Origin of the sequence: Membranihabitans marinus, assembly GCF_019802045.1 — a bacterium.
In the GTDB taxonomy this organism is placed as follows: Bacteria; Bacteroidota; Bacteroidia; order Chitinophagales; family Saprospiraceae; genus Membranihabitans; species Membranihabitans marinus_A.
This window is the reverse complement of the sequence record NZ_JAHVHU010000009.1, coordinates 115,344-173,014: the sequence shown is the minus strand read 5'-3', so window position 1 is coordinate 173,014 and position 57,671 is coordinate 115,344. Positions and strand designations below refer to the sequence as shown.

At 43.3% G+C, this 57,671-nt stretch carries 57 protein-coding genes and 2 pseudogenes (1 of these 59 only partly in view); 54 read left to right on the top strand and 5 right to left on the bottom strand.

Annotated features, from left to right (window positions below):
* Positions 1 to 33: 33 nt before the first annotated feature.
* From KUV50_RS10780 to KUV50_RS10770, 3 genes are all read right to left on the bottom strand, one after another.
* Positions 34 to 684, bottom strand: coding sequence for a hypothetical protein (locus KUV50_RS10780; protein WP_222580152.1), 651 nt, complete (start codon positions 682 to 684; stop codon positions 34 to 36).
* A gap of 204 nt (positions 685 to 888) precedes the next feature.
* Positions 889 to 2,631: a helix-turn-helix domain-containing protein gene (locus KUV50_RS10775; RefSeq protein WP_222580248.1), complete on the bottom strand. Its 1,743-nt coding sequence runs from the start codon at positions 2,629 to 2,631 to the stop codon at positions 889 to 891.
* A gap of 172 nt (positions 2,632 to 2,803) precedes the next feature.
* On the bottom strand, positions 2,804 to 3,370 hold the full coding sequence (locus KUV50_RS10770; RefSeq protein ID WP_222580151.1) for a class I SAM-dependent methyltransferase: 567 nt from the start codon (positions 3,368 to 3,370) through the stop codon (positions 2,804 to 2,806).
* A gap of 849 nt (positions 3,371 to 4,219) precedes the next feature.
* On the opposite strand from KUV50_RS10770, the gene KUV50_RS10765 reads away from it, so the two are divergent.
* The 17 genes from KUV50_RS10765 to KUV50_RS19750 all read left to right on the top strand — a co-directional run bounded on the left by KUV50_RS10765 (position 4,220) and on the right by KUV50_RS19750 (position 22,964).
* Positions 4,220 to 4,831 carry a DUF4386 domain-containing protein gene (locus KUV50_RS10765; protein ID WP_222580150.1) on the top strand — a complete coding sequence of 204 codons (612 nt, stop codon included), beginning with the start codon at positions 4,220 to 4,222 and terminating at the stop codon, positions 4,829 to 4,831.
* Between the two features lie 161 nt (positions 4,832 to 4,992).
* Positions 4,993 to 6,702 carry a serine hydrolase gene (locus KUV50_RS10760; RefSeq protein ID WP_222580149.1) on the top strand — a complete coding sequence of 570 codons (1,710 nt, stop codon included), beginning with the start codon at positions 4,993 to 4,995 and terminating at the stop codon, positions 6,700 to 6,702.
* Between the two features lie 564 nt (positions 6,703 to 7,266).
* Positions 7,267 to 7,836: a hypothetical protein gene (locus KUV50_RS10755; protein WP_222580148.1), complete on the top strand. Its 570-nt coding sequence runs from the start codon at positions 7,267 to 7,269 to the stop codon at positions 7,834 to 7,836.
* A 378-nt stretch (positions 7,837 to 8,214) separates the two neighbouring features.
* The gene (locus KUV50_RS10750) at positions 8,215 to 8,406 is read left to right on the top strand and encodes a hypothetical protein (protein WP_222580147.1); all 192 of its coding nucleotides are present in this window, start codon (positions 8,215 to 8,217) and stop codon (positions 8,404 to 8,406) included.
* Between the two features lie 130 nt (positions 8,407 to 8,536).
* Positions 8,537 to 9,025: an AAA family ATPase gene (locus KUV50_RS10745; protein ID WP_222580146.1), complete on the top strand. Its 489-nt coding sequence runs from the start codon at positions 8,537 to 8,539 to the stop codon at positions 9,023 to 9,025.
* Between the two features lie 356 nt (positions 9,026 to 9,381).
* A complete protein-coding gene (locus KUV50_RS10740; protein WP_222580145.1) occupies positions 9,382 to 11,175 on the top strand; it encodes a helix-turn-helix domain-containing protein in 1,794 nt (597 codons plus the stop codon).
* Between the two features lie 181 nt (positions 11,176 to 11,356).
* Positions 11,357 to 12,358: an NAD(P)-dependent alcohol dehydrogenase gene (locus tag KUV50_RS10735; RefSeq protein WP_222580144.1), complete on the top strand. Its 1,002-nt coding sequence runs from the start codon at positions 11,357 to 11,359 to the stop codon at positions 12,356 to 12,358.
* 1,271 nt (positions 12,359 to 13,629) lie between these two features.
* The gene (locus tag KUV50_RS10730; RefSeq protein WP_222580143.1) at positions 13,630 to 14,910 is read left to right on the top strand and encodes a c-type cytochrome; all 1,281 of its coding nucleotides are present in this window, start codon (positions 13,630 to 13,632) and stop codon (positions 14,908 to 14,910) included.
* A 214-nt stretch (positions 14,911 to 15,124) separates the two neighbouring features.
* Positions 15,125 to 18,400 carry a cytochrome c biogenesis protein gene (gene ccsA / locus KUV50_RS10725; protein ID WP_222580142.1) on the top strand — a complete coding sequence of 1,092 codons (3,276 nt, stop codon included), beginning with the start codon at positions 15,125 to 15,127 and terminating at the stop codon, positions 18,398 to 18,400.
* A gap of 104 nt (positions 18,401 to 18,504) precedes the next feature.
* Positions 18,505 to 18,813 carry an ArsR/SmtB family transcription factor gene (locus KUV50_RS10720; protein WP_222580141.1) on the top strand — a complete coding sequence of 103 codons (309 nt, stop codon included), beginning with the start codon at positions 18,505 to 18,507 and terminating at the stop codon, positions 18,811 to 18,813.
* Positions 18,814 to 18,862: 49 nt separating this feature from the next.
* Entirely contained in the window at positions 18,863 to 19,330 is a 468-nt protein-coding gene (locus KUV50_RS10715) for a DUF6428 family protein (RefSeq protein ID WP_222580140.1), read from the top strand.
* A gap of 26 nt (positions 19,331 to 19,356) precedes the next feature.
* Positions 19,357 to 19,980: a protein-tyrosine-phosphatase gene (locus tag KUV50_RS10710; protein ID WP_222580139.1), complete on the top strand. Its 624-nt coding sequence runs from the start codon at positions 19,357 to 19,359 to the stop codon at positions 19,978 to 19,980.
* 8 nt (positions 19,981 to 19,988) lie between these two features.
* Positions 19,989 to 21,038 (top strand): ACR3 family arsenite efflux transporter, encoded by a 1,050-nt coding sequence (arsB, locus tag KUV50_RS10705; protein WP_222580138.1) that lies wholly within the window; start codon positions 19,989 to 19,991, stop codon positions 21,036 to 21,038.
* Between the two features lie 106 nt (positions 21,039 to 21,144).
* Positions 21,145 to 21,345 (top strand): hypothetical protein, encoded by a 201-nt coding sequence (locus KUV50_RS10700; protein WP_222580137.1) that lies wholly within the window; start codon positions 21,145 to 21,147, stop codon positions 21,343 to 21,345.
* Positions 21,346 to 21,430: 85 nt separating this feature from the next.
* Positions 21,431 to 21,892, top strand: a complete 462-nt coding sequence (locus KUV50_RS10695; protein WP_261395115.1) for a DIP1984 family protein — start codon at positions 21,431 to 21,433, stop codon at positions 21,890 to 21,892.
* Between the two features lie 216 nt (positions 21,893 to 22,108).
* Complete coding sequence (locus KUV50_RS10690) at positions 22,109 to 22,558, top strand: GNAT family N-acetyltransferase (RefSeq protein WP_222580136.1); 450 nt, start codon at positions 22,109 to 22,111, stop codon at positions 22,556 to 22,558.
* Between the two features lie 289 nt (positions 22,559 to 22,847).
* A complete protein-coding gene (locus KUV50_RS19750) occupies positions 22,848 to 22,964 on the top strand; it encodes a GIY-YIG nuclease family protein (RefSeq protein ID WP_222580135.1) in 117 nt (38 codons plus the stop codon).
* A 293-nt stretch (positions 22,965 to 23,257) separates the two neighbouring features.
* Here the strand turns inward: KUV50_RS19750 and KUV50_RS10680 are convergent, their stop codons facing one another.
* Positions 23,258 to 24,427, bottom strand: a complete 1,170-nt coding sequence (locus KUV50_RS10680) for an esterase-like activity of phytase family protein (RefSeq protein ID WP_222580134.1) — start codon at positions 24,425 to 24,427, stop codon at positions 23,258 to 23,260.
* A 263-nt stretch (positions 24,428 to 24,690) separates the two neighbouring features.
* Between KUV50_RS10680 and KUV50_RS10675 the strand changes: the two genes are divergently transcribed.
* The 29 genes from KUV50_RS10675 (at position 24,691) to KUV50_RS10535 (ending at position 49,057) form a co-directional block, all read left to right on the top strand.
* Positions 24,691 to 25,584 (top strand): hypothetical protein, encoded by an 894-nt coding sequence (locus KUV50_RS10675; protein WP_222580133.1) that lies wholly within the window; start codon positions 24,691 to 24,693, stop codon positions 25,582 to 25,584.
* A 2-nt stretch (positions 25,585 to 25,586) separates the two neighbouring features.
* Complete coding sequence (locus KUV50_RS10670) at positions 25,587 to 26,450, top strand: TraB/GumN family protein (RefSeq protein ID WP_222580132.1); 864 nt, start codon at positions 25,587 to 25,589, stop codon at positions 26,448 to 26,450.
* Between the two features lie 26 nt (positions 26,451 to 26,476).
* Positions 26,477 to 27,121, top strand: a complete 645-nt coding sequence (locus tag KUV50_RS10665; protein WP_222580131.1) for an alpha-ketoglutarate-dependent dioxygenase AlkB family protein — start codon at positions 26,477 to 26,479, stop codon at positions 27,119 to 27,121.
* 107 nt (positions 27,122 to 27,228) lie between these two features.
* Positions 27,229 to 28,053, top strand: coding sequence for an alpha/beta hydrolase (locus KUV50_RS10660; RefSeq protein WP_222580130.1), 825 nt, complete (start codon positions 27,229 to 27,231; stop codon positions 28,051 to 28,053).
* Between the two features lie 237 nt (positions 28,054 to 28,290).
* Entirely contained in the window at positions 28,291 to 28,749 is a 459-nt protein-coding gene (locus KUV50_RS10655; protein WP_222580129.1) for a TspO/MBR family protein, read from the top strand.
* 552 nt (positions 28,750 to 29,301) lie between these two features.
* Positions 29,302 to 29,613 carry a hypothetical protein gene (locus tag KUV50_RS10650; RefSeq protein ID WP_222580128.1) on the top strand — a complete coding sequence of 104 codons (312 nt, stop codon included), beginning with the start codon at positions 29,302 to 29,304 and terminating at the stop codon, positions 29,611 to 29,613.
* 159 nt (positions 29,614 to 29,772) lie between these two features.
* Positions 29,773 to 30,558 (top strand): vanadium-dependent haloperoxidase, encoded by a 786-nt coding sequence (locus KUV50_RS10645; protein WP_222580127.1) that lies wholly within the window; start codon positions 29,773 to 29,775, stop codon positions 30,556 to 30,558.
* A 396-nt stretch (positions 30,559 to 30,954) separates the two neighbouring features.
* Positions 30,955 to 32,187: an SGNH/GDSL hydrolase family protein gene (locus tag KUV50_RS10640; protein WP_222580126.1), complete on the top strand. Its 1,233-nt coding sequence runs from the start codon at positions 30,955 to 30,957 to the stop codon at positions 32,185 to 32,187.
* 6 nt (positions 32,188 to 32,193) lie between these two features.
* Positions 32,194 to 35,772, top strand: coding sequence for a PVC-type heme-binding CxxCH protein (locus KUV50_RS10635; RefSeq protein WP_222580125.1), 3,579 nt, complete (start codon positions 32,194 to 32,196; stop codon positions 35,770 to 35,772).
* Positions 35,773 to 35,915: 143 nt separating this feature from the next.
* Positions 35,916 to 36,374 (top strand): META domain-containing protein, encoded by a 459-nt coding sequence (locus KUV50_RS10630; RefSeq protein ID WP_222580124.1) that lies wholly within the window; start codon positions 35,916 to 35,918, stop codon positions 36,372 to 36,374.
* A 340-nt stretch (positions 36,375 to 36,714) separates the two neighbouring features.
* On the top strand, positions 36,715 to 36,879 hold the full coding sequence (locus tag KUV50_RS10625) for a DUF1328 domain-containing protein (protein ID WP_222580123.1): 165 nt from the start codon (positions 36,715 to 36,717) through the stop codon (positions 36,877 to 36,879).
* A 208-nt stretch (positions 36,880 to 37,087) separates the two neighbouring features.
* The gene (locus KUV50_RS10620) at positions 37,088 to 38,548 is read left to right on the top strand and encodes a potassium/proton antiporter (protein ID WP_222580122.1); all 1,461 of its coding nucleotides are present in this window, start codon (positions 37,088 to 37,090) and stop codon (positions 38,546 to 38,548) included.
* Between the two features lie 51 nt (positions 38,549 to 38,599).
* Entirely contained in the window at positions 38,600 to 39,019 is a 420-nt protein-coding gene (locus KUV50_RS10615; protein WP_222580121.1) for a cupin domain-containing protein, read from the top strand.
* Positions 39,020 to 39,114: 95 nt separating this feature from the next.
* Positions 39,115 to 40,248: an NAD(P)/FAD-dependent oxidoreductase gene (locus KUV50_RS10610; RefSeq protein ID WP_222580120.1), complete on the top strand. Its 1,134-nt coding sequence runs from the start codon at positions 39,115 to 39,117 to the stop codon at positions 40,246 to 40,248.
* Positions 40,249 to 40,391: 143 nt separating this feature from the next.
* On the top strand, positions 40,392 to 40,616 hold the full coding sequence (locus KUV50_RS10605; protein ID WP_222580119.1) for a DUF2281 domain-containing protein: 225 nt from the start codon (positions 40,392 to 40,394) through the stop codon (positions 40,614 to 40,616).
* Positions 40,613 to 40,939 carry a type II toxin-antitoxin system VapC family toxin gene (locus KUV50_RS10600; RefSeq protein WP_222580118.1) on the top strand — a complete coding sequence of 109 codons (327 nt, stop codon included), beginning with the start codon at positions 40,613 to 40,615 and terminating at the stop codon, positions 40,937 to 40,939. The genes KUV50_RS10605 and KUV50_RS10600 overlap by 4 nt, the downstream gene beginning before the upstream one ends.
* Before the next feature lie 67 nt (positions 40,940 to 41,006).
* Positions 41,007 to 41,738 carry a methyltransferase domain-containing protein gene (locus KUV50_RS10595; RefSeq protein WP_222580117.1) on the top strand — a complete coding sequence of 244 codons (732 nt, stop codon included), beginning with the start codon at positions 41,007 to 41,009 and terminating at the stop codon, positions 41,736 to 41,738.
* Entirely contained in the window at positions 41,735 to 42,787 is a 1,053-nt protein-coding gene (locus tag KUV50_RS10590; protein ID WP_222580116.1) for a type III polyketide synthase, read from the top strand. The genes KUV50_RS10595 and KUV50_RS10590 overlap by 4 nt, the downstream gene beginning before the upstream one ends.
* On the top strand, positions 42,781 to 43,581 hold the full coding sequence (locus tag KUV50_RS10585) for an enoyl-ACP reductase (protein WP_222580115.1): 801 nt from the start codon (positions 42,781 to 42,783) through the stop codon (positions 43,579 to 43,581). The genes KUV50_RS10590 and KUV50_RS10585 overlap by 7 nt, the downstream gene beginning before the upstream one ends.
* A gap of 294 nt (positions 43,582 to 43,875) precedes the next feature.
* Positions 43,876 to 44,319: a 3-hydroxyacyl-ACP dehydratase FabZ family protein gene (locus KUV50_RS10580; RefSeq protein ID WP_222580114.1), complete on the top strand. Its 444-nt coding sequence runs from the start codon at positions 43,876 to 43,878 to the stop codon at positions 44,317 to 44,319.
* On the top strand, positions 44,316 to 45,581 hold the full coding sequence (locus KUV50_RS10575; protein ID WP_222580113.1) for a beta-ketoacyl-[acyl-carrier-protein] synthase family protein: 1,266 nt from the start codon (positions 44,316 to 44,318) through the stop codon (positions 45,579 to 45,581). Before KUV50_RS10580 ends, KUV50_RS10575 begins: the two co-directional genes overlap by 4 nt.
* A gap of 89 nt (positions 45,582 to 45,670) precedes the next feature.
* A complete protein-coding gene (locus KUV50_RS10570; RefSeq protein ID WP_261395114.1) occupies positions 45,671 to 45,946 on the top strand; it encodes an acyl carrier protein in 276 nt (91 codons plus the stop codon).
* Complete coding sequence (locus KUV50_RS10565; RefSeq protein ID WP_222580112.1) at positions 45,927 to 46,553, top strand: 4'-phosphopantetheinyl transferase superfamily protein; 627 nt, start codon at positions 45,927 to 45,929, stop codon at positions 46,551 to 46,553. The genes KUV50_RS10570 and KUV50_RS10565 overlap by 20 nt, the downstream gene beginning before the upstream one ends.
* A 142-nt stretch (positions 46,554 to 46,695) precedes the next feature.
* The gene (locus KUV50_RS10560; RefSeq protein ID WP_222580111.1) at positions 46,696 to 46,944 is read left to right on the top strand and encodes a hypothetical protein; all 249 of its coding nucleotides are present in this window, start codon (positions 46,696 to 46,698) and stop codon (positions 46,942 to 46,944) included.
* Positions 46,945 to 46,948: 4 nt separating this feature from the next.
* Complete coding sequence (locus tag KUV50_RS10555) at positions 46,949 to 47,164, top strand: type II toxin-antitoxin system HicB family antitoxin (protein WP_222580110.1); 216 nt, start codon at positions 46,949 to 46,951, stop codon at positions 47,162 to 47,164.
* A gap of 57 nt (positions 47,165 to 47,221) precedes the next feature.
* Complete coding sequence (locus KUV50_RS10550) at positions 47,222 to 47,443, top strand: DUF433 domain-containing protein (protein ID WP_261395113.1); 222 nt, start codon at positions 47,222 to 47,224, stop codon at positions 47,441 to 47,443.
* Between the two features lie 21 nt (positions 47,444 to 47,464).
* On the top strand, positions 47,465 to 47,731 hold the full coding sequence (locus KUV50_RS19745; protein WP_222580245.1) for a DUF5615 family PIN-like protein: 267 nt from the start codon (positions 47,465 to 47,467) through the stop codon (positions 47,729 to 47,731).
* Positions 47,732 to 47,799: 68 nt separating this feature from the next.
* Positions 47,800 to 48,267 carry a Crp/Fnr family transcriptional regulator gene (locus tag KUV50_RS10540; RefSeq protein WP_222580108.1) on the top strand — a complete coding sequence of 156 codons (468 nt, stop codon included), beginning with the start codon at positions 47,800 to 47,802 and terminating at the stop codon, positions 48,265 to 48,267.
* Positions 48,257 to 49,057: an aspartate dehydrogenase domain-containing protein gene (locus KUV50_RS10535; protein ID WP_222580107.1), complete on the top strand. Its 801-nt coding sequence runs from the start codon at positions 48,257 to 48,259 to the stop codon at positions 49,055 to 49,057. The genes KUV50_RS10540 and KUV50_RS10535 overlap by 11 nt, the downstream gene beginning before the upstream one ends.
* Here the strand turns inward: KUV50_RS10535 and KUV50_RS10530 are convergent.
* Positions 49,035 to 49,955: an NAD(P)-dependent oxidoreductase gene (locus tag KUV50_RS10530; protein ID WP_222580106.1), complete on the bottom strand. Its 921-nt coding sequence runs from the start codon at positions 49,953 to 49,955 to the stop codon at positions 49,035 to 49,037. The genes KUV50_RS10535 and KUV50_RS10530 overlap by 23 nt on opposite strands.
* 69 nt (positions 49,956 to 50,024) lie before the next feature.
* Here KUV50_RS10530 and KUV50_RS10525 point away from each other — a divergent pair, with 69 nt between their 5' ends.
* The 8 genes and pseudogenes from KUV50_RS10525 to KUV50_RS10485 all read left to right on the top strand — a co-directional run.
* Positions 50,025 to 50,363, top strand: coding sequence for a VOC family protein (locus tag KUV50_RS10525; protein ID WP_410000046.1), 339 nt, complete (start codon positions 50,025 to 50,027; stop codon positions 50,361 to 50,363).
* A gap of 12 nt (positions 50,364 to 50,375) precedes the next feature.
* Entirely contained in the window at positions 50,376 to 51,323 is a 948-nt protein-coding gene (locus KUV50_RS10520; protein WP_222580105.1) for a hypothetical protein, read from the top strand.
* Between the two features lie 155 nt (positions 51,324 to 51,478).
* Positions 51,479 to 52,681 (top strand): hypothetical protein, encoded by a 1,203-nt coding sequence (locus tag KUV50_RS10515; protein ID WP_222580104.1) that lies wholly within the window; start codon positions 51,479 to 51,481, stop codon positions 52,679 to 52,681.
* Positions 52,682 to 52,940: 259 nt separating this feature from the next.
* Positions 52,941 to 54,538 (top strand): annotated as a pseudogene (locus KUV50_RS10505) (N-6 DNA methylase).
* Positions 54,531 to 54,740: pseudogene (locus tag KUV50_RS10500) on the top strand (KilA-N domain-containing protein); the annotation flags it as partial. The pseudogenes KUV50_RS10505 and KUV50_RS10500, both read left to right, overlap by 8 nt.
* A 36-nt stretch (positions 54,741 to 54,776) precedes the next feature.
* Complete coding sequence (locus KUV50_RS10495) at positions 54,777 to 55,610, top strand: KilA-N domain-containing protein (RefSeq protein WP_222580100.1); 834 nt, start codon at positions 54,777 to 54,779, stop codon at positions 55,608 to 55,610.
* The gene (locus KUV50_RS10490) at positions 55,603 to 56,775 is read left to right on the top strand and encodes a restriction endonuclease subunit S (protein WP_222580099.1); all 1,173 of its coding nucleotides are present in this window, start codon (positions 55,603 to 55,605) and stop codon (positions 56,773 to 56,775) included. Before KUV50_RS10495 ends, KUV50_RS10490 begins: the two co-directional genes overlap by 8 nt.
* Positions 56,772 to 57,671, top strand: partial view of an RNA-binding domain-containing protein gene (locus KUV50_RS10485; protein WP_222580098.1) — the 5' portion only. The gene runs 312 nt beyond the window's last position; the window shows 900 of its 1,212 coding nt (coding positions 1–900); its start codon is at positions 56,772 to 56,774; its stop codon lies off the right edge, out of view. The genes KUV50_RS10490 and KUV50_RS10485 overlap by 4 nt, the downstream gene beginning before the upstream one ends.

Sequence of the window (57,671 nt, the reverse complement as noted above, 5' to 3'; positions counted from 1 at the left end):
GGCATTGAGATTTCTGAGAGGTCAGAACATCGCTTAAAAATTCAGCCCCAAGTAAATCTGTGGCTCAAAAAGAAAGTAGTTTCTCCATTTATCGTCCAGCTGCTTAAAGCCATCGGGCGCATTGTTATCAAACATCCAATACATACAATTAATCTGTGGTTCTATAAAAAATCGTCTCTTCTTACCAAATGCGATATGGTAGCCCAGATGATACGAAGTATAAAGTTTAATATCATTTCCAGTTTTATTACCGTCCAGATCCTTATAGGTTTGAAATTGCGGTAGAACTTCCACAGTTGCAAATAATCCTTTCCATAGCATACGTTGGTAAGTTACGCCTATTCCTATTTCTCGCACATATCCTGGATAGAATTCACTTTCTGACTCTAACTTATCCAATAAACCATCCCACCATGTAATACCCATGGGTTGAAACAACCGCCAGGAGGCAAACTTCAGTCCTATGATGTTCTTATTATCCAGGTTGCGTTTTATATGAAGCTCTAAATGCTGTGTACTTGTTCGATCATCCCAGGAATCCACGATAAGTCCTTCAGGAACAAAATAAGGTAAACTTACCCTGTATTTATGGGCAACTTCAGTTTCCTTACCCTCTGGTAAGTTCATTTGAGCAAAAGCACTAAGTGTGCAAAAAAACAAAAAAAATGTAATCAAACTTTTCATAGTAATACTATTTTATTTTTAAAAATTCCGATTTTCACAAAGCACTTCCCCTATCGTTAGATCATTTAGTAAAGCGAAAAAGGAGACACCATCTGATGATTATTTGCTCTGCCTTATCGATTTGACAATGTAAAGATGGAGTAGAAAGGAACGTGGATCGTCCTGAAATGAAGTTTCGTACTTAATCGTGAGATCTGGGACTTTTTAAATTTGATTAGACCTTAACCAGGCTTTCGGTGTCATCCCTTCAGTTTTTTTAAAGAAGGCATTGAATACCGATTTAGAATTAAAGCCGCTTTCATAGGCTAGCCCTAGAAGGGTCAGGTGGCTGTTGGCAGGATTTAGGGCATTCTCTTTGAAGTTCTCCAAACGCAAACTATTAATGTATTCATTGAAGTTTTGGCCAATTCGTTCATTCAGCAACCAGGAAAGCTTGTTACTGTTAATATTCACTTTTTCGGCTAGCTCGCGTAAGGATAAAGAGGGGTTTTGAAACCACTTTTCTTCCTTCATTCCTTTTTCAATAATTTCTATAGCCATTTCGATTTCAACCGCTGACATTAAGGTTTTGGGCGGAACCACTCGTATTTGTTGTTTGGAATCAGTTGGTAACAACTCTTTTCGGAAAGCAGCTTGCAGTAAATCCTGGAATCTCTGATACCGGTATAAAGGTTTAAGCAGTGGAATATTCATAAAGTTTATGATTTGACCGGTACGTAATTTGATATTTGCTTCCAAAAAGTCCAGTGCCATTTCGTGTTTGTCCAAATGGACCAGCAAAAAAAGTTGCCAGGGAAAAAGCGATCCTCCAGAATCTTCTTTTATCATTAAGCTAACCCTGCTGATATCCAGGTCGACCTTATCTTCAGGATGGACCAATTTATACAATACTCTGCATTCTTCTGGTCTCTCGGCCAAAGGGGTTTGATTCAAGAAGTCATTTAGTGTTTCGTAATCTTTCGAAAGGATTAAGCAAAGTTGTTTTAAGGCGATGGGATGAGTAAAACCTGGATTAATGCTCAGGGAGGCCTCTATGCATTCCAGAGCTTTCGAGTAGTCCTCGTTTAAATAATGAATATTTGCTTTGGTGAAGTAATGATTTGGAGATAAAGGGTTTATTTTTAAGATATTATCCGTATGCCAGAGCGCCTTTTCGAAATAACCTACTGCTGTATACAATTCGCATAAACCTTCTTCGGCTTCCGTATAGGCTGGATTAAGTTCTATTGCTTTTTGAAAATATTTATGCCCTTTGATGAAATCCCAATGGCCCCAAAAGGACAATGTCGCTTTACTAAAATACCCTATATAGGATTGTTTGTTCAGATTAAAACCTTTGCTGAGATTCTCTTCTGACAACTGCAATAAGCTTTTATTATTACCCCAGGATCCGGCCATGGCGTAACAATACGCCAGACCAAAGTAAGGCAAAGCAAATGAGGGGTCTATTGCTACACATTGTTCATAGCGTTCTATGGCATTTGCGATTCCGGGTCCATCCCACATTAAATGGTGGTAACGCCCTTTAAGATAAAGTTTGTAGGCCTCTATGTTTTGCGTAGGTGCTTCAATTAGGTGATCCTGAATATCGAGGTGGCCAAAATTTTCCCGGATCTGGTCAGCAATGCGCAAACTTATTTCATCTTGTAATGCAAATATGTCTTCCAAATCCCGATCGAAACTCTTTGACCAGAAGTGATTGCCGTCATTTGTACTGACTAACTGCGCTGTAATGCGAACCCTGTTTTTGGCTTTCCGGACGCTCCCTTCCAAGACCGTACTTACCCCCAACTGATCACCGATGGTTCGCACGTCTATATTTTTATTTTTAAACGCAAAAGAGGATGTCCGGGCAATGACCTTCAAGCCCTTCACGGTGGTTAGGGCGTTGATTATTTCTTCCGTGATGCCATCACTGAAGTATTCGTTCTCAGGGTCGGCACTCATATTAACAAAAGGGAGAACAGCAATGGATTTATCTGATGGTGATATGTGTACGTGGTTGTTCATTTTTTAAAATACTCCATCAGGGCTTCTATGAACTGACATTGAACTTTCAATTATTCTTCTTTTAATTGGGCATAACGATTTATCATGTGCCTTGTAAAGCTTAGTGTTTTCATTTTTGAAATACTATCATTCTGTAGTCTGTTTCAGTTTGATGTCCGCTGTCTCTGTCTTCAAACGTGTATGCAAATTTTTTCTCCGTCATTCGTAAAAGTTCTTTTTCAAAGTCAACTGCTTTATTAAGAGTATGGACTTTGTCGCCTGTGTCCTGTATGCATACGACTACAAGACTTCCTTTTTTGATATCTGAAACAATTCTTTTTATTAGTCCAATTTCATTTTCCTTGTGATTCTTAGAGAAATGAAACATACTGTCTAAGAGAACAATATCGAATTCGTCAAATCGGTCGAATGAATAAATGTCTCCGACTTGTCCGTCCAAATTCAAATTTTCAATTTCACCGATTTCGTTCATTTGTTCGATACCAACTTTTGAGATGTCAATACCTGTTACAGAATATCCAAGTCGAGCCAAAGCAATTGCATCTCTGCCTTGTCCACAACCTAAGTCAACCACTCTACCTTTTTTAGGGTAATTGGACATAAATTCAATCAACTCGGGATAAGGTTGACCGAATATGTTTTCTGTCTGATAGTATTTGTCGTAGGTTACTGTCATTTCGTTATTTCACATAAGCACTACTTCCGTATAACAACATTGCTGTTATACCTACTATGGCTGTAAGTTACAAATCATCCCACGGATTAGGAAGACTTTATAACTTTTTCATGCTATATAAAACGATAGATTGCCCTTGGGTTATCTCCGGATAAAGTGAATTTTTGAGAATATACTTTTTTCGTTAAAATCAAATGAAAATCAGTGGTATTACGCTTTAGACTATTGTAGACGAGTTTTACATGGCATAGATTTTAAAACAATAATAAAAGTCCGGCGGAAGGTAAAAACTTTTAAAACAAGGCACTAGTGCTCTGTTTCATAAAACATTATAAATAACAATACCTCATATATCTCTAAATGACTCTGAGTTCAATCTAATTAGACCCTGAGTGGGTCGGAATTGGTTTTCCAACTCACATCTAACCTAATCTGACCCTGACTGGGTCAGAATTCTTTCAGGTAAAAGACCTCCGAGAGGTCGGATTAGATTCTGAGTCACATAATTTTATTCGTTACATTTTAATTATAAAAATTTATGAAACGCAACACTAGTTACATAAGCAACCTCATGCTTCTTTTTCTGTTAATTACCTATTTACATATAAACAAGACAAGTTGATACGAGTGAGCAAAAAACACTTTGATCAAGCCAAGAATACGCTATTCTAATATGACCATTGAAATAATGGGATATCCTTTGAGGTCGCTCCCATATTCTCCCTACATATATCTTTCCATTAGTGCGGAATCTCACCAATGAGTTCGGATCATCATTTCAGGACGCACAGGCTTTGGAATCACTTCATATTTGTGTCTTCATTTATTTACTATCTAAAAATTACAATTATGAATCAAAGAAAATTAACCCGCATTGCCGGAGCGAGCTACCTGATCATCTTCTTTGCGGCGATCTTTGCCAATTTTTTTGTTCTGGAATCTTTAAAAAAGGACCCATTGCACACCATCCAGCAAAACGGAATGATGGTCCGGTTTGGGATACTGGCCTTTCTGGTGACGGTGGTATTTGATGTGGTCGTGGCATGGGCCCTGTATGAGCTTTTCCCCAAACACCCGTTATCCCTTTTGAGTACTTTATTCAGAATGATGCACGCAGCCATTATGGGAGCGGCCATATATGCCTTACCGATCGTGCTCAACTCCACTACGAAAGAAGAAATCCTTATTCAGGTCAATAATTTCAACATTATCTGGCTGATTGGCTTGTTCTTTTTTGGCATCCATTTGATCCTCCTTGGAAAGATCATCAGAAGGCCTGGAGTAATTGCCCTCTTCCTCATTATCGCAGGTGCCATGTATATGGCCGATACCGCTGCCCATTTTTTACTCCCGGATTATGAAGCCTATAGTCCTGTGTTTCTGGCCCTGGTGGCTGTCCCCAGCATCGTAGGTGAAATGTCATTGGCTATCTGGCTGTTGATCAGAGGTGAAAATATTTAAAAAAAGATATCTTATCTTTAAGGAATGGCAGGTCTCCAGGATCGATCTGACAAAATTATTAAACGGATAGAAAAAGGAAAGTATTAAGGGGTTTATGAATCAACTTTTTGAAAGTAATATTTAAAAACCACAACAACGAAAATCAAATTTTACCCCCCCCCATGAAAATATTTGCTTTATTTCTAGCCCTTGCGTTGCTGAATAATTCCTGTGATCCAGAGCCGGTTGCGTGGAATGGTCCAAAGTTAACAGAACCACGTGATCAGCTGACCATTGAACATTTGTTTGGTCACGAAGAACTCCCATTAATCGATATGAGTTTTTTTGCAAGACCCGAATGGGCACAAACCACAGCTACTAGGTTCTCCGGTGCTATTTCTTTCAAGGATACTGAAATGATTTATCCTCTGGACCGAGTTTACTATCCCGGTGAGAACACCTTTCCTGGTATTACTTTGGACTTTATCAGCCATAGCGGGGAGTTGATTCCTGTCAAAAAAGAAATTCTGGTTAACAGCCTTCACACCAAAGACGCGTGGAATGTAATTGTCGGCACCGGAAGGGTATGGCATGAAGCAGAGGACGGTGATTGGTCCCGGGCATCTTTTCCCCTTTCCTTAACCGACAGTTACATAGGCCAGGTTAGAAATTGTGTGGCTACGTTTCTCTACAATCAGGAATCCATCAGCAATGTTTGCCTGCAATGCAGTCAGGAGACAGCTGACTATAACGATCATCAGGTAGGTAATATCCGCGCACTATTGCCGGTAGAATATCATCCCGGTACATACAGCGACTCCGCTTCGGTCATCGAACAACGAGAACATCTCCTGTCGAACAGGCTTCCGGTATATGATTTATCCACCATTGACAGAGATCATGAAATAGCCTCTTATTTTCAAAAAAAGTTATACACCAGAGCTCCTACAAGTCTGGGAGCTGTAGTGATGGATGAAGCCATTTATTTACAGCCTCCTACTACGCGTCACGGATTGTATCCTTATCCAAATGAAATGCGTCATGGGGTCTATTCGGTGAGTAAAAGTATGGCCGGAGCACTTGCCATGTTTTATTTTGCAGAACGGTATGACGCGGATATTTTTGATGCATTGATCTCTGATTATGTCCCGCCACTGTCCGGTCTCCCGGAATGGCAGGGAGTAACATTTTCGCATACGCTGAATATGGTTACGGGTACAGAAGGGGGCGAAGATGCCGGCCGCCTGTATGAAGTTATCGTCAAAGCACGTTCAGCGAATGAAGCTATACATAATATTGCAAAGCTTGGTAACACCTCAGCTCAGCCCGGGCAGAATTTTAATTATGCCTCTACCAATTTCTTCGTGCTGTCTTATGCTCTACAAAACTATGTAAAGCAGAAAGAGGGCGACGATATTATATACTGGGATCTGGTTCACGAAAACGTGTTAGTTCCATTAGGAGCAGATGACTTTTATTTACTGCGCACTGTAGAATCAGAAGGTCCGGGCATCCCGCTGTTGGCCTATGGTGCATACCCAACGCTAGATCATGCGGCAAAAATAGCATTGTTGATTTCAAATGAAGGGCAGTACAAAGGGCAACAAATACTCAACAAGGAAAAATGCCGTGAAGCACTTGGCCGCACGTCCTGGTCAGGCTACAGTACTGGAAATGATTTCAGGGGCAGCCAATACCGGCATTCCTTTTGGGCGACTCCTGTCGCGGTGAATGGGTGTGACGTTGATGTATCTTATATGTTGGGCTATGGTGGAAACTATGTATGGTTTTTGCCAAGCAAAGTAATCGCTATCCGGTTTATGGATGAATATGATCTGGATTTTAAGGGTCTTATCAGAAGCCTGGAGAAAATCAAATCTTCCTGTCCTTAAAACACACAAGTTTAATTGTGTGGATTAAATATTTATTTATAGGATATCCACATATTAAACCGGCTTCCACCTGAAAATCCACCCTATATAGACTTTGACCTGACACTTCGGGCACTGGTAAAACAAGTAAAGTTACACCCAACAAGTTATACTAGTGCTCTGTTTCATAAAACATGAAAAATAACAATACCTCATATATGGCTAAATGACTCAGAGTTCAATCTAATTCGACCCTGACTGGGTCGAAATTGGTCTTCTAACTCACATCTAACCTAATCTGACCCTGACTGGGTCAGAATTCTTTCAGGTAAAAGACCTCAGAGTGGTCTAATTAGGTTAGCTATCATTATTTGCACTCAAATTAACGACCTCCGAGAGGTCGGATTAGATTCTGAATCGCATAATTTTGTTCGTTACATTTTAATTCTTCATAAAAGTACGGAATCTCATCAATTGGTACTGATGTTCATTTCAGGACGACCCGTCCGCCGATCCTCAGCATATTTGTATCATCATTTCAAAAATGAATGATCAAAATCAATTTATTCATTAAAACTACTTATTATGAAAAACGCAATCATTTTAGCACTAACACTCTTCACCCTGACTTCTTACGCTCAAAATCCAGGACAAGCCGTGGAGCGGAAAGGGTTTGTTATTGGAATTGGCGCAGGCATTGGCGTAGTCAGCATTTCCCACGGGGACCACGGTTCCTTCGAAAAAGCAGAGGGAGGGCTTAGCTTACCCGACTTGAGGCTTGGATGGATGATCAATGAACGGTTGGCTATTATTGGTAACTCCCCCGGGAAGATTTATGACTACGAAGGGAAAGACCGCCATTTTGGAGCCATTATTCCTACGGTACAATACTGGATTCAGGATCGGTTGTGGATCAATGGCGGTTTTGGACTGGCGATGGACTCTCCCGCCTTATACGATATAGATGATCTCGAAGATGAGGAATGGAATTTTGGATGTGCCGTAACTGCAAGTGCCGGATATGAACTCGTGCAAAAAAAGAATTATGCTCTGGATCTGCATACCCAAGTTCTTTTGGGCAGGGTAAACACCGGTAACGACCAACACAGGGATGGTGTAGTCATTAGTGTCGGCGTCGGGTTTACTTGGTATTAAATTATATCATGTTTCGTAACCCGGTAGGTATTTTGATTGAGTCATGCTCGCTTTGTGAGGGAAAGCTCAGCATCACACTCGTCCGCCGAAGCATAACGTAGGAGGAATCCTCAGCACCCAAGGCTATCACCCGGATTATGAATCTGAAGATCAGGCTAAACTAGGGATTCATAAGCCTTGAGGGAGTGAAGCGACCGAGGGATTGTGAAGCCCGGCTTCAAAACCGATGGCAATTCTTGAAATCAGCCAGTAAAATAGTAATCCATAGCGCCTGTCGCGCCACGCCGTATTTAGTTCTCTGTGTACTACCGACCACTGATGAACATCAGATTATCACCTAGTTAAACTCAATTAATTCAACTTTAAAATTATAAAATCATGAAAGACATTGAAATCCTAAAAATGGGGAAGTCCTACGACAACAAATTGGATAAAATATTGGTACTGAACCAGGAAATCGTGTCGAATCTTAGGAGAAAGAAAGTCATCAATTCGCTTAGCTCTTTGCTGCTGACAAAGGGTATCATTCTTCTGTTCCAAGGTCAAAGAATTTTTCCTATCCGGACCTGAGTGGGATCCGATTCAAAGGGCATCAGAAATTCTTGGGCAGTTGGAAGACGACAGTGAGTGAACGCAATGTGCATTGGGAGCGAAGCTTGTTTCGCATTCAATTCTTTAATCATTAACTTAAATTACTGATATGGTTCATTTAATTACCGGAAATACAGGAGCAGGTAAGACGACCTATGCTTACCAATTAAAAAAGTCCACAAATGGGGTTGTTTTCTCTATTGATCAGTGGAACAGTACCTTGTTTCTGATGGACAAAAAACCGGAGGACGGTCTGGAATGGTTTCTCGAACGGATAGAACGCGCGGAAAAAATGATTATGAATCTGGTTAAGCAACTGGAAAAAACATCAACTGACTCTATACTCGATCTCGGATTCTCAAAACTAGCACACCGGGATAAGTTCAGAAACTTTGCACAATCAAACGGTTTTGAGATCACCATTCATTTTTTGGATATTCCCAGGGACATTCGGTTGAAAAGGGTGCTCGAAAGAAATGAAGAACAGGGTGACACCTTTGAATTTGAAGTAAAAAAGGAAGATTTTGATTTTATGGAAGACTGGTTCGAAAAACCAACTGTGGAAGAGCTAGCCGGGGGAATCACAATCCAGGAATAATACTAATCACCAATCTGATAAAACCAGACTATCTGACTTGGTGTCTGATCTCGTCTCTTCATAGTACCGCAGATATTTTTTTACTGACAGGAAAGCGAAGTATAACCAGGTCATGCCAAATCCCGATAAGCCAAATTACTGAAATCTATTGTGCAAATCTAAATAGGATGGCCAATAAAATTCAAATAGGCGGTGAATGATAATGGCCCCGGAGGTTTACATTCACTATCGATGTTGTGGCAGTAGGCATAGCATTAAATCACTTACCTGCTTTGGCAAAAGGTTAATTTAATAGAATTTTTAATTATCTTACAGTCTGTAAAAAAATTCATAGCTTATTACCATCATATACGTAGTTGTTAAGTACAGATAAAACAAAACTTTCCATCGCAGTCCTTCCGTTTATTAACATAAGCAGAGCGGGTGAGCATGAATATTTCTGCGATGGAATTACAGAAGAGATCATCAATGCACTTTCGAAGATCCGGAGGCTCAAGGTCATTTCCCGGACGTCGAGTTTTTACTATAAAGATCACAAGGCCTCCATCCGTGAAATCGGGAATGCGCTCCAGGTTTCGGTTATCCTGGAAGGGAGCGTACGCATTAGTGATGGTATGCTCCGGATTTCCGCACAATTAATCAATACAGAGGACGACTCCCCTTTTTGGTCAGACAGCTGGGACCGCAGGATGGAGAATATTTTTGATATCCAGGATGAGATCAGTTTGCTGATTGCAGATCAGCTGCGCGAGCACCTTGGCCATATGGATATATCAGACCGACTCGTAGAACGTCCCACACAGAACCTCAACGCTTATGAATATTATCTGAAGGGACGCTTCCATTTTCTCAAATGGAATCCGGAGGATGTGAGCAAAGCCATTGAGGCGTTTGACAAAGCAGTGGCCATGGACGACACACTGATCGAGGCCCATCTGGGTCTGGCGGACAGTTACAGCTTCTTGGCCGTCGCCGGATTTGCGCCCCGTGAAACTTCCTGGAACAAAGCCATCGAATCCATCAATACAGCAAAAGCGTTGGATCCGGGCAACGCCAACCTCAATTATATGCTGGCCAACCAGGCTTTTTTTACTGAAGCCAGTTTTTCGTCTGCTATGAATTACGCTCAAAAATCCCTCGATCGAAAACCGGATTATGCCGAGGCACATCAGTTTATGTCCTTTTTGTATGCGTTACGGGGAGATATGAAAAAATCAAAAAAACACCTGCTTTATGCCCGGTCTGTGGATCCGCTGAGCCAGGAGACAAAGTTCTATGAAGCTTATTATCTCTACAGGTCCGGCCATTATTCCCAAGTGATTGATATTCTCGAAGTCCTGCTGGAAGAAAACCCCAAAAATACGCCCGTACTGATCGTATCTGTTTATACCCGGATCAAGGAAAGGCAATTTGAAAAAGCCATAGAAACACTGGATCTTATCCCACGGGAGCTACTGACCCCGGATGAGGAACTGGGCCTGCGCTGTCTGATCTCCGTAACTGCAGGACATCCTGACCCTGCGCTGATATCTGATCTTGAAGTACAAGCCCGTGAATCCAATGCCCACCATGCTCATGCCTATCTGTTCATGGTGTATTCCGAAATGGGGAAAAATGATGAAGCCTATGCAGTACTGGACCGGCTATTTGAGAATCATTCTTCCATTCTCTTGCTTGGGTTTAGTGATCCGCTGGCTGAGAAGATTTTTAAAGATGACCGGTACGATGAGTATCATTCCCGCGTGTATCCCCTTGCTAACGGGGAGACCAAGCCTCAGAAGTCCAGTGAACCCATCCTCGATGAGCGTACCGCCCGGCGTTTTGTGCAAAAATTAAACGAATACATCCTGGCAGAAGAACCCTACCTGAATCCTTCCATCACTTTACGATTGCTGGCTGAATACATCAATATCCATCCCAATCAACTCTCCTGGGTACTGAATCAATGCATCGGACAAAACTTTAACGAATTCATCAATCAGCTCCGAGTTGAACATTTCAAAAAGATCGTGGTGGATCCGTCGAATAGTCATATCTCAATCCTTGGTCTGGCCTATGAAAGCGGATTCAACTCCAAAACAGTCTTCAACACCCATTTCAAAAAAGTGGAAGGGATGACCCCCAGTCAGTACCTGAAGAGTCGGAAGTAAGAAGAACACCCTAAAAAGTATCCGAAAAGAAGTTTTCTTTATTAAGTGCCATTTCCCCATTGTCGGGGTGCAGGGAGTCGACAAACGTCCTACATTATAATTCCGGACCACTCCGTGAATAATCAGAACGCACACGCCTCAGACCCATCATATATTTGTACTCAACAAATCAACCAGAATCATGACGAACAATAAAATGAAAGCCATAGTGGCCACGAGGTATGGGTCTCCGGATGTTCTACAACTTAAGAAAATGGACAAACCCCGACCCGGACCCCATGAAGTATTGGTAAAGGTTGTCACATCCTCTGCAACGAAAGCAGATACCATGATGCGCACAGGTAAACCCTGGTTTGGCCGATTGATAATCGGATGGCGTAAACCCAAACATCCAATTCCAGGTACGGGCTTCGCAGGTATCATCGAAAGCACGGGAGCTGAAGTTTCCCATTTTGAGAAGGGAGATCGTGTTTTTGGCGAAACCACCCTGGGGTTCAGTGCCAATGCTGAATATCTCACCATTGCAGAAGATGGTGTCATTTTGCACAAGCCAGAATCCCTCCGGTTTATAGAAGCCGCATCCTTTTGTGACGGCCACCTCACATCCTATGTATTCCTGGTTAAACTGGCCCGGGTTCAGTCCGGACAAAAGGTGCTGATCAACGGAGCATCCGGTGCGCTGGGAACCGCTGCGGTACAAATAGCGAAAAACCTCGGTGCGCATGTCACCGCAGTTTGCAGTGGCAAAAATGCCGGATTGGTCCGGTCTCTAGGCGCCGATGAAGTCATCGATTACCAGAAACAGGATTTTACACAGTCACAGAACCGATACGAAATGATCTATGACGCGGTCGGAAAAAGTTCGTTCCGGAGGACTCGTAAAGTGTTGACAAAAAATGGGTTGTATCTGTCGCCGGTACTTCAGCTATCGCTGTTGGTTCAGATGATAATCACTACCGTCGTCAGGCGGAAAAAAGCAAAATTTCAGGCCGTGGGCATGTATGCAGATGAAAAACTACGATCCTACCTCAGCGAAGTTCTTAAGATCCATCAGAAGGGGAAACTTAAGACCGTCATCGATCGACAGTTTCCTCTGGAGAAATTAGCTAATGCCCATAGGTACATAGATACAGGCCGGAAAAAGGGCAACGTCGTTATTGTTAACACAATGCATGAGTCATGAAAATTCGCAACAATGCGATGTGGTGCCCACCTATCTGGCTTAACTCTTATGGCTGTAGCTACCGTGAAGTATGATAATTTCAAAAACACCAATCCCATGAAAATTGTAAAAAAAATAATTTTGAATTTAATTTTATATTTGAGCATTGTCTTGATTGCTGTGGGCGGTGCTTTAGTCATTGATTCGTGGAAGTCCAGCTGCTTCAACATCCAAATGAGACCAAAATCAACGATTTCCAAAACCATAATTCGTTTCGATCCAACCTCCACACTCTCTGGCGACATAATTCGATCCAGACTACCCACAAACCCCACTAAAGCCGGCACCAGCTGTACCGTACAGATTACTCATTGAGATCGTAACTACTCTAGAGTTTCAATCGAAGGACCGATCGGAATTGACCCGGTTCCGGGTCACAGTGTATTAGCGAATGGGATAAAAGAGAAGTTACGACCTCAGGGAGGTCGCAATGTTGGTCGTCGCCGAACGGTTTATTTCAAGGAAACATATCACGTCATCGTCATTGCACCGACAAAGTCAAATGATGTAGAGTTATCGCTCTGAATCTGAATCTGAAAATAATTTGGGAAGGAGACGGCAATAGTTAATTGGTCTGCGACCCGCAGCCGGGTCGAGAATTATGGAGGATGCATGTACTAATAAAATTGGACCTCACCGAGGTCCTCCGGTAACTATTCCGGATGGGTTGGTTTTAAAAAAGTATGGAGTCAATATATTAATAAACTATACAGCAATATTAAGAATTGACTCGATTTGCTCCATCCCTAAAGGGAGCCGATTCTCGGTCTAATCCCTGTTTGGTACGAGCCCGTCTGGGCAGGGTTAGGGCAGAAGAGATCGAAAATCAATTGTTATTATCAGATCGGCTGTTTGCTTACATGAAATCGCCAGTAGTTCTACTCCACGTGAACCCGAAATGTTTCTCACCTTCATTTAGCATCGAGGACACCGTCCTGATCAGGTAGGTAGCTTGGATATAAACTACTACGATCTTTTCATGCAACCTGTCTTAATTTTATTATAAGCGTGCGCTATACCGGAGCGAACGGGTCCGAAAGGAAACCTATTAGTAACCGAACATCTGCAATGACGATCTTATTTGAACCCTGAAAAGCTGCTTCATGAAATTTATCCCATTCATTTTGTAACTAATTTGGTTTTTTCTCCTCTAAGCTTCACCATACTACTCCGAACAAAATCAACATCTGAGAAAATGAACTGAAATTCTCAACCATTAAAAGCTAAATATTATGTTGAACAAAACTATGATGACAAACATGCTGCTGACGATCCTGACCGCATTGGTTCTTTTCAGCTGCAGCAAGGATGATCCCGGCACACCGCCACCGGAACCACCCACACCCCCGGGTGAAGGTGATTTGGACTTACCACCCCTGGATCCGCAACTGGTGGCAGAAGGAAAAGATATTTTCCGGTACGATACTTTTGGTGATGAAACGTTTTGGACTGATGTCCTGCAAATGAACAAGGTCGTAGAAACCGCCGTCAGCCCGGCTACAGCGCTTAGTGTGGGCCTGAAGGTTGATGCAGAAGCTTTACCGGCTCCTGTGGTCGAAGCCATTCAAAATGGAGAGGTTGATCTCAATGATCCGCAGACCACATTGGTTCTTCTCCAGCTCAATGCAGTCGTCGGAGTTCAGGGCCAGGTGAGCGAAAATTCGGATGGCTCATTGAGTCTGGATCGAATGGGGGTAACCTGTGCGCTGTGTCATTCGACCGTGGATGATTCTTTTGCAGCGGGCATAGGAAAACGCCTGGATGGCTGGGCTAACAGAGATCTGGACCCCGGGCTGATTATCTCATTATCGCCGGCTCTCGATCAGGAGACGAAAGATGTTTATGCATCCTGGGGCCCCGGTATTTATGACCCGAGATTCAATCATGATGGCCTGAACAACCCAGTAGTTATTCCGCCGGCCTATGGATTGTACGGACTTCCCAAAGCTATTTTCACCGGAGATGGAGACATAGAACATGAACCGGTGGGTCCGGTCGCATACTGGAACCGCTATGTAGCGGTCACTCAGATGCACGGCCACGGATATTTCTTGGACGACCGCATCGACTGGGAAGTAGATTACCGGGAAGATGATGATCTGGTCACCGATAAACTGCCGGCATTACAGGCCTATCAATTCTCCATTTCAGCACCGGCACCCCCGGCGGGTTCGTTTGACGGTGCAGCCGCTGTTCGTGGAAAAGCATTATTTTCTGGAAAAGCCCAGTGCGCCAGTTGTCATTCGGGCCCTTTATTTACCGACGTAGTGGACGGTGGAAAATTGCATCCGCCCAGTGCTTCAGTGGCTCTGGATAAGGATTATGTAAAACGTTCGGCAACCAAACAATGGCGAGTTTCTCCCTTAAAAGGCATCTGGCAGCATCCACCCTATTTTCACGATGGATCCGCAGCGACTTTGGAAGATGTCGTATCGAGATACAATCAGGAACACAATCTCAACCTAAGCGCTTCCGAACAGGCTGATCTCACGGAATATCTGAAATCGTTATAAGGAACCGTACAATTGAAAAATTTATTCGGTCAACGCGCCTCAATTTTCAGCTACTTTCTGGTAATACGAGGGAACGCTACAAATTTCTTCCACCATTTTCATCTCTTCAGGAGAAGTGGTCCAGGCTTTGACCTGAAGAGGTGATCTTTATTAATTGTTGATATACTGTCGGTAAAGAAGAGGTAAAAATTGACTCTCTGACGAATAGTACATGATGAAAAGCATTCAAAAATTATTCTTTTCCACCCGGACTATGACGGTTCTTTTGCTGCTATTTGGCCTGACTATGGCCGCAGGCACCTTTGTCGAAAATGATTATAACACCGCCACCGCTAAAGCCCTCATTTACGATGCTACGTGGTTTGAAATTTTGATGCTCTGGTTGATTATACTGTTTGCCCGAAACATTAAGACCTACCGGATGACCCGGCGTGCAAAATGGCCCATCCTGATTTTTCACCTGGCTTTTATTTTTATGTTTCTCGGGGGTGCCATCACCCGATACACCAGCTTTGAAGCGCAAATGCCCATCAAAGAAGGTGAGACCACCAATGAAATGATCAGTGATATGACCTATGTCAAACTACAGCTTTCCGATGGGAAGCAGACCCTTCGCTATGACAAATATCCGTACGTGATGTCCCATTTCAATACCAAAGATAGACCCTGGCCATTCCATCGCACTTATGCCCGGAATTTCCAGTTCGGCGATAAAGAAATTTCCTTAAAATCCATCGATTATATCCCGCTGGCCAAAGACTCGATCCGGAAGACCGAAACCGGAAAGAAAATTTTGTCGGTCGTAACGGTAGGACCGGAAGGCCGAACGGATGTGTATATACCGGAAGGTGGGGTCCGGGAAATTGATGGGACTCGATTTAGTTTTGAAAACCCGGTTCCAGGTTCAGTGGCCTTTATAAAAAGGTACGAGGACCTGACTATGATCCTCCCGGAAGCGGGCTCCTGGTTGTCCATGGAAGGGCAGCAAAAGGGGGTGGTGACCAATACGGAGCTATTGAATCAAAATACAGGAAAAATCCAGGCGGGTCAACCGAAACTACTGAACCACCGCGTCCTGTACACGGTCAACCATCTTTCATATATCATCCCAGAAAGTCCTTTTTCAGGAGAAATCGTTTACTACCCGGGTGATAAAAACGACCCAGAAGATCAGAACCGCCTGGATGTCATACAGTTGGAGGTGGCTTCAGGACAGGAAAAAGATACTCTGTATATCAAGGGAGGAAAAGGCGTCACGGGATTGAGCAACACCATACAGCTCAATGGACTCGATATTTCTTTGGGATATGGATCGAAGCTTCTCTACACAGATTTTTACATACGATGTGATGACTTCCTGGTGGACCGGTATCCGGGCTCCAACAATCCATCCTCATATGAAAGCCGGATTACTGTCCTGGATCAGGGGACGGAAAAACAGCATCATGTGTACATGAACAATGTCCTGGATTACCGGGGGTATCGGTTTTTTCAGGCCAGTTATTTCCCCGACGAATCGGGCACCATATTGTCAGTGAATGCCGACAGGTGGGGCACCAACATCACTTATCTGGGATACTTTCTGTTGTTCGTAGGGATGTTTTTCACCTTGTTCTGGAAAGGCTCCCATTTTGGGAATCTGAACCGGGCTTTGAAAAGAATGCATATGAAAAATGCTGTTCTCTTTTTTGCTTTCATTTTCACCTGGATCAGTTTTGATGCCACTTCGCTTTATGCACAAGATACTTCTTTTGAAACCATAGATACCTCCGTGCTTCCGCAGAAAATGCCCGGACCGGACGCCCAATTTGCCGGACCAGGAGAGCTCGGATCCCAACGGATTATTGATCCGGATCATGCCGCTAAATTCGGTTATTTGCTGGTGCAGGATATCCAGGGCCGGATCAAGCCGGTCAATACATTGGCATTGGAATTAATCCGAAAACTATATAAAAAGGATCAATACAATAAAGACGGACATACTTTGTCCGCTGAACAGTGGTTTCTATCCATGCAGATCGATCCAGGGTTCTGGGCCGATGAACCCCTCATCAAGGTAGGCCATAAAGGCGGAGACCAATTGATCCGGGAGTCCGGTGCCAATGTGGATGGGTATACCTCTTACGCCAATCTGGTCGAACCGGAAACCGGGGTGTTTATACTGGAAGAACAGAGCATCCAGTCTTTTAGCAAACCCATGAGCGAACAGTCTAACTACGATAAAGCTGTGATCGCCGTCACGGAACGGTTCAATATTTTCACCAACATTGCCTTCGGATATTTCACCCGGATCGTTCCGGTCATAAATGATCCGGCACAAACCTGGCGTAGTTGGATATACAATACCGAAGAAAATGCGACAGCGATTGACACGACAGCGTATAACCTTTTAACGCCCTATTTCGATGGAATCAAGGAAGGGCTAAAGAGTGGAGATTGGCGGAAAGCAGATGAAAATAGGCTGGCCATCGATGCTTTTCAACAGAAATGGGGAAAAACAGTGGTTCCGTCGACTTCTAAAGTCAACCTGGAAATCCTGTACAATCGATTGAACGTATTTTTCTGGTTGATGATCGCATTCAGCCTGTTGGGAATCCTGATGACTGTGCTTGGATTTGCTGAAGTGTTTTCATCGGGGTCCCGTTCTCACCGCTATTTCCAATGGATAACCAAAGCCGTACTGGGCATGATGATTCTGGCACTGGTCGTACAGGTGATCGCGTTGGGTGTCCGGTGGCATCTTTCCGGACATGCACCGTGGAGCAACGGGTATGAAGCCATTATCTTTATCTCCGGCATCGGCGTGCTCTCCGGGCTGCTATTATACCGAAACCGGAATGCTTTTATCCCGGCGGCCGGTGCCTTGGTCGCGATGATTATGATGGGGTTTGCACACGGCGGATCCATGCTTGACCCTCAGATTACGCCCTTGGAGCCTGTGCTGAAATCCTATTGGTTGATGGTACATGTGAGCATCATCACCTCCAGTTATGGATTTTTTGGTTTGTCGGCTGTGTTGAGCGTGATGGCATTACTCCTTTTTATCCTACCACCCACTACCAAGATCATACATTCGATCCGCGAATTGTCTATCGTCAATGAATTGGCCTTGACCATCGGGCTCTTTGCGTTGACCGTCGGCACCTTTCTGGGTGGTATGTGGGCGAACGAAAGCTGGGGTCGGTACTGGAGCTGGGACCCCAAGGAGACCTGGGCGTTTATCTCAATCATTGTGTATGCCGTGGTTCTCCATTTGCGGTTGGTCCCCGGATTGCGAAGCAAGCTCACCTTCAATTTATTCAGCATGTGGGCGATCTGGTCAATCATATTCACCTATTTTGGCGTCAATTACTACCTGACCGGATTGCATTCCTATGCGGCCGGGGATCCCATCCCGGTGCCTGCCTGGATTTATGCGACAGCAGTGGGTATGCTGGTGTTGTCTTTAGTTGCTTTTCTCAGGAATAATGGGGGGGCAGGAGTACAATAAGTAGATCCAGAATAAATTTATTTCAAGAAAATTTTTTAAAATATTTTCTTTGTTTAAGATATTTATTGCAATATTGCGATTAAGTAATTGATCAACATAACAACATGTATACAGACCAGCAAAAAGAAATCGCTTTATTCGCAAAAGTCTTTGGACATCCTGCGAGAGTGGCTATTCTGCAACAGTTATTTGAAATAGATGCCTGCTACTGCGGCGATTTATCAGAAGAAATCGGACTGGCGCAACCTACTATCTCCCAACATTTAAAAGAATTAAAAACATTGGGATTGATCAAAGGAACCGTGGAAGGCGTCAAAGTGTGTTATTGTATTGACAGCGTAAACTGGGCTAACATGAAGAAGATGATGCACCAATTTTTAGATCAAGAAATACCGAAAGCAGACTGCTGCTAATATTTTTTTCATCAAATAAATTGCATAATCGCAATAAACAAATATAGATATGAAATTATCAGAAATTAAAAACAAATTGCATCAACTGGATAAAATCGCTTTTCAATTACCGAATGGCGATTTGGTTCCCAAACACTTTCATGTCACGGAAGTTGGTAAAATCACTAAGCATTTTATTGATTGTGGCGGCACCGTTCGAAATGAGGAGGTCGTCAACTTCCAACTTTGGAATGCCAATGATTATGACCACAGATTGCATCCGGAAAAATTGCTTAACATCATTGAGCTTTCAGAGAAAACCTTAGGAATAGGAGATTTGGATATTGAAGTGGAATACCAGGGAGACACCATTGGGAAGTTCGGTTTGGACTTTGATGGCACCAATTTTCTATTGACGACCACACAAACCGATTGTTTGGCGAAGGACAAATGTGGGATTCCGGAGAAAAAACAGATTGTACAATTGGCTGACCTGGAAAATGAATCTGCTTGCACCCCTGGTAGTGGCTGTTGCTAAACAACGATCTTAGAAAAATGAAATCAATGCAAATAACCGTATTTCCAGAAATTGAGAAAACCATTGAAACCTTTAATCCTCAAACTATTTCAGAGGAACGTAAAGCAATTTTACAGCCACTGACCGATTTTATTCAGCTAAAAGTTTTAAATAATGAGGCTGTTCGCATCAATTTCATCTGCACACACAATTCCCGAAGGAGTCATTTAGCACAAGTGTGGGCGCAAACATTGGCTTTCCACTTTAATATCAAAAGTGTATTTTGCTATTCTGGCGGAACAGAGGCAACAGCGCTTTTTCCGATGGTGGTGAAAACTTTGAAAAATTCAGGGTTTCAGATAAACGCCATGTCTGAAAGCGAAAACCCAATTTACAGCATCAAATATTCTGAGAATACGCATCCCATCATAGGATTTTCAAAACGGGTGGAGGATGATTTTAACCCAAAGTCTGAATTTGCAGCCGTTATGACCTGTGATTCAGCAAATGAGGCATGTCCCTTTGTTCTCGGTGCCGAAAGTCGTATCCCAATCACTTTTGAAGATCCAAAAATTTTTGATGATACACCACAGCAAGCAGAAAAATATCAGGAAAGAAGTCTGCATATTGCGACTGAACTTTTTCACGTTTACTCCCAGATAAAATCATAATATTAAATATGGGTTCAAAGAAACTCAGCTTCCTCAACACGTATTTAACCCTATGGATATTCATCGCTATGATTTTGGGCGTAGGGATTGGGTATTATTTCCCATCCTTTCCCAATATCATCGATTCATTCAGCAGCGGAACAACGAACATCCCGATAGCCATTGGATTGATTTTAATGATGTATCCGCCGTTGGCGAAAGTCAATTACGCCCTTTTGCCGAAAGTGTTTAAGAACACCAAAATTCTTTCCACATCGATTATTTTAAACTGGATCATTGGTCCCGTTCTTATGTTCTTTCTGGCCATTACATTTTTACGTGATTATCCGGAATATATGGTCGGTGTGATCTTAATCGGCCTGGCGCGTTGTATTGCGATGGTATTGGTTTGGAACGATCTGGCAGAGGGTGATAGCGAATATGGGGCAGGTTTGGTGGCTTTGAACAGTGTTTTCCAGGTCTTTGCATATAGTTTTTATGCCTGGATCTTCATCACTATTCTCCCGCCGTATTTCGGATTTGAAGGAGCGATTGTTGACATCTCCATTGGCACGGTCGCAGAAAGTGTGGCTATTTATTTAGGATTACCGTTCCTAATGGGAATTTTAAGCCGGGTAATTTTGATCAGGTTAAAAGGAGAGAAGTGGTATATTGAGAAATTTATTCCCACCATTTCACCGATCACTTTAATTGCTTTGTTGTTTACCATTGTGGTCATGTTCTCGCTGAAGGGAGAATTAATTGTTGAAATACCATTGGATGTTTTAATTATCGCGGTTCCGTTGATTATTTATTTTAGCTTAATGTTCATGATCAGCTTCTTTTTAACCAAAGCCATGGGCGCTTCATACAAAGAAAATGCGGCCGTTTCATTTACAGCGGCAGGGAATAACTTTGAATTGGCAATTGCCGTGGCTATAGCCGTTTTTGGATTAAATTCTGGGCAGGCATTTGCAGGCGTCATTGGTCCCTTAGTTGAGGTCCCGGTGCTCATTCTTTTGGTTCGGGTGTCTTTTTGGTTGAAGAGCAAGTATTATGGCACTAATAGTATTAACTGATTGCTTGAAAATCCCGTGGGTCTCATTGCACAAACGGTAATTCAGGGAACGGAAGAAATACTAAATTTAAAGTATTGGGATATTGGGCCACAATAGTAAATCTTATATGTCTGAATTAAAGAATGGGGTAATTCCCTTTTCTTTGAAAGACCTAATTGTGATCAGCAAACTACTCAAAATCGAACTTGACAAGCTGATTCTAACGCAAATACCGGACGACGATAAGGTGAAAATAGAACAATCTGTAAAAAAGTTAAACAAGCCGAAGCTTAAATTGGACAAAGAAGGGTTTACCTTTGGGCAATAGTAAATACCCGTTAAAAAACCATTGTTTTTTTCCAAAATTCAAACTTTTAAGCTATCACCTCGTTTCCATTTAAAATCAACCAGACATGGCCGACAAAAGAATGAAACTTGCCGAAGGGCTCTTGTTAAGAGCAGACCTGATGAAGAAGATCGAACATCTGCAACACAGAATCCGGCCGGTGCTTATTGTCTCCGACGACAAAAAACCGCAGGAGGACCCCGATAAAATACTGGCCCAACTAAGGAAGACCATCCAGGATCTGGAATCCCTGGTGATCCGGATCAACAAAACAAATAACGAGACCAGCATTGATGGAGAAGGGACACTCATGGAGGCTCTGGCTAAAAGGGATGCTTTGAAAATGCTTTCGGAACGATTGCGCAACATCCGGTATGCAGCACAAGTAGATAATAGTGGTGATGCCAACCTAAAAACCACGATTGATATCAAAAAGCTGCAAAGCGAAATAGATCAAACGGGACGTGCATTCCGGGAAATTGACAGTAAGATACAGGAAAAAAACTGGCTCACAGAGCTCAAAGATTAAGCCGCGAGGCGGAATGGCCGGGGCGAGTACCAGCCCTTTTTTATGGTGGGAGTTTTCGGGGCAAATGTAAAACTCTACCGTATGGAGCTGCTTGGGTTGCGGCAAAAACGTATTGTTTAGGACCCAGTACTGCTTACATAGTACAACAGTATATTTTAAAACGTACGACCAGGTACTGACCGGCCATTTTTTATTGTGGATCACTCCCCTCCGCCTATGATCGATTATAAACGAACTTCCTCGAAAAACCCCGATTTCAATAAACTTGTAGAGTTATTAAATTCCGATCTTGCCCATCGGGATGGTGCGGACCATCCGCTGGCTCAGTTTAATGCCATTGATGAGACACTACATGTCGTATTGGCGTATAAAAACGACAAACCCATCGCTTGCGGCGCCATATCAGAATATGACTCGACAACCATAGAAATTAAGCGGATGTATGTCCATCCTGAAGCTCGAGGACAAGGTATTGCTGCTCATATTTTAACTGAATTGGAGAGCTGGGCACAAGAGAAGGGCAAAGACCGAACCATTCTGTTCATGGGTATTAACCAGCCAGAAGCCCGCCGGCTTTATGAAAGAAACGGCTATCGACCCATAGAAAAGTATGGCCGACTAAAGGATATCCCGGATAGTCTGTGCTTCACCAAGTCGATTTCATAAGACTGGTCCACCACCCACTTCCTCTTTTCAAAATCATTTGTATCTTGTAACCAACAATCGACGCACGGATTGTCATCCCCCACGTCTCTGCGGACTTGAACCGCAGTCTCAGTAGTGCACCAAATCATAAATACCAAACACTATTGATGGCTTCTTTTTTACCATATCTTCATCATCCAAATCCTTATTTAGCTGTGGCTATATGCGGTTTGGCTTCTTCAATATGTCAAAAAATAATCGCTTCAATAGTATCTTTTACTTATGATTCAGCGCACTAGAATCAGAGCGTATGCTAAAAGGAGGATACATTTATTTTTTGACCAACAAGTACAACAAGGTGCTTTACACTGGCGTAACCAATGACCTGCGGCGTAGAGTGGCAAAAATCAATAAAGGGTTTACATAGAGGTACAATTGTAACAAACTGGTTTATTTTGAAGTCTATGATTCGATCGTTGATGCGATCAGACGGGAGAAGCAACTAAAAAATTGGAAGAGAGCCTGGAAGGATGATTTGATAAATAGTACCAATCCTCTATGGAAGGAGTTGAGTATGGAAATCGGGGTGGATGATGCATTTATTCAGGAAGTGAAGAAGCATTATTGCGGATCAAGTCCGCAATGACTGAAAGGATCAAGTCAAAAAAATTAAAAATGGCAAGAACGAAATCCACCTGGCCATGCCTTACTGCATTTCCCCTATTCCCCAACCACCTCCATCAGGATCACCTGATTCATTTGCTTCATCAGCGTATTGAAGTTGTTATCAGCTATCAATACCAGGGTCCGGTTTCCATTGGGCAGGGTGGGGCCAAAGGTCATCCCTTCGAGATTGTCCACCGACCGGTTCGTCAGCTCCTTTCGGATGCTGTTAAAATCAAATAGCAGGCTTTTATTGGCCAGAGTCACCGTGCTGGGCTTTACCTCCTTTAACCGATTTACTTCCAGTGTGGAATCCGCCTCCCGGCCATCCGCCAGATACAGCAAGACCCGAAAACCGTGTCGGCCATAGCCCGCTGAAAACCCCCGTTCCAACACAAGAAACCGTTCTTCCTCATATTCTTCAATGGCCGTTACCCCGTTCATCCCAAACGGAAGCAATGGTATTTTCCGGACCCGGTCCAGGTCATAAGCGAATTGACGTTCCGGCTTTTTGGTGCTCCGATCCAATCGGGTAAACCGGATCGGAGCATGTTTTTCAAATATTCCTGGCTCAGGTCCATCTCCCTTAAGGGGCAATTCATTGGCAACCCAAATGCCCTTGCCATCCACACTTTCACACAAACCCTCAAAAACGCTGTTGTTTCGGGGACCGGAGGCATGGGACGACAGAAAGTAAGCTGGTAAATCATACAGCTCTTGCACCTGCCCGTTTCTGTCCAGCTCTGCCACAAAAGGATCGCGACCCCTATTAATCGAACCTTCACTGCTCAGGGTAAATCGCTTTTCATCCGGATGGTAGATTACACCTTCCGAATCGAAAACCAGTTGGGTCGATTCGGTGTCCACCGGAATGACCTCTAAGAACTGCAGCGTATCGATCTTGCTGTTTTTGATATCGAGGGAAAACCGGTAAATCCGGGGGGCCGAAGGAAGATCACAAACCGTGTAAAAAAATTCACCGTCATAGTCCAGATCCGACAAGCCGCCGACTAAGGTGCCCGATACATGAAAGTCTGCCGGGATAATATATTCATCGAGAAAACGAATTTTTAGCGAAGCCTGCGGATTCACTCTCGCCACTGCACAGCCACCCAACAGAAAAACAATTAAAGTCCATGTGAAAACCTGGAGAGACAAGAGCAAAGAACCATGGTCTATTTTGGTATTAACATTCTGAATAGAAAGAGGTCTTCTTAGAAGTCTCATCTTGTGTTTTATGATACAGTTTTATACTTTTCAAATATATCCATGATTATGATCATATCCCAAAATATGAGAATAGATAAAATACACATATTGTTTTTTATACGATTATCGTATATTTATTTTGCAAATTGATGTATTGTTAATTTAAAATGCATGCTCTTTATAAATACACCACAGATGACGCGGGCTGAACTCATAGTCACGGATCAATACTCAGCTAAATCAGCGCTCTCTATGGAATCGGATGATCTAAAGCAAACATTATGAAATACCATTTCTTTTTTTTGGGTGCCATATTCATGTTGCTGTCATCTGTAGTACATGCCCATCCGACTGGAAATATGATCGCAGTGGGTGAACATGTCTTGTGGTCGTACATCAATCCCATCGATGACCTCGAGCATCACGCCTGTGTCATGATTTGGAACAAAACCTCCGACCCGAAAGTATTTATGCAATCCAGGCATCCGGCAAGTGACTTTATGCTTTCTCACGACCAGGACGACATTTACATCATAGAAAGACGCCGTGTGACCAGCAGCCAGCGTTTTGAGGTCCGGATACTAAAAACAACCGTAAAAGGCAATTTTAAAGTCATTTGGGATTGGTTCACTGATGAATGGAGAATCGGAGAGGGTGGATTTATGATGAATTCTGATGATGAAATTATTTTTTGTCGATACCCGGATTTGTTGCGTATGAAAAAGGGTGAAAAACCAGTACAACACCTCAATATCAAGCAACCTATAAAACGAATGAGAGCCGTGGAACACAACCAAATCCTTTTAATGGGAGATCAGGACTGCTTTTTAATCGGTCAAAACGGAACGCTTAAAAATCAATGGGACGATGTAATTGACGCCACCGTGGTCAATGCCCCCTTGGATCGCAACCAGTTCTTTGATGCGGATTATAAAAACGGAGCATTATTACTGGCTTATTGGGGCAACAGGTCTTTTGAGCTGATTGATACACACGGAGAACAAAAAACTATCGTCAAGCAAACCGACCCGCTGACCCCTCATTGGGTCGCATTTTGGGAAGATGCCGTACTCCTCTTTTCATCTAAACTTGTATGGGACGGCAGTACTCCCAAACCTTATCTAATCCTTTTTAATAACCAAAACCACTATGATGTGATTTGGGAAGAACCATAACTATGATTATAAAAACAGGCTTTTTCATTCTACTTCTTTCAATCCAGGTTGTCCTAGCTCAACCAGACACCTTCCAGACGGTATTTTTTAAAGTAACCCGGGCTCATGAACCTCAAACATCCTACTTATTTGGCACCCACCATGCCTTTGGCAAATCATTTTTCGATTCTCTGAGTGACGTCCGCCAATCCCTGATGTCGTGTGATGTCCTGATCAAGGAAAATCTGAATATCCCCGGACAAACAACAGAAGACATCATCAACCGGAGAACAACCACGACCCGGTGGAATAAATACCTGAATAAAACAGATCTGGCTTTCATCGAAACCCTGTTTGCTTCCAGTCCGACCGACTTTCACAAAATGACACCCACGGAAATGTACGTTTTCCTGAACAGATACTTCAAACAACAATTCTGTCTGCCCCGGGATTCCACCGACACCTCACTGTCACTGGATGATTACATCGGTTCGATAGCCAAGCAGGGAAAGCTGAACCTGATCGGCCTGGAAACCACGGAAGAACAAATAGATCTTATTAACAAAGATGTGGAAGGGATGCCGCGAAAAGTGCACAAAAAACGACTTGCAGGGGTGATCAATATCATCAGATCCGGAAACACAGAACACTGCGAGCAAACGGCCTGGTACAGGAATATGAATATGGACTACCAACTTGACGCTCCATGCCAGAATGCATTGATATTGACCGGCCGGAACGACCGATGGATGAAGAAAATAGCGTCATCTATAGGATCCAACAGCTGTTTTATCGCGGTCGGGCTAAGTCATCTGATGTATGAGTGCGGCTTGATCAGCCAACTACAGGGAAAGGGGTACACCATCACACCTGTCATGATAAAATAGAATTTATTAATTTCACTTTTAAACAGATGGATCTATTTCATACAACGCCGGACCCCACCCTCAATTTGCTCCCCAAAGACGGCAAGGCATTTTATTACGGTTCTATTCTGGATCAAGATCAAGCCGACTACTACCTCCACGAATTGATGACGAATATCGAATGGCGGCATGATCAGCTTAAAATGTTTGGTCGCACCATCACTACGAAACGAAAAGTCGCATGGTACGGTGATTCCCCTTTTGAATACACATATTCCCATTCTTCCAAACAGGCATTACCCTGGACGAGAGAGCTGTTGGAATTAAAAACATTGTTGGAAAAAACATCGGGTGAATGTTACAATTCCTGCTTGCTCAACCTCTACCATGATGGCAGTGAAGGAATGGGCTGGCACAGTGATGATGAAAAAGAATTGAAAAAAAACGGCGCAATCGCGTCTCTGAGCCTGGGAGCAGATCGAAAATTTATTTTCAGACACAAGAAAACCAAAGAGAAAGTAGACTTATTTCTGCACGACGGAAGCTTATTGGTCATGAAAGGCACCACCCAAACGCATTGGCAGCATCGACTCCCGCCCACACGTCGGGTCCTGGAACCCCGGATCAATCTTACCTTCCGCACGATTGACACAGTTCAGGGGGCATCACCTGCTAAATCTCCAGTCAATTAGAATAACCCGATAAGATTTTGGATATTTAAAACCGGAATAAACGCTGGTCTCACCACCGGATCTTATCCATTCAAAAGATATTACATTGTTTTAAAACCAATTCAGCTATGCGACTGATTCTAACATTCATTCTATTCATTGGACTAAGTCATACGGGGAGCACCCAGGAGGTCCATTATGAGATCCAAAAAAATATTCCCTACTACAGTGATTCGATGAATCAATCGGATCCATACATCATGGAGCGGTGTGTACTGGATGTGTATTATCCGAGCACCCTAGATAATTACCCCACGGTGGTGTGGTTTCATGGCGGAGGATTAACTGCGGGTAAAAAGAGTATTCCCCGGGAATTGCAAGAAAAAGGTATTGGTGTGGTAGCGGTCAATTATCGATTGCATCCCAGGGTAAAGGCACCGAAATACATAGAAGATGCTGCCGCTGCTGTGAGCTGGGTTTTCAACAACATTGATGAATACGGTGGTGATTCTACATTGATTTTTGTATCCGGCGCGTCTGCTGGCGGCTATTTGACCAGTATGATCGGACTGGACAAATCCTGGTTGGCAAAACATCACATCGATGCCAATAGAATTGCCGGTCTGATCCCGTTGAGCGGTCATACGATTACACATTTTACAATCCGGAAAGAACGGGGCATACCGGGCACCCAGCCCGTCGTGGACCATCTGGCTCCACTGTATCATGTCCGTGCGGATGCGCCTCCCTTACTTTTAATCACCGGTGACCGGGAGCTGGAGATGCTCGGTCGGTATGAGGAAAACGCCTACCTGATGCGGATGATGAAAATCGCCGGCCATACGGAGACCACGCTCTACGAACTGGAAGGCTATGGCCACAGTGCGGACTTACCTGTTTATCCATTATTGCTGAAAGAAATTCAAAGAATTATGGAAGATAAAAATGATTGATCCAGACCGACTAAATAGATTTGGTCTCGGTGTAATAATTTGATCTACGGATAAACTTTCAATTGGTTTAAAGCACTTTTGACCTGACATCATGAAGACTTATTGATGGCACGGCAAGGGAAAAATGACCAAATCCTTTATTGAACTGTCTATGGTCCTGATTAGTATACACCGTGGTCCGAACTCCACATAAAACGTTGAGAAAATAAATATTTTTTCTTATTATTATACCAAAACATGATCTACCCCTTAATCCTATTCCTAGTGATCAATTTTGGCGGATTGGCCATCGGAAGTTATTTTACGAGAAGAGGCGTTCCTTCCGATTGGTATCAAAATTTAAACAAAGCACTGTGGACCCCACCGGGCTGGGTCTTCGGCTTTGCGTGGTCCACTATTATGATTTGCTTCAGTATTTACCTGGCTTACTTGTGGCCCATCACTGAAGATAAATCCTTGTTCGTCACTTTATTCATCGTGCAATGGGTCTTCAACGTGTCTTGGAACCCGACTTTTTTTTATTATCACCATGTCGTCACTGGCTTGATCATAATCTCATTACTGACTCTACTTGTGGCTTTCTTTCTACTCTACTACTGGCCGGACCTGCAATTTAAATCCTTGTTGATATTACCCTACCTGATCTGGTTATTGATTGCGACCTCTTTAAATGGGTACGTCTGCATGCATAATTGATGTGATTGTTTCCAAATATTCAGGCAGAAGTTTTGCCAAACATAACGTGTCCTACATTAATACTGCACAGCGAGAACGACAAATCAGTCTCCATTACAATGGGGCACTATGCATCAAGAGAAATTAAAAATTCAACACTAAAAACCTACCATAATAAGTGGGGACATTTGCTATGGGTAGGTGAAGACAGCACCTATCCAAAACAGGATCTACGGGCTTTCTTAAACAAAAACAGCTCTTGAGGATCCATTAAAATTATTGCTAACATACTGTTCTATTCTATCCAGGGTGCATCTCCCGGGCTATAATCGAACACATCCTTCCTCATAACAGTCGGATCCAGATGTAACGAAAATCCTGTTTTCAGGATGGTATCAATCAATAATCAGGGAACCTCTTTTTATTGGATTGGGTTAATTTAATAAGTGAAAAAGTGAAATAGCATTTTGAACAGTCGATTATATAGTATAACAAGTCCGAACAATATGTACTTTGCAAATCTCCTGACGCGCGACACATCCCCTCCGATCGACTTGGTTAAAATCTCGAATTATGAAAAAGATATTTCACCCGAAGCTATGGATGTTATTAATCACATTGTCAATGGGTTGTGTATTATGGTCTTGCCACTCCAATAAAACACTGCCACAAAATTATGGCCCAGACGCTGTCCTAAGCTGGAATGAATTAATCATGAAGCTTGCCGTTGAAAAGGACGCTTTATTGACCCTTAACGGGGTTCGAACAGAAGCTTTGGCGCATACGGCCATGCACAATGCGCTGAACGCAATTACACCTGTTTATGAGATGTATGCATACCAGGGCAACCAGTTCCATGCAGATCCCGTGGCAGCAGTCAGCTAGGCTGCGTACGAAGTAGCAAAGTCTTGCTTTACGGAAAATTTGACTCTACTCAAGCAGCATCATGATCGTTTTCTTTCCCAGGTACCAGATGGACGTTCCAAAGATTTAGGAATTCAATTGGGTAAAGAAACAGCTAGCAAAATATTGGAGTTACGCAACATGGACAATTGGAATGCGGAAGCAGAGTATACCTCGCATCCAATGGCCCCGGGTGTTTATGCTGAATTTAAAGAACATTCTGGAACTCCGCACGGCTTTATATTTGGAGCCGGATGGGCCAAAGCCAAACCATTCTTGCTTACCTCGCCAGATCAGTTTCGAGCACCACCTCCTCCGGACATAAGTAGTGTGGATTACGCCAAGTCATTTAATGAAGTAAAAGAATGTGGTAGCACAAACAGTACAGTAAGAACAGAAGACCAGACCCACGAAGCCATGTGGTGGAAGGACTTCGTCGAAAATTCCCACAATCGGCTAGCCAGATCACTCATTCTTCAGGAGAAGCTCAATTTATGGGAAGCAGCAAGAACTATGGCTCTTTTAAACATGACCATTTTCGATGCATACGTAAATGTGTTCGACAACAAGTTTTACTACAATCATTGGCGGCCATATACCGCTATAAGGTGGGCAGCTAACGATGGAAACCCGGAGACCATGGAAGATAAAGAATGGAATAATCTGCACAAGCATACCTATGCGTTTCCATCCTATCCATCAGCACATGGATCCGCCAGTTCAGCTGCAATGCGGGTCTTATCTCATACACTGGGGACGGGAGATCAGTATACTTTTACAATGACTACAGAGGAAGTAGATATTGCGGGGCCTTTTTTCCAGAAAGATAAAAATGGATCCTCCCACCCGTACCTTCAACTCCTTTACCGAAGCTGGACTGGAAGCCAGTCTCTCCAGACTCTATTTAGGAATACATTTCAGATATGATTCAGAAGAAGGTCATCGACTGGGAAATGCCATTGGAGATTATGCGAATAAAAATTTTCTAACTAAAACAAGACCTCGTGAAGATTAGGTATTGCTGGGCCCCTATATTATTTTGGGCCCATCAAATCCCGTTTTATTGATAAAGCTTCGTTCCTTTATATTCAATAAACTACGTGCCACAATTTAATCTCAATCGCAGCACCTTCTTCAGTTTCCTTAAAATATATAACCTCACATAACTCGTCACTTAAAACTTTTACTATTGCCGGGACGAAATAATTGATTACGCTTCCAATACAATAGGCATTCAATTATCAAAACACAATTTTTCTCTTTTCTACTTGGCACATCTGAAGAAGATTTTAACTTTAGGGTCCAAATCGATAATATATTCTCATGAGAACCTTCAATTTCCTTACCATTTGCGGTTTAATATTGATCACCCTTACAGGATTGATGAACCATTTGGAGGCCCAATCGATCCGCACGGACGATCAGGATATCCAACCACTGGATTTGAAGGAAGGAAGCCGCATCACTTTTGTGGGAAACTCATTGTTTGAGCAAGCGCAGCCTTATGGCATTCAAGAATTTATGTTGCTCAGTGCCTGGCCTGACAAAAGATTGACATTCCGAAACCTGGGCTGGTCCGGAGATACCGCGGAAGGAAGTGCACGGAGTTATATTTCCACGCCGCCTCAACCCTATGATCTGTTGATCCAACAAATTCTGGCCACCGCTCCCGATGTGGTCGTGATCGCTTATGGAGGTATGGAAGCATACGAAGGCTTAAATGGCCTGAAAAAATTTGAGGACAATTTGATTCGACTCATAGACACCATCCATAGCATGGAAGCTCAACCCGTGTTGGTGACACCCATTCCTCAGATTCCCATAGAGAAGATTAATGTAAATGTGAAGGAACGAAACGACAACCTCGCATTGTACACCCAAAAGATAAAAGAAATAGCCCACAAAAAGGACTTGCTCGTTGCGGACTTATTTAACAATTTTCAGCAAATAGGTCAGACCGCTTATACAGAAAACGGCATCCACCTGAATGAATCGGGCTATTATCAGGCAGGAAAAATGCTTCTCAGCAGCCTGGGCCACAAAGATCCGGTCTGGAACATCGATGTGAATAGTAAAACCAATGAAATCAACGCCTCCGGCGATCTAAAAATCACGGACCCCGGGATCAATCGAAAGGGCTTGGAATTTACGGTACATGACAAGCATCTGCCACATCCCGGTCACATCAAAACCCAATCTGGAAGAACTCTGGTCATCCAGGGGCTCCATAAAGGGGTCTATACACTTCTTGTTGATCAGCAAAACATTGTAAGTGCGACGGCCAAAGCATGGGCAAACGGTGTTCAAATTACCCAAGGGCCCGCTTTTGACAAAGCCCGGCAAATCCGGGAAAAGCTTATCCAGATCAATGATTTGTATTTCCAGGCGTACCGCCCACTCAACCGAACCTATTTGGTGGGTATGCGCCTGCACGAACAAGAACAAAACGCCTACGAATTGGAAGTGAATAATTTATTTATAAATCGCCTAGAAGACCAAATAGCTCTTTTACTGAATCAGGATCCCAACCATTACCAGCTGAAGCGCATAAAATAAAAGATCATGAATCGCCTTACCTATTTTTTTAATCAGAAAACAAAAGCACCCTGTCCCGACAGTAGCTTACCTTCTTCGTTGCACGGGAGTCGACTAATCAAAAGAGAATCTGCATTCCCTTTAGCAAACCAATCGGAATGTAGAAGAAACACTTTCATTCTCCGAATCATTGTCGTTTTACTAGTTTCATGGACCGGTCAGTTGCTGCATGGTCAAGACAATCTACGAAGTATTCCGAATACTGATCCCGAATACCAATTGAGTACCTTAAAACCGGCAGAAGGGTTTGATGTTAATCTTTTTGCTGCTGAACCGATGGTGGAAAAGCCCATTCAGATGAACTGGGATGAAAAAGGTCGATTGTGGGTGGTCGGTACGAATCAATACCCGCAGCCCAAACCGGGTGAATTGCCCACTGGTAAAGTTTTCATCCTCGAAGACACCACCGGTGATGGTCAGGCGGATCAATCTACGCTGTTTGCGGACGATCTGCTGGTACCCACTGCTATTCTTCCTGGAGACGGCGGAGTGTATGTAGCCAATTCCACAGAGGTACTCCATCTCAAAGACACGAATGGAGATGGAAAAGCAGATGAACGAAAAGTGCTTTTGTCCGGTTTCGGGACCGGCGATACCCACCACCTTATCCACACCTTTCGCTGGGGACCGGACGGCAGCCTGTATTTCAATCAATCCATATACATTTACAGTCATGTAGAAACCCCTCACGGACTCCGGACACTGGAAGGCGGCGGAGTCTGGCGTTTTCGCCCACAGACCATGGAGCTGGATGTTTTTGCATATGGACTGGTCAACCCGTGGGGATTGGAATTCAATAAATGGGGCCAGTCCTTCCTCACTGACGGCGCGGGGTCCGAAGGCATTAACTATGGTTTCCAAGGGGCCACTTTTCTTACAGCACCAGGAGCTGAACGCATTCTTCACGGGCTCAATCCCGGTCAGCCCAAGCACAGCGGTTTGGACATTGTTTCGGGCCGACATCTTCCGGAAGCATGGTCCGGAGATATGATCACGAACGATTTCAGAGCAAACCGGATTAATCGGTTTTCACTGGATAGGTTGGGTAGTGGGTATGTCTCCACGCAGGAGGAAGATATTTTGTATTCAGACAATGTAGCGTTTCGACCCGTGGATATTTCTGTGGGTCCGGATGGAGCGATCTATGTAGCTGATTGGTACAATCCAATCATCCAGCACGGTGAGGTCGATTTCCGGGATCCACGCCGCGATCACGAAAATGGTCGCATATGGCGAATCACTCGCAAAGGCCATCCCCTCGTCAAGATCCCTGACTTATATGGGGTCGACAATACCGCTTTGTTGGACCATCTGAAATCTCCAGAAGCATGGACGAGAAACCAGGCCAAGCGTGTATTGAAGGAAAGGGGTGCTAAAGAAGTACTCAAAGACCTGGATCGGTGGACCTCCGCCCTGGATGTGTCCGACGCCATTTATGAACGGCTGCTGCTGGAGGCTTTTTGGGTGTACCAATCGCTGAACGAAACGAACAATGCCGTCCTAAAAAAACTGCTCGACGCCACGAACCCCATGGTTCGGGCTGCCGGCGTACGCGCCTTGTTTTTTGATTTTCATAAATACCCGGGCGCAAACCTGTATTTGAAAAAAATGATCAAGGATAGCGATCCGCTGGTCCGCTTGGAAGCTGTTATAGCATTACGTAAATCCGCCGCACCCAAAGCCGCAGCCACTGCCACTATGGCCCTGGAGCAGGCCATGGATCAATACTTGGATTTTGCCCTATGGCAAACCATCCGGAAACTGGAACCCATCTGGATGAAGGAATATGAAAAAGATAATTCTTATTTTGACAGCGATCCAAAAACGGTTTTTGCACTGAAATCCGTCACAAATCCTGGTGCTGTAAAAGAGCTTTTGGATCTTTACGTGAACCATCGAGTCTCCGAAGAAAATCGTCAGGCCGTATACACCTCGGTATCCAAATATGGAACTCCGGAAGAACTATCCTTGTTACTTGATAGGGCGCTAAATCAAAAAAACGAGTACCGGGAGGCCTATTTGCAGGTCTTGATTACTGCTATGCAACAACGAGCTTTAAAGCCAGAAGTTGATCTTTCAGTCATTCACACCTTGTTCGACGACCGCAATGAATCCATTGCCAGAAAAGCGATTACGTTAGCCAGTTTGTGGAAATTAGAAAGTTTTACAGACGAATACAAACAGTGGGCAGAAGATGATGATCCATCCAATCGATCGACTGGATTAACTGCACTCGCCAATCTGGGCGACGCCAGGAGCAAGGAAATACTTATAGTTTTTACCCGACCGGAAAGTCCAATGGAACTTCGACTGAGTGCTATCGAAAAACTGGTATCGTTGGATGCCCATAAAGCAGCGGAAAGTGCCTGGAATCTGATGAGCGACTCAGCGAACAAAGATCATATTACACAGCTATTTTCTGCTTTTTTTGGTAATAATTTGGGCCCGGACGCTTTAAAAAATGTCCTGAATGATAAAGAAATCCCCAAACTGGTAGCACAGACCGGTATGGAGCAAATTAATCGCATGTCCGACCGAAAGAAAAATCAGGATGAAATCATCGCACTCCGGGGCATCCTGCAGACCACAGATATCGAAATTCAAAAACCCACCATGCCTCAAAAGCTCTGCAACTGGGACAAAGATCGTCTGGAGCTCGACATCAAAGCATCCGGTGATCCGGTGAAAGGAGAGTTGATCTATCGTGACTTGAATTGCATGTCCTGCCATGCTATTGGTGGAGCGGGTGGAAAGATTGGTACCGACCTAAGTAGCCTAGGCGCCAATGCCCCCGTCGACTATATCATCAGCAGCATTCTCACTCCGGGTGCTGAGATCAAAGATGGTTATGAATTAAATCAAGTTGTCCGAAAGAACGGGAATGTGGTTATGGGCTATATGGTTCGGGAGACTGATTCAGAGGTGGTTTTGAGGGATGTCACTGGTCAGCAAATCACCATCCCTAAGTTCCAGATTGATACCCACCAAAACATTCCGGGTTCTTTGATGCCGCCGGGCCTCACCAGTGGTCTAACCCGGGATGAGTTTATCGACCTGGTTGGCTTCTTGTCGGAGATCGGCAAACCCGGTGAATTCAGAGTACCTTCAAAACATTATATACGTTATTGGAAGGTTCTTGATGCCAGTGAGGAGGACATTCAGTTGATCGAAGAGAAAGGGATTTCGGTAGTCGTGGAAAATCCCGAATCCTACTTTTGGAGCACAACGTATAGCACCGTTTCTGGTCAGCTACCTGAGGTAGCACCGCTTAGATTCGACAATATGGACGCTCAGATCATCCGGTTCCCTATCGAGGTACTTCGGACGGGCAGCATTTCTCTGAAATTTAATCCCGCAGGAGTATCCGCCTATTGGAATGCAAAAAATGTACCTTTAGCAAAAGATGGTTTGCAAATGGATATGAAGAATGGTATTCACGAAATCATCCTGGTCCGGGAAAATTTTGATTCCACCGAAGAATTTAGTGTAGAAATTTTAGATCGGGAAGATGGTTTGGGCAGAGCCCGGCCGGTTCATTCCGATTGATGGGCTTCGTCGTGAAGCCAAGCCAAAGTAGTGCTTAATCCAAACCAATGTAAATAAAAAATATACCAAGACCGGAAATTTTCGTTATGAAAAGCCACATAACATGAATGCAAAACCAAATTCCTCACAAAATAATTCCAACCATGAAAACAACCTTTTTATTAATAATGCTATTCCTGTCTGCTATAAGCTGTCAAAGTGGTGATCGAACCTCTTCCGATAAAAACCAGCAGAACACTACTGAAAGTGAGATTGTCGGGACACACTGGAAACTGATCCAACTAGAAGGTCAGGATGTAAAAATGGCGGATAACCAGGAAAAGGAAATATACTTTGTTCTGAAAAGTGAGGGGAAAAAAGTGGAAGGCTTTGCCGGATGCAACTCCATAAATGGTACCTATACCCTGGAGGAAGGACAGCGTATTCACTTTTCACAGATGGCTGTGACGCTGAGAGCTTGTCCGGATGTAGCTATTAACGAAAATGATTATTTACAAGTTTTTGAATTAGCCGACAACTACACCATACACAATGGGGAGTTGGCATTGAATGTCGGCAAACGAGCACCACTGGCGGTTTTTAAAGCGGCAGCTGACCACTGACGTCTCCCAATGCTCTGTTTTATAAGTTATGTGGAATAATTCTGAGCTCATTTTTGTGATAGTCAAGGCGTCTAAACGTAGTCATGACTAAGGAAAAGGTGAGGCTTTGCAACGCAGAATAGTACAAATAGGGACCAGAATTAATGAAAATGATATATGAAACGGAGCAGTAGCATTTCCGCCAAGGAGGGTGTTATTTAAAGGAATGCCTTATCAGTTTTCATAGAATTAAATCAAGCTGGAATGGAATAACGCTAAACATTCTATGTTTTTCATTAATACGAACTGATTCTATTGGCTACTTTACTCACCTTATTAAACAAATCAAAATTTAAATTTTATGATTCGTTGGATTATTATTTTCCTGGTGATCGCATTAATTGCTGGACTTCTAGGTTTTGGCGGCATTGCCGGCGCTTCTGCTGGAATTGCTAAAATTATTTTCTACATTTTTATCGTCTTATTGGTTATATCCCTCATTATGAACCTAATGCGGAGAGGCTAACCAGCAAGAAAAGAAAATCTGACCAAAACCGGATATTTTAATCCCCTTCATAATAAAAAGATATGGAGGGTAGATTAAACATTTATCCCGTACGATAATTATTATAAACGACCCAATGATGTGTCATCATTGGGTCTAATTATTTTGGGTATAACCAATGCCACATCATTTGAAGCAGTAGACCGGCTTTGTAAAAAAAAGGAGATGAATGAACTTAACGATTGAAAACATACTATTAGTAGGCTCGGTATTGTTACTCATAAGCGTCATCGCCGGTAAAACCTCGTACAAATTTGGTGTACCAACCCTGATCCTGTTTTTGACCATTGGTATGTTAGCGGGATCGGACGGAATCGGAGGTATTCACTTTAATGATCCTAAAATGGCTCAGTTCATCGGTGTCGTCTCCTTGAACTTTATTTTATTCTCCGGGGGGCTGGACACGAACTGGAAAGCGGTCAAGCCTATATTGGGGGAGGGCATTGTATTATCGACCCTGGGTGTATTTTTGACTGCCATCTCGCTCGGTACTTTTGTGTGGTATGTCACAGATTTCACCATCTATGAAAGCATGTTACTAGGCTCCATCGTATCCTCTACGGATGCAGCCGCTGTTTTCTCCATACTGCGTTCCAGAAGTCTTGCGCTTCGGAAAAATTTAAGGCCGACCCTGGAATTGGAGAGTGGTAGTAACGACCCCATGGCCTATGTACTCACGCTTGCATTTTTGACCTTAGTTATACACCAGGACAAAAGTATCACTTCCATCATTCCAATGTTTTTTCAACAAATGATTATTGGCGGTATTGCCGGTCTTGGATTCGGAAAACTTAGCAAATTGATTATTAACCGGATCCGACTTGACTTCGAGGGGTTGTATCCTGTGTTGGCCATAGCACTGATGTTTATCACTTTCTCCGCTACCGACTTTGTGGGCGGCAATGGATTTTTGGCTATTTATATATGCGCAGTTTTCCTCGGTAATCAAGAATTGATTCATAAAAAAACCATTCTGAAAATGTATGACGGATTAGCATGGTTGATGCAAATCGTACTGTTTCTCACTCTGGGCTTGCTCGTTTTTCCGTCCCAAATCATACCAGTCATGGGCGTAGGATTGCTTATATCGCTTTTCCTGATCCTTATTGCGCGTCCGGTGAGCGTACTATTAAGTTTGGTCTTTTTCAGAATGAAAATGCGAAGACGGTTATATATTTCCTGGGTCGGACTCAGAGGAGCGGTCCCGATCGTGTTTGCCACCTATCCACTCCTGGCCGGCATTGACAAAGCCAATATGATCTTCAATATTGTCTTCTTCATTTCGGTGACCTCGGTGTTGATCCAGGGCACGACCCTTTCTGTATTTGCCAAGTGGCTCAATGTTGGCTCAGAAAAACCAAAACGGTTGACAGCCACTGATCTGTTGCTATCCGACAATCCAAAATCAGAAATGCAGGAAATCAGCATTCCGCCAGATTGTCCGTCGATTAATAAAAAAATTGTCGATCTTCATTTTTCACATGAAGCCTCGATTGCGATGATAAAGCGCAACGGCAGCTACATCACCCCCCACGGTTCCACAAAAATCGAATCGGGCGACACCCTGGTCGTTCTGGCTGACCGTCCTGAGGTATTTGACGAAGTTTGCGGCAAACTCAATATTACTTAAATATTCCATCTACACAGTTGACTATGTGAGACTATCGCAGTATATTGGACTATGAATAGATCCATCGTATATGTTTTAATCCTTCCACTTTTTCTTAGTTCCTGTGCCTCCAGAAAGACCCTAAAAGAGATCCAGGTAGAGACCTTATTAAAAACCACAGAAAGCTGGAACGGGGATCTCCTGCCCACCTACCGGGAAGGAAGCCCGGAAATCACCATCCTTAAAATTACGATCCCACCAGGTTCCCAACTCAAACCGCACAAGCATCCTTTTATTAATGCCGGAATACTGATGGAAGGCGAACTTACCGTAATGACTGAAACGGATCAAACACTTCACCTCAAAAAAGGAGATGCTATTTCGGAATTGGTTAACACCTGGCATTTTGGGAAGAACACCGGATCCAAACCCGCTAAAATTATTGTATTTTATGCGGGAATAAAAGGGAAGCCTATAACGGTCTTACGATAACATCGTTCGCCCTTTAAATTTATAATGAACTGTAAATTTCGAATGTCTTCACCCAAAGTAAAAGTAGATTCGCCACCATCATATTCATCGAACCAATGACCCGGTCCTCTGATGTCATCATCATCGGTGGCGGGCTAGCCGGACTGACTTGCGCCATACATCTTTCCATTAAAGGAATGAAGGTACTCCTGATCGAAAAACACCCCTATCCAAAGCACAAAGTATGTGGAGAATATATATCAAATGAGGTGCTACCTTATTTGAATGCGCTCGGATTTGATCCATTTGAGCATGGAGCCACCCGAATAACCCGACTCACCCTGAGTACTGCCCGGAGCAATTCAATCACGGTTAATCTTCCCAGAGGTGGCTTTGGAATTAGTCGATATCGGATTGATAATGAACTGGCAAAACTGGCTAGTAGCAAAGGGGCAAAGATCATTCGGGCCTCCGTTCAAGATGTAAATTTCCATGAAAACATATTTAAGGTGATGACCAATCGGGGGAAAACGTATTCCACCCCATTGGTTATCGGCGCATTCGGTAAACGATCCAATCTCGATGTGCACTTAGATAGGGAGTTTATGTCTTTACCGGCACCAAATCTGGCCGTAAAAGCCCATTACAGCGGGGTATTCCCAGATGACCTGGTCGGATTACACAATTTTAAGGGCGGGTATTGCGGGGTTTCCAAGGTGGAAGACGATCGCATCAATGTCTGTTACATCACCGATCTTAATGCATTCAAAAAACACAAAAACATCGTGACCTTTCAGCAAGAAGTGATGAGTAAAAACCGATATTTGAGAGCCGCTTTTGATCACATGGAAATGGAGTTTAAAAACCCGGTCACCATCAGTAATATCTCGTTTCACACTAAAAATCCGGTCAAAGACCACGTATTGATGTGCGGGGACAGCGCCGGAATGATCCATCCCTTAGCCGGAAACGGAATGAGTATGGCGATCCGTTCTGCTCAGATGCTATCCCTACTCATTCTAAAATATAAATCTGGCAAAATCACCTCACGCACTAATCTCGAAACATCTTATGCAACGCAGTGGAATGAATCTTTTTCGACGCGACTTCGATGGGGGCGAGTCATTGAACAAATATTCAGAAGGAACATATTGTCCGAAATTATCCTTATCTTACTCAAGATCTTCCCATTTCTATTGTCTTTGATTATCCGGAACACACATGGGAAACCAATGAAACCTGAGATATAAATGTGGATAGGAAAATGAACATGTACCTATTGAGACTTATCAAGATCAGATATGTAGCCATATAACTTAAATAACCCATGAAGCAAGAAAATTAATATTCTTATATTTGGATAAGATGTTGAAACGGCGATTAATGACAACCAATGAAATTAACATTTAATATAGGGTTAAAAGAACTGTTCAATTTAGCTGATCAGTTACCAAAAAAAGAAAAGCACAGATTGATTGCATTACTTCAAAAATCAATCCATCAGGATAAAAATCAAACAAATAATGGTGAAAGACAATTAGGCAAATATGAAGGTAAAATTCAAATGTCTGATGATTTTAATGACCCCATCGAAGATTTTAAGGAATATATGCGATGAAATACCTCCTGGATACTCAAGTTTTGATTTGGATTTTTGGAGAAAAAAATAGACTAACTAATATTGCTTCTGAAATCATCAAAGACAAAACAAACAGTCTATTTGTTCGCAAAGTCAGTTTTTGGGAAGCAGCTATTAAAGTTAATATCGGCAAACTTACCCTTCCATTCGAATTAGAAACATTGGCTAAAGAAGCTTTGTTAAACAAAATTATAATTTCAGAGATAGAAATCAACCATATTTCGAATCTTGGAAATCTTCAGTTTCACCACCGTGATCCATTTGATAGATTAATTCTCAGTAAGGCAATGGTAGATAAGTAACCCGTTATTTCAAGTGATGATAAATTTTCACTTTATGACATTGAAAGGATCTGGTAAATGATATTTAATGTGGATTAACACCGCCCAACGACGTACGGACCTGGAGATCATGGATGATCTCGAAATGGATGGTGATCAACTCATCGACAGTCTGGATCACATCGCCCGGATCAATCAATGGCTCGGAGGGAACCGGTTAACCATTAAAGCACTACAGGTATTATTGAAGGATCAACCGAAAGACACAGAACTCACCATCGTGGATCTGGGGTGTGGCAACGGGGACATGCTTCGTGTAATCGCAGCCATGGGTCGGAAAAAAGGGTACCGCTTCCGGTTATTGGGAATCGATGCAAATCAGACGACCATCGACTATGCTATCCAGTTGTCCGCGGATTATCCGGAAATCGAGTATCTTTCAGAAAATGTGCTTTCCCCCGGATTTAAAGAAATTAAATACGACATTGCTTTGTGTACGCTATTTCTCCATCACTTTGAAAATGAGGTCGCCTTGGAATTTGTGAATACCATTGTAGAAAATTCCCGGATTGGCGTAGTGGTCAATGACCTGCACCGGCACCCCATGGCCTGGTACTTGTTCAACCTGATTACGCTGGGCATGAACAACAAAATGGCGCGGGAAGATGGATTGCTTTCCATATTAAAGGGGTTTAAAAAGAAAGATCTGGAGCTATTTGCCGACAAAATCAATGGCCAAAGCACCATCCGTTGGCGGTGGGCATTCAGATACCAATGGCTTATTACAAAATCAACGCACCCCACTGCAACACAACTATGAGTGTAAAAATAACGACCGTCCAAAAACAGCTTCCGCCTTACACGAGATCCACGGAGGAAATCATCCCTTTTCTAAAAGCCTGGTTAACCGGGCAGGAAGCACGTTTTCAGCGGAAAGTCATCAAGCTGTTTGAAAATGCAGGCGTAGACCGAAGGTATTCCATTATGGACGCAGCAGATGTCTTTCAGAAAACGTCCTTTGAAGAGAAAAATGAACACTATCGACGGGAAACCATCAAACTGGCTGAAAAAGCACTCCTAAAAGCTCTGGGTTCTGCCGGATTAGTAGCCCGGGATATTGATTATATTATCACCGTGAGCTGCACCGGAATCATGATTCCATCCGTGGATGCATACCTGATCAACCGATTGGATATGAAACAGGATATCGTCCGACTTCCGGTCACAGAAATGGGCTGCGTGGCTGGCATTTCTGGAATGATCTATGCCAAAAACTTTTTAAAAGCCAATCCCAATAAGCGAGCTGCCGTGATTGCGGTAGAATCGCCCACCTCCACCTTCCAGCTCGATGATTACTCCATGGTTAATATAGTCTCAGCGGCAATCTTCGGCGATGGCTGTGCCTGTACTATCCTATCATCCTATGAAGAGGAAAAGGGGCCGGAGATCATAGACGAAGCCATGTATCACTTTTACGACGCCGAACATATGATGGGGTTTGAATTGAAAAATACGGGTCTCCAAATGGTCCTGGACAAAGAAGTGCCTGATAAAATCGCTGCGCATTTTCCACATTTTGTTCATCCGTTTCTGGAGCGAAACAACCTGACTATTGCAGATATCGATCACTTGATTTTCCATCCGGGAGGCAAGAAGATCGTCCAAACCGTCGAAGAGCTTTTTGGGGCACTCGGCAAAAACATCGACCATACAAAAGCGGTGCTCAAAGACTATGGCAATATGTCGAGTGCCACGGTACTCTACGTTCTGGAACGGTTTATGGAACAAGACCCCAAAAAAGGTGATATTGGTTTGATGATCAGTTTCGGACCGGGCTTTACGGCTCAAAGATTATTGTTGCGATGGTAAGAGAATTTGCAGATAAAAACGAATGGGCGGTCATTCTCGGAGCTTCCAGCGGATTGGGATTGGCTACCGCTAAGAAATTGGCTGCCCACGGGTTGAATCTGTGTTTGCTGTACCGGGCGAGAAGAAGTGAGCAGCCATCCATTGAAGCAACATTTAATGAAATGGAAAAAGCACATTCGATCCGGCTTATCCATTTCAACGCTGACGTGGTCAAAGTGGAAACCCGGACTAAAGCGACCGAACGTATGAAAGAAATATCCAATGATGGTGGAAAAATTAAAGCACTCGTTCACAGCATTGCCAAAGGGAACTTAAAGCCAATGGTATCTGAATCAAAAAAGGAGCTGGGTAATGATGATTTTCATCTTACGCTGGAAAATATGGCCATCAGCTTGTATGACTGGACCAAAAGCTTGTTTGATGCGAAACTTTTTTCCGAAGATGCTCGTATCGTTAGTTTTACCAGTGAAGGCAATACCAGAGCCTGGAGAAACTATGGAGCCATTTCCACCGCAAAAGTAGCGCTGGAAGCCATTACCCGAAGTATTGCGCTGGAGTTTGCATCCTATGGCATCCGTGCCAATTGCATCCAGGCGGGTATGACAGATACGTCTTCGTTTCGTAGGATTCCCGGTCATGAAATGCTGCGGCAAAATGTCCTAAAGCGCAACCCGTTTCATCGAATGACTACACCCAATGATGTGGCGAATGTGGTTTATTTATTATTGAAAGAGGAAGCCCGATGGATCAACGGCGCCATTATTCCGGTGGACGGCGGGGAGCATTTGAGCTAGGAGTTTACTTATGATGTGGAATATTTAGAACAAGTTGCAAAATCATATGTAACCAGGGAACATGTTCCCGTATGAGTTTAGTGATGAAGATAAGTTGATGGGAGGGTATGTCTTGCTCTGTTATATAGCGTGTTGAGCCGTGCCCTTAGTATCATCGCAGTTAAGGGCTAAAAGCCCAACTTGTCGATCTATATAACACCCCGGGCTAAAGCACCAGGGGCTAACCACGCCACACATACATTTTCCCTTGGAGACGAGAGAAATCAAAGAGAGCATAATTTACATTTAAACCATATGACATCAAAAGAAATTATAGCGCTATTGCCTTATCAATACCCCTTCTTATTCGTAGATGATATATGTACTGTCGATGAAAATGCCATAACGGGAACGTATACTTATGATCGTCACCTCCCCTTTTATGAGGGTCACTTTAAGGCTAATCCGGTCACCCCGGGAGTTATTTTAACCGAAACGATGGCGCAAATCGGTCTGGTGGCGCTTGGTATATATATGATGTATAAGACGGGCGAACTGCAAAAAAATGTGCAAATTGCCTTTACTTCGGCGAACGTGGACTTTTACATCCCCGTATACCCGGAAGAAAAAGTCACCGTAAAAAGTGTCAAAGAATATTTCCGGTTTAACAAGCTAAAATGCAATGTAGAAATGTACAACGAAAATAAAGAATTGGTCAGCCGGGGTACGCTGGCCGGGATGATAAAGCAAAATCAATGAATCAGAGCGTGGTTATTACCGGGCTGGGCGTAGTGGCTCCCAATGGTGTAGGGCTGGTTTCTTTCTTGAAGGCGATTCAAAAAGGCAGCTCCGGAATCCGGTTTTATCCTGAATTAAAAGATTTAGGATTTTCCTGTTGCATTGGGGGAATCCCTGAAGTGTCGGAAGAGTTGAAACGGGAATACCTGACGGACCTGCAATTGAGAAATTTCAATAGTTCGGGAATCCTCTACGGCTGTATAGCGGGGATGGATGCCTGGTCGGATGCCGGTCTGTCTGCGACCGAAAAAGTGGATTACAACAGCGGAACCATCTTTGGCACCGGCATGTCCGGCACTGAAAAGTACCGAGAAGCGATTTACAAGGTAGATGCCGGAAAAGTCCGCCGACTGGGAAGCACGGTGGTCGCACAGACGATGGCCAGCGGGGTAAGCGCCTATCTGGGTGGCATCCTTGGTCTCGGCAATCAGGTCACCACAAATTCTTCCGCGTGCACGACCGGCACCGAAGCACTCTTGATGGGGTATGACCGGATCCGAACCGGTCAGGCGGATCGTATGCTGGTGGGAAGCTGTAGTGATCATGGACCGTACTTATGGGGCGGGTTTGATGCGATGCGCGTGCTGACCTATAAGCACAATGACACCCCGGAAGCCGGCTCCCGACCAATGAGTGCCTCAGCATCGGGATTCGTACCGGGCAGTGGTGCGGGTGCTCTGGTGCTGGAATCACTGGAGAGTGCCAAAAACAGAGGAGCATCGATCTATGCAGAAGTATTGGGCGGTGCGATCAACTCAGGCGGCCAGAGAGGCGGAGGATCTATGTCCGCTCCAAATGGAGATGCCGTCCAACGCTGCATATCCGGAGCTGTTCGTAATGCAGGCATACAATCTACAGATATAGACTTGATCAACGGCCACCTCACCGCCACCAGCAAGGATTACTTTGAAATTCAGAACTGGTCCCAGGCGCTGAAACTAGAAGGTTTGCATTTTCCATATGTTAACACCTTAAAGTCCATGGTAGGGCATTGCCTGGCTGCAGCAGGATCGATCGAATGTGTGGCGAGTGTATTGCAGCTCAAACATGATTTTATAGCACCCAATATTAACTGCACGGATTTGCATGAAGATATTGTACAACTGATTTCTCCGGATAAAATTCCCCGGACAATCATCAAAAAAGATATTCATATCGTGGCAAAAGCAAGTTTTGGCTTTGGCGATGTAAATGCCTGTGTTATCTTTAAAAAACATAAGTAATACGTTGCGGCGTCACGACCATGATCCCTTGGTTTTAGTCTCGCTTTTGTGAAAGATGGACACTGCTATCATCTATAAAAATTAAAAAAATGAAAGATAAGTCACGTATGATCGCCGAGTTAAAAACGATCATAAAACCATATGTCCAGGATCAGGAGGCCTTTGGCAACCTGGATGAGGACACTGATTTCATCAATGACCTGAAGGTGAATTCGGCCAACCTGGTGGATATTATATTGGACATCGAGGATAAATACGATATCGAGATCGACAATGAATCGATGGAAAAGATGCTGACGGTGCGGGCAGCATTAGAAGTAGTTAATAAAAAACTGGGGCATTCTTATGACTCTCCTCAAGAGTAAAATCCTCATGATGATCGGCAATGATATCATCGATCGCGGATATGCTTGCAAGGAATCCAATTGGCGACGAAAGGGGTTTTTAAAAAAGATTTTCACACCCTGTGAACAGGAATTAATCCATGGTGCTTCCGACCCATTTACCACCGTCTGGCGGCTGTGGAGCATGAAAGAAAGCGCGTATAAGCTATTCATGCATACCGGAGTGGAGCGGTTTTTTAACCCACGCCGACTAAGTTGTGAATTCAGTTCTTCTGAAGAAGGCTTAGTAAATATTGAGGCACTACAAATTCATACCCGATCCAAAATACATCCCAAATTTATCTTCACGAGTGCTTCTTCCATCTGTCGTGTTGAAACGATGGATCACGTTTTTAACCTTTCGAAGACAGACCCTCGTTTTCAGTCCAAATTCACACATCGTGCCATGCTGGAATGCATCGCCCAGAAGTATCACCTAAATAAAGAGAAGTTGTATATTCGAAAATCAGATCAAAGTGTACCCGAGGTTTTTTATGGAAAACAAAGGCTAAATATTTCCGTTTCAATGACACATCATGGGTATCATGGGGCGTTTTCTATTTGTGAGAGAAAATTTATTCCGCAATAAGATATTTTATCATTCTATTCTTTTCAAATTATAGAACGATCTGAGGTCGAAGGGTAGTGTAAGGTCTTTGCTCAGGTTTGATTCGTCTGAAATAACGTGCATAAGCTTCGGAAAAAATATAGAAAAAGTTATCTTTAAATAAATGGGGAAATACGATAAGATTTTCACAAGCGTATTAAGGGGAACTTCTGATGCGAATATTAGATTTATTGCATTAACACGACTTCTTCTAAAATTGGGCTTTAATGAACGCATCAAGGGTAGTCATCATATATTTTTCATGGAAGGGATAGATGAAATAATCAATATTCAGGAAATAAATGGGAAAGCAAAAAATTATCAAGTCAAGCAAATCAGGAAATTAATTAAAAAGTATGCCCTTAAATTATAATACTATGTCTGAGATAAAATATGAACTTATTATTTATTGGAGTAAAAGTGATAATTGCTTTATTGCTGAGGTACCAGAATTGCCAGGGTGTTTTTCAGATGGAAAATCATATGAAGAAGCCGTGGAGAATGTGCAAGTAATTATTCAGGAGTGGATCGAAACTGCGAATTCACTTGACAGGGAGATACCAAAGCCCAAGGGTAGGGTAAAGTATGCCTGAATGATCAGGGATTTATCAAGTTATTTGTTGATCTAATACCGATATGATGAAAAAAAATTGTTAAAAAGGATCACTATAAATCCGAATATAAGCTTTGGGAAACCTATTCGAAATATGCGATATCCGGTAGAAATAATGCTTGACCTATTAGCAGTTGGTATGACCATAGAAGAAATTCTCGAAGACTATCCCGATCTGGAAAAAGAGGATCTTCAAGCTTGTATACTTTTAGCAAATGAGGCGATACGGGTAAAAAGTATTCATAATGTAATATTATGATATGCGTTTTATCGTAGATGCATATTTACCAATGCGTTTAGTTTACTGGCTAGAAACAGAGGACACGATGTCGTTCATACTCGCGAACTTCCACTTAAGAACGAAACAGCTGACATACAGATCATACGGTTATCCGTAGCACAAGATAGAATCGTCATAACTAAATCATGTTTCGCATCCGAAAATCAGTTCCAAACATCCCTAAAGTTTCTCATGACGCACATAGATTGGATAATAATATATCATTGTATGATCATGGGAACTATGTGGCGTATTCCGTACAGCTAGGATGATTAATTGAAGGTACAAACAACCTATGGCGTAATGATAAATATCTGAATAATCAATATTATAAAATGCAATTAACCTCATTAAAAAAACATCTGCAATCCTACTTTAAACTCGACAAGAAGGGACTGGATAAAATCAGTAGTTGCTTTGAATTAATGAAACTCGAGAAAAACGAATATTTCTTGAAAGAGTACGCGCTATCCAAAAAACTCGGTTTTATACATTCGGGTATTTTGAGAGAATACACCTCTGACAAGAATGGGAAGGAGGTCACAAAATGGATATCTACCGAAAGCTTTTTTGTCATGGATATCATCAGTTTCTATTTTCATGTGTCCGCCCGATGGAATATTCAGGCACTCACTGATTGTGAGATTCATGTGACCGACAAATCCACACTTTCAGAGCTTTCGGATCAAATTAAAAATTGGGATCAAATAGAAAAACTTTTTATCGTCAAATGTTTTGGTCTTCTTGAAGAACGGATTGTCAACCAAAAATCTTTAAACGTAGAGGAACGATATGAAAAATAAAACACTTGCAATTGTGGGCTGCGGAAAGCTGGCTCAGATCGTGGCCGATGCGCTGACCTCGGGCCTATTACCAGACTACCAGCTGATCGGAACGTATTCCAGAACTTTTGATAAAGCGGAAGCTATCGCGCAACACGTGAACCAATCCAATCCAGGATATACCTGCACCCCAGTCCGGACCATGGAGGATTTACTCGCCATGAAAGCCGACTACATCGTGGAAATGGCTTCTCCGGCAGCCTTGCGTGATTTTGCACTGGATGCCCTGCAAAATGGCTCTTCCATCGTAACGCTTTCGATCGGGGCACTTGCCGATGCACAATTCTATGAAAAAATTAGAACCACAGCTCGCGAGAACAACACCAGAGTCCATTTGGCCTCCGGGTCCATCGGCGGGTTTGATGTGATGCGAACGATATCCTTGATGGGAGATAGTTCAGCTTCCTTCAGAACAGAAAAAGGGCCCGACTCCCTAAAAGACACCTCTGTATATAATGAATCACTGCAGACAGAGCAAAGAACGGTGATGGAGGGAAATGCCGCAGAAGCCATCGAACTGTTTCCCACGAAGGTCAACGTCGCTGTAGCGGCTTCCCTCGCTACCACAGGCCCTAAAAACATCGATGTAGCCATCACCTCAATTCCAGGTTTTGTAGGTGATACCCATCGCATTCATGTGGAAAATGACCAGGCTCATGCCCGCATCGAAGTGTATGGCAAAACGTCGGATATCGCCGGGTGGAGTGTGGTCAACACCTTGCGGAACATTACTGCTCCGATCGTTTTTTGAGGTAGTCTTCGATATTCTCGATGACCTTCTCACTGAGGCGGATGTAAGCCTGACGAGTACGTCCCACGGAAACCTTCATGCATCGGACATTGGGATGATCCAAAAACCGTTCATTACCCAATGCGCCCACGGTGTCACAATACAGTCGGTTGTCATCGTCAATCCACCGGGCAAAAGGAACTTCGTCCCAGGCTGGAGTCAGACCGGTATTGAATAATATCTTCCGATTGCCCAGGGCTTCGAACTCCGCTTCATGGAGGAGAACGGTGTTCTTATTGAGACAACAAAAGACCACTTTACTTTCACGGAGTAGTTCCTGAAGCGGAAGAAAACGGTAGCCTTTTTCTTGGGCTTCCGGTTTTTCACTCCTCGAAAAATAGGCGATCTCTGCACCTAAGAAATGCAGCGCATCAGCGATCATCCCGCCGGATTTACCCAATCCGACAATACCCGCTTTTATACCTGTGATTTCACGAGGAACACCATCCCAGGGCTCCGCCGGAGATCCATCTGGGTTCGTGCCAAATCCATGCAAACACCGGACCAGCTCACTGATCGCATACTCTACAACGCCTTCATCACCATAATCCCGAATGCCGGTCACCGTGATACCCCAGTCTTCGGCAAAAGGGATATCAACATTGGCACTTTCCACCGAATACAACGAACAGGCCATACCAATATATTCCACGTTGCGGCAGGGTTCCAGTGCCTCTCGTCCCAATGTAGAAGTATAACTCAATAAGACCGCATCGGCATCACCAATGCGTGCAGCCATTTCTTCCGGCCCTTCCGGTATGTCCCGGTATAGGACTACTTCCTTCGCAAAATCATGGAGACGCTTTTCAGCAGCCGGAATTAGATCAAGCGGTTCGATGCCGACAAGTTTATTAAACATGGGTTATTCTAATTTTACGCTAATAAACAAAATAAAAACGTATCTTGACAAATAAAACAAACAGGTATTATTAACAACCACATCAACTATATCGAGTTCAAAGCCAACGATCTTGAGGCGGTCAAATCATTTTATAGTACTGTCTTCGGCTGGACTTTTACAGACTACGGCCCCGATTATACTGCATTTTCTAATAGTGGCATGGAAGGTGGATTCGAAAAGAGGGATGAAGAGATCGTCAATAGTGTACTGGTTGTCCTCTACCACGAGGATCTGAAAAAAACCATAGAAAAAGTGGCAAAAGCAGGTGGAGAGATCACGGAAGATATCTTTTCATTTCCCGGTGGTCAGCGATTCCAGTTTAAAGACCCGGCCGGAAATGAATTGGCAGTGTGGACTGAAGCGTAAAATCGGCGAGCTATGCGCACACCTTCATACATCACTGTTTTTGTTTCATCAGCTATCCTGATGTTGTCATGCAGTAAGGAGGCTTCGGTACCGGACAATAGCACAACAGATCATCTTAAGTTTTTTGGATTCACACTGATCGATACGTATTGGGATGACCCGACGGATGGGAAGAACAAGATGAACTACATCGACGAAGTTGCCTCGTTTTCCAATGTGGCGGATATGTTGGTCATTGGTCCCAAGGACAACCTGGTAGAAAGGATGAAGCAAATGGAACGTTATCAGATGAAAGCCATCTTGCACCTTCATGGATTGTTTTTCGAACAAACAGGTACCACCGGCTCATCCGGCGTAAAATATTCGTTGCGTACTGATTTTCAGAATCGGTGGGATGAATTTGTTCAGGTCAATGACCTCCAGACCAACCAGAATCTCATTCAGGCATTTTATATGGGCGAAGAACCCACCTGGAACGGAATATCCTATGAAGATCTGAAATCAGCGACCGACTATGTCGATCAACAATTCCCCGACATCCCCATTATGGTGATCGAAGCGTATCCTATACTCGACCAACTCCAGGTGCCTGCGTCAGTTGATTGGATCGGTTTTGATCATTATTTTGTAAAGGATCCCGTCACCAATCCGGACTATCAGCAGGAATGGGCTTTGATCAAATCAAAACTCTCCAGCTCGCATCAACGGTTGGTGATCATCATGGACAGCCATTACATTCCGGAGATTCACGGTGAGTTAGCCCACATCGCCCTGGAAGAAATGGGTGAAGTCGCTCAAAGCTACTACCAGCTGTCGAAGTCCGACACCTCCGTCATTGCTTTGTTGGGGTATTTTTGGCCCAATGGCTTTGATGTTCCGGAATCGATCGGCGCCCGTGGGATGCCGAAATCGGTCATGGACGAGTATGCCAGGATAGGGAAAGCGATTACGGGAAAGTGATATAGGAATGGCAAGTCTTGCTTTGGAAAGAGGGAAACCAAATGAAAATTGCTTAAGATCGATGTTGCTCTGTTCAGCAACACGCTTTTTTTAAAGGAGGTTTGAATAAGAAAATGAACATCACTATTAAATTGAATATGATAAAAACAGCTTTTATGTCACTCTTCTTAGTATTCGCCTGTTTGGCTCACGCCAAAAGCGTCCAGGACTTCGATGTCCGACCGGGAAACTCCCCTCAAATCAATAAAATTAATTTACAAAAAGCGATTGAGTGGGCTTCGGCCCGCGGAGCTACGTTGTTTTTTGATCCGGAAGTAGAGCCCTATCACATTGATGGAGGGATTGTATTGAAAGAAAATGTGTCCTTAAAAGGAGTCCATGGTCCTACGCCGCGAGGTACTTCACATCCGGATAAGAATCAACCCGTCGGTAGCGTACTTAAAATAACGGATCGAAGAGCTCCATTCATCACCGTGGAGTCGGCTACCCAAATCAAGGGGCTCCAATTCTGGTATTCGGACCAAACCATCGACGACCCTTCAGCGGTTATCCCATACCCGCCAACCATACAGGTCTCTCAGGTCAAAGCAGCACAGGGAATTTACCTATCATGCCTTACTTTTTATGGAGAATATGTGGCGATGGATTTCAATGCGCAGCCGGAACATCCTTGTGAACTCATGGTTTTTGAGCACTGCTACGGTTATCCGCTGAGTGGTGAATTTATCCGGATGGACTACGTATATGACGTGCCCCGGATCCTCCATTGCCATGTCAATCCGGCCATACAACGGTTTATTGGCGGACAGTACCCACCGGCCATTGTGGATGCGGTCATTGCCCAAAAGAGCTTTGCCTATGCCATCAACCATACGGACAATGCTCAGCTCATTGACCTCTTCACTTTTGGCACCTATGGAGGCATACTGCTCGGTGGGGAATCCTATGGCCAGCTCACTAATTTCAATTTTGATTGCGTAACCATCGGCATCCACAAAAAAGGAAACAGCACCAAAAACCGGAACTGGCAAATCGCTCAGGGATCCATTATTGCAAATACCGGCGACAAAATACAGGACATCCATCCGATTCTGATCGAAGGCCAGGGGCACACCTCGCTAACCAATGTCGAAGCATTTTCCGGTGCCAATGCGGCGTTAACCACAGTGGCTGAAAACGCATCCTGGGATTTTATCAAAATCCAGGGGGATCAAAAGTTGAGTGTATCTGTTTTTGGCAGCCGCATGAGGGACTACATTTCAGACGAACCGGCCACGATTACCAATGAGAAAGCGATCGTGCAGTTTGTGGGGTGCATCGATAAGGATGAGATGTTTTATAATCGTACTTTTGAGTAAAGAAAATTCAAAATATGCACATTAAAAAGATTTTAGTCATCTATACAAAATAGTTCAAAAACCTTCTAAAGTCATGAGGTGATTTGTAACTTACGGTTAAAGTATGTATTATAGCCTGGACACTGTTACAAGTAAAAGCTACTTAAAAGATTAAAATAAACCTCAAGACATAAAACGCCATTCTATCGCCATAAATCTTGGCCTAGGCTGATCATCGGATAATGGTGACTATATAATAATGGAAACAACTTAGAATTAAATGGCAAAAAAGAAAGCAAACAACACAGAAGAGCCGATGGAAAAACAGCTCTGGAAATCAGCTAATAAATTAAGGAAAAATATAGATGCCGCAGAATACAAGCACGTCGTTCTCGGACTCATATTTCTGAAATACATTTCTTTCTGAAATACATTTCCGATGCTTTTGAAGAGAAGTATGAACAACTGGTCGCAGAAAAAGACCTAGGAGCGGATCCGGAAGATAACGATGAGTACAAAGCGGAGAATGTATTCTTCGTACCCCCATCGGCCCGATGGAGTTTTATTCAAAGTCATGCCAAGCAACCCACCATTGGCAAAACCATTGATGAATCCATGGATGCGATCGAACGGGAGAATCAATCGCTGAAAGGGGTTCTTCCAAAAGTGTACGCCCGGCAAAATCTGGATCCGACCAGTTTGGGTGAATTGATTGACCTGATCGGGAACATTGCCTTGGGCGATGCCAAATCCAGAAGTGCCGATGTGCTCGGTCACGTTTTTGAATACTTCCTGGGTGAATTTGCTTTGGCGGAAGGAAAGAAGGGCGGGCAATTTTATACTCCCAGAAGTGTGGTTGAATTGTTGGTGGAAATGCTGGAACCATACAAAGGACGTGTCTTTGATCCGTGCTGTGGTTCTGGTGGTATGTTTGTGCAGTCCGAGAAATTTGTTAAAGACCACCAGGGCCGACTCAATGATATTTCCATATACGGACAAGAGAGTAACCGAACCACCTGGCGCCTGTGCAAGATGAATCTCGCCATCCGGGGTATTGATAGTTCACAGGTGAAATGGAACAATGAAGGCTCGTTTTTGAATGATGCCCACAAAGATCTGAAGGCCGACTACATTATTGCCAATCCTCCTTTTAACGTGAGCGACTGGAGTGGAGACTTACTTCGGAATGACGGCCGGTGGAAATTCGGAACACCACCATCTGGAAATGCGAACTACGCATGGATCCAACATTTTCTGTATCACCTGGCGCCCAATGGACAAGCCGGATTTGTATTGGCAAAAGGCGCATTAACAACTAAAACAGGCGGGGAGGGAGAGATTAGAAAAGCCCTTGTAGAATCGGATTTGATCGACTGCATTGTCAATCTACCCGCCAAATTATTCCTAAACACCCAAATTCCGGCATCGCTATGGTTTATGTCGCGCAATCGAAGTAATGGAAAATTCAGAAACCGAACGGGTGAAATTCTTTTCATGGATGCCCGCAACCTGGGACATCTGATTAACCGCAGAACCAAAGTCCTATCGGAGGAAGATATCGGAACAATCTCGGATACTTACCACAATTGGCGTAACAAATCCCCCTCCGATGGAGGGGTGTCCGCATCAGGCGGACAGGGTGGTTATGAAGATGTAAAAGGCTTCTGTGCCTCAGTGCAAAAAGAATGGGTGGCCGAACTGGACTATGTGCTTCCGCCGGGAAGGTATGTGGGGTTACCGGAAGAAGAGGACGATTTTGATTTTGTGGAACGCTTTACCAGTCTTAAAGCTGAGTTTGAATCCCAGCTCAAAGAAGAAGCTGAACTGAATGAGCGGATTTTGGAAAACCTGTCTAAAATTAAGATGCCGGATGACTAAGAAGAATCAAAAAATAGAAGTAATGGGGAAGAGCATTACTATAGATGCAGAAAATTTTATTTCTCTGACAGATATGCTCAAAGCCAAAGATGGAGAATTCTTTATTTCCGATTGGTTGAGAAACCGAAACACGCTGGAATACATGGGTATATGGGAACGCATACATAACCCGGATTTTAATTATGGCGAATTCGCCATAATTAGCCTTCATAAATTAATGGGATAGTACATAGGTGAAATGGCAAAACAGAAAAGCATACAGGTTCAAGGTCTAAAAGTAGGATACACAAGTATTGATAACGATGAATTTATTAGTATCACAGATATTGCGAAGCTAAAAAATGAGAAAGCCCCTGCCGATGTTATCAAGAATTGGATGCGAAATAAAAATACCATTGAATTACTTGGCTTGTGGGAACGATTGAACAATCCTAATTTTAAACTGGTCGAATTCGACCAGTTTAAAAATGAGGCCGGATATAATCATTTTGTATTGTCTCCCAAGAAATGGATCGAATCCACACAGGCAATCGGAATACATTCAAAGTCTGGAAGATATGGAGGAACCTATGCCCACAGGGATATTGCATTGGAATTCACTTCCTGGAATTCTGTTGAATTCAAATTTTACCTGCTAAAAGAGTTTCAACGACTCAAAGAACAGGAGCACAAGTCCCTGGACTGGAACGTAAAACGAAGCCTTACCAAAATCAATTATCGTATCCATACCGATGCAGTAAAGTCACACCTCATTCCGGAACACTTGAGCAAACAACAAATCAACTGGGTTTACGCTACAGAAGCGGATGTACTCACTATGGCCCTCTATGGAATGACCGCCAAGCAATGGCGGAACCAAAACCCGGATAAAGAAGGGAATATTCGCGATTATTCCAATGTGATTCAGTTGGTCTGCCTGGCTAATCTGGAAAACCTGATCGCCATTTGGATCGAAGAAGGCCATTCTCAAAGCGAGCGGCTCCAACGACTGAATGAATTGGCTATTCAACAGATGAAACTCCTGACACAGGATATTTTACAGAAAAATTTAAAAGGAGGGGAAAATGAGTGACTGGAAAGAAGGTTACTTGAGTGAATTACTAGATGTTATAATGGGTCAATCTCCCAAAGGTGAAACATGTAACACCGATGCAATTGGCTTGCCGCTATTAAATGGGCCAACTGAATTTGGTATTAAATCGCCTACACCTATTCAATTTACAAATGATCCTAAAAAGGTAGCAGAGGAAGAGGATATTCTTTTCTGTGTTAGGGGATCGACAACGGGTAAAATGAACTGGGCTGACCAGACTTATGCTATAGGAAGAGGAATTGCTTCTATCAAGCATAAGATAGGAAAAGAATACTCAAGATTTGCCATGGCTATTTTGGAATACAATCTACCTTTACTTCTTTCAAGTGCGACAGGATCAACATTCCCGAATGTCTCAAAAAAACAACTCAATAATCTTGAAATTTTAATCCCGCCCCTTCCCGAACAACGCGCCATCGTCGAAGTCCTTTCCAGCCTAGACGACAAAATAGACCTGCTGCACCGCCAAAATCAAACCCTGGAGCAAATGGCGGAGACACTGTTTCGGCAGTGGTTTGTGCACCGTCCTGAGCCTGTCGAAGGAGAAGAAGCGGATGAGGGGTGGGAGGAAGGTGTTCTAGGAGACGAATTTGACTTCACGATGGGTCAATCACCACCAGGAAGTTCCTATAATGAAGAAGGAGTTGGAATCCCAATGTATCAAGGTAATCGAGATTTTGCCTTTAGATTTCCCCAAAATCGTGTATTTACGACCGAACCTAAACGATTTGCTCAAAAGTTCGATACGTTAGTTAGTGTAAGAGCACCAGTAGGGGAACAAAATATGGCTATTGAAAAATGCTGTATTGGTAGAGGTGTGGCAGCATTTCGGTATAAATCTAATCCTAATTTTTACACCTATACATTTTTTAAAATGAAATCGCTTATGGATGAAATCAAACAGTTCAATGAAACGGGAACTGTATTTGGATTAATAACTAAAAGTGATTTTCAAGAAATGGAGATTTCACTTCCACCACTGAAAAACGTTGAAAGATTTCAGAAGGAGGTAAAACCAATTGATGATAAAATAATCTTGAACTGTACCCAAATCCGTACACTCGAAAAATTTCGCGACACGCTGTTGCCGAAGTTGATGAGTGGTGAAGTGCGGGTGGACCCTAAACAATTCATGGAAAAATGACAGAAGCACAGTTGCATAGCCTGATAGAAGAATTGACCAAACAACCAAGAGAGAGTGAATGGGTAGAGTTCAAACATAATTACCATTCTACAGAAGAAATAGGCAAGATCATTTCTGCATTGAGCAATGGTGCTTGCATTCATCGTCAAGATTATGGTTATTTAGTATTTGGTGTGGAAGATGACTCTCACCAAATTATTGGCACGACCTTTAAAGCCAGAACAGCTAAATATAAAAATGAGGACAAGGAACATTGGTTGGTTCAGCGACTCAACCCACGTATAGACTTTGAAATTCAGGAATTTGATTATAATCGAAAGCACATTTCAATGTTTGTCATTCCAGCTACACACAATCAACCCGTAGAGTTTATGCATACTGCCTACATACGAGTAGCAACCAGCACCAGAAAACTTAACGAATTTCCTGAAAAGGCACGTAAAATCTGGAAGAAAGGTCCCGTAAAAATTTTTGAAGAACGAATCGCAAAAGAAAATTTGAGTACAAATAACATTATAGAGCTGTTGAATACACAATCTTATTTTGAATTATTTTCCATTCCATATCCATCAGATAGAGCAGGTGTATTAGAGCGATTTCTTTCAGAAGGATTTATCACAAAAGATCAGACAACTTACAACATCACTAATTTAGGAGCCATTCTTTTTGCAAAAGATTTAAACGATTTTTCCAGTCTTAAAAGAAAGTCTATGAGGGTGATTATCTATGAGGGGAAGAACAAGCTTAAGACCATACGGGAACAAATAGGAGTAAGAGGATATGCAGTAGGGTTTGAAGGTTTGGTGAACTGGGTAAACGACCAGCTGCCGGCGAATGAAGTTATAGGCAGAGCTTTGCGAAAAGAAGTAAGGATGTATCCTGAAATTGCCATTCGG

What these genes read in the sequence shown, in the direction of transcription:
- KUV50_RS10780 (WP_222580152.1), bottom strand. Translation starts at nt 684, where the DNA reads ATGAAAAGTTTGATTACATTTTTTTTGTTTTTTTGCACACTTAGTGCT.
- KUV50_RS10775 (WP_222580248.1), bottom strand. Translation starts at nt 2,631, where the DNA reads ATGAGTGCCGACCCTGAGAACGAATACTTCAGTGATGGCATCACGGAA.
- KUV50_RS10770 (WP_222580151.1), bottom strand. Translation starts at nt 3,370, where the DNA reads ATGACAGTAACCTACGACAAATACTATCAGACAGAAAACATATTCGGT.
- KUV50_RS10765 (WP_222580150.1), top strand. Translation starts at nt 4,220, where the DNA reads ATGAATCAAAGAAAATTAACCCGCATTGCCGGAGCGAGCTACCTGATC.
- KUV50_RS10760 (WP_222580149.1), top strand. Translation starts at nt 4,993, where the DNA reads ATGAAAATATTTGCTTTATTTCTAGCCCTTGCGTTGCTGAATAATTCC.
- KUV50_RS10755 (WP_222580148.1), top strand. Translation starts at nt 7,267, where the DNA reads ATGAAAAACGCAATCATTTTAGCACTAACACTCTTCACCCTGACTTCT.
- KUV50_RS10750 (WP_222580147.1), top strand. Translation starts at nt 8,215, where the DNA reads ATGAAAGACATTGAAATCCTAAAAATGGGGAAGTCCTACGACAACAAA.
- KUV50_RS10745 (WP_222580146.1), top strand. Translation starts at nt 8,537, where the DNA reads ATGGTTCATTTAATTACCGGAAATACAGGAGCAGGTAAGACGACCTAT.
- KUV50_RS10735 (WP_222580144.1), top strand. Translation starts at nt 11,357, where the DNA reads ATGACGAACAATAAAATGAAAGCCATAGTGGCCACGAGGTATGGGTCT.
- KUV50_RS10730 (WP_222580143.1), top strand. Translation starts at nt 13,630, where the DNA reads ATGTTGAACAAAACTATGATGACAAACATGCTGCTGACGATCCTGACC.
- ccsA (WP_222580142.1), top strand. Translation starts at nt 15,125, where the DNA reads ATGAAAAGCATTCAAAAATTATTCTTTTCCACCCGGACTATGACGGTT.
- KUV50_RS10720 (WP_222580141.1), top strand. Translation starts at nt 18,505, where the DNA reads ATGTATACAGACCAGCAAAAAGAAATCGCTTTATTCGCAAAAGTCTTT.
- KUV50_RS10715 (WP_222580140.1), top strand. Translation starts at nt 18,863, where the DNA reads ATGAAATTATCAGAAATTAAAAACAAATTGCATCAACTGGATAAAATC.
- KUV50_RS10710 (WP_222580139.1), top strand. Translation starts at nt 19,357, where the DNA reads ATGCAAATAACCGTATTTCCAGAAATTGAGAAAACCATTGAAACCTTT.
- arsB (WP_222580138.1), top strand. Translation starts at nt 19,989, where the DNA reads ATGGGTTCAAAGAAACTCAGCTTCCTCAACACGTATTTAACCCTATGG.
- KUV50_RS10700 (WP_222580137.1), top strand. Translation starts at nt 21,145, where the DNA reads ATGTCTGAATTAAAGAATGGGGTAATTCCCTTTTCTTTGAAAGACCTA.
- KUV50_RS10695 (WP_261395115.1), top strand. Translation starts at nt 21,431, where the DNA reads ATGGCCGACAAAAGAATGAAACTTGCCGAAGGGCTCTTGTTAAGAGCA.
- KUV50_RS10690 (WP_222580136.1), top strand. Translation starts at nt 22,109, where the DNA reads ATGATCGATTATAAACGAACTTCCTCGAAAAACCCCGATTTCAATAAA.
- KUV50_RS19750 (WP_222580135.1), top strand. Translation starts at nt 22,848, where the DNA reads ATGCTAAAAGGAGGATACATTTATTTTTTGACCAACAAGTACAACAAG.
- KUV50_RS10680 (WP_222580134.1), bottom strand. Translation starts at nt 24,427, where the DNA reads ATGAGACTTCTAAGAAGACCTCTTTCTATTCAGAATGTTAATACCAAA.
- KUV50_RS10675 (WP_222580133.1), top strand. Translation starts at nt 24,691, where the DNA reads ATGAAATACCATTTCTTTTTTTTGGGTGCCATATTCATGTTGCTGTCA.
- KUV50_RS10670 (WP_222580132.1), top strand. Translation starts at nt 25,587, where the DNA reads ATGATTATAAAAACAGGCTTTTTCATTCTACTTCTTTCAATCCAGGTT.
- KUV50_RS10665 (WP_222580131.1), top strand. Translation starts at nt 26,477, where the DNA reads ATGGATCTATTTCATACAACGCCGGACCCCACCCTCAATTTGCTCCCC.
- KUV50_RS10660 (WP_222580130.1), top strand. Translation starts at nt 27,229, where the DNA reads ATGCGACTGATTCTAACATTCATTCTATTCATTGGACTAAGTCATACG.
- KUV50_RS10655 (WP_222580129.1), top strand. Translation starts at nt 28,291, where the DNA reads ATGATCTACCCCTTAATCCTATTCCTAGTGATCAATTTTGGCGGATTG.
- KUV50_RS10650 (WP_222580128.1), top strand. Translation starts at nt 29,302, where the DNA reads ATGAAAAAGATATTTCACCCGAAGCTATGGATGTTATTAATCACATTG.
- KUV50_RS10645 (WP_222580127.1), top strand. Translation starts at nt 29,773, where the DNA reads ATGGACAATTGGAATGCGGAAGCAGAGTATACCTCGCATCCAATGGCC.
- KUV50_RS10640 (WP_222580126.1), top strand. Translation starts at nt 30,955, where the DNA reads ATGAGAACCTTCAATTTCCTTACCATTTGCGGTTTAATATTGATCACC.
- KUV50_RS10635 (WP_222580125.1), top strand. Translation starts at nt 32,194, where the DNA reads ATGAATCGCCTTACCTATTTTTTTAATCAGAAAACAAAAGCACCCTGT.
- KUV50_RS10630 (WP_222580124.1), top strand. Translation starts at nt 35,916, where the DNA reads ATGAAAACAACCTTTTTATTAATAATGCTATTCCTGTCTGCTATAAGC.
- KUV50_RS10625 (WP_222580123.1), top strand. Translation starts at nt 36,715, where the DNA reads ATGATTCGTTGGATTATTATTTTCCTGGTGATCGCATTAATTGCTGGA.
- KUV50_RS10620 (WP_222580122.1), top strand. Translation starts at nt 37,088, where the DNA reads ATGAACTTAACGATTGAAAACATACTATTAGTAGGCTCGGTATTGTTA.
- KUV50_RS10615 (WP_222580121.1), top strand. Translation starts at nt 38,600, where the DNA reads ATGAATAGATCCATCGTATATGTTTTAATCCTTCCACTTTTTCTTAGT.
- KUV50_RS10610 (WP_222580120.1), top strand. Translation starts at nt 39,115, where the DNA reads ATGACCCGGTCCTCTGATGTCATCATCATCGGTGGCGGGCTAGCCGGA.
- KUV50_RS10605 (WP_222580119.1), top strand. Translation starts at nt 40,392, where the DNA reads ATGAAATTAACATTTAATATAGGGTTAAAAGAACTGTTCAATTTAGCT.
- KUV50_RS10600 (WP_222580118.1), top strand. Translation starts at nt 40,613, where the DNA reads ATGAAATACCTCCTGGATACTCAAGTTTTGATTTGGATTTTTGGAGAA.
- KUV50_RS10595 (WP_222580117.1), top strand. Translation starts at nt 41,007, where the DNA reads ATGTGGATTAACACCGCCCAACGACGTACGGACCTGGAGATCATGGAT.
- KUV50_RS10590 (WP_222580116.1), top strand. Translation starts at nt 41,735, where the DNA reads ATGAGTGTAAAAATAACGACCGTCCAAAAACAGCTTCCGCCTTACACG.
- KUV50_RS10585 (WP_222580115.1), top strand. Translation starts at nt 42,781, where the DNA reads ATGGTAAGAGAATTTGCAGATAAAAACGAATGGGCGGTCATTCTCGGA.
- KUV50_RS10580 (WP_222580114.1), top strand. Translation starts at nt 43,876, where the DNA reads ATGACATCAAAAGAAATTATAGCGCTATTGCCTTATCAATACCCCTTC.
- KUV50_RS10575 (WP_222580113.1), top strand. Translation starts at nt 44,316, where the DNA reads ATGAATCAGAGCGTGGTTATTACCGGGCTGGGCGTAGTGGCTCCCAAT.
- KUV50_RS10570 (WP_261395114.1), top strand. Translation starts at nt 45,671, where the DNA reads ATGAAAGATAAGTCACGTATGATCGCCGAGTTAAAAACGATCATAAAA.
- KUV50_RS10565 (WP_222580112.1), top strand. Translation starts at nt 45,927, where the DNA reads ATGACTCTCCTCAAGAGTAAAATCCTCATGATGATCGGCAATGATATC.
- KUV50_RS10560 (WP_222580111.1), top strand. Translation starts at nt 46,696, where the DNA reads ATGGGGAAATACGATAAGATTTTCACAAGCGTATTAAGGGGAACTTCT.
- KUV50_RS10555 (WP_222580110.1), top strand. Translation starts at nt 46,949, where the DNA reads ATGTCTGAGATAAAATATGAACTTATTATTTATTGGAGTAAAAGTGAT.
- KUV50_RS10540 (WP_222580108.1), top strand. Translation starts at nt 47,800, where the DNA reads ATGCAATTAACCTCATTAAAAAAACATCTGCAATCCTACTTTAAACTC.
- KUV50_RS10535 (WP_222580107.1), top strand. Translation starts at nt 48,257, where the DNA reads ATGAAAAATAAAACACTTGCAATTGTGGGCTGCGGAAAGCTGGCTCAG.
- KUV50_RS10530 (WP_222580106.1), bottom strand. Translation starts at nt 49,955, where the DNA reads ATGTTTAATAAACTTGTCGGCATCGAACCGCTTGATCTAATTCCGGCT.
- KUV50_RS10520 (WP_222580105.1), top strand. Translation starts at nt 50,376, where the DNA reads ATGCGCACACCTTCATACATCACTGTTTTTGTTTCATCAGCTATCCTG.
- KUV50_RS10515 (WP_222580104.1), top strand. Translation starts at nt 51,479, where the DNA reads ATGTCACTCTTCTTAGTATTCGCCTGTTTGGCTCACGCCAAAAGCGTC.
- KUV50_RS10495 (WP_222580100.1), top strand. Translation starts at nt 54,777, where the DNA reads ATGGCAAAACAGAAAAGCATACAGGTTCAAGGTCTAAAAGTAGGATAC.
- KUV50_RS10490 (WP_222580099.1), top strand. Translation starts at nt 55,603, where the DNA reads ATGAGTGACTGGAAAGAAGGTTACTTGAGTGAATTACTAGATGTTATA.